General features: G+C 50.9%; 58 protein-coding genes and 2 tRNA genes (2 of these 60 only partly in view). 17 read left to right on the top strand and 43 right to left on the bottom strand.

The window, feature by feature from the left end:
- A protein-coding gene (locus GYMC10_RS09605) for a GNAT family N-acetyltransferase (RefSeq protein WP_009589652.1) crosses the window boundary here: on the top strand, positions 1-205 show its 3' end. It extends 428 nt beyond the left edge of the window; only the last 205 of its 633 coding nucleotides appear in the window; the start codon falls outside the window, past its left edge; it ends in the stop codon at positions 203-205.
- A 104-nt stretch (positions 206-309) separates the two neighbouring features.
- Here GYMC10_RS09605 and GYMC10_RS09600 read toward each other — a convergent pair whose 3' ends face one another.
- The 4 genes from GYMC10_RS09600 to GYMC10_RS09585 all read right to left on the bottom strand — a co-directional run bounded on the left by GYMC10_RS09600 (position 310) and on the right by GYMC10_RS09585 (position 3176).
- A complete protein-coding gene (locus GYMC10_RS09600; RefSeq protein WP_015734311.1) occupies positions 310-1011 on the bottom strand; it encodes a 5'-methylthioadenosine/adenosylhomocysteine nucleosidase in 702 nt (233 codons plus the stop codon).
- A gap of 117 nt (positions 1012-1128) precedes the next feature.
- Complete coding sequence (gene ccpA, locus GYMC10_RS09595; protein ID WP_015734310.1) at positions 1129-2139, bottom strand: catabolite control protein A; 1011 nt, start codon at positions 2137-2139, stop codon at positions 1129-1131.
- Positions 2140-2232: 93 nt separating this feature from the next.
- The gene (gene ytxJ, locus GYMC10_RS09590) at positions 2233-2580 is read right to left on the bottom strand and encodes a bacillithiol system redox-active protein YtxJ (protein WP_009589575.1); all 348 of its coding nucleotides are present in this window, start codon (positions 2578-2580) and stop codon (positions 2233-2235) included.
- Positions 2581-2675: 95 nt separating this feature from the next.
- Positions 2676-3176, bottom strand: coding sequence for a hypothetical protein (locus GYMC10_RS09585; protein WP_015734309.1), 501 nt, complete (start codon positions 3174-3176; stop codon positions 2676-2678).
- A 224-nt stretch (positions 3177-3400) separates the two neighbouring features.
- On the opposite strand from GYMC10_RS09585, the gene GYMC10_RS09580 reads away from it, so the two are divergent.
- Positions 3401-3931 carry a type 1 glutamine amidotransferase domain-containing protein gene (locus GYMC10_RS09580; RefSeq protein WP_015734308.1) on the top strand — a complete coding sequence of 177 codons (531 nt, stop codon included), beginning with the start codon at positions 3401-3403 and terminating at the stop codon, positions 3929-3931.
- 143 nt (positions 3932-4074) lie between these two features.
- Here the strand turns inward: GYMC10_RS09580 and ptsP are convergent, their stop codons facing one another.
- From ptsP to aroA, 4 genes are all read right to left on the bottom strand, one after another.
- A complete protein-coding gene (ptsP, locus tag GYMC10_RS09575; RefSeq protein ID WP_015734307.1) occupies positions 4075-5838 on the bottom strand; it encodes a phosphoenolpyruvate--protein phosphotransferase in 1764 nt (587 codons plus the stop codon).
- Positions 5835-7718 (bottom strand): glucose PTS transporter subunit IIA, encoded by a 1884-nt coding sequence (locus tag GYMC10_RS09570; protein ID WP_015734306.1) that lies wholly within the window; start codon positions 7716-7718, stop codon positions 5835-5837. The genes ptsP and GYMC10_RS09570 overlap by 4 nt, the downstream gene beginning before the upstream one ends.
- A gap of 189 nt (positions 7719-7907) precedes the next feature.
- Positions 7908-8330, bottom strand: coding sequence for a CoA-binding protein (locus tag GYMC10_RS09565; RefSeq protein ID WP_009589621.1), 423 nt, complete (start codon positions 8328-8330; stop codon positions 7908-7910).
- Between the two features lie 52 nt (positions 8331-8382).
- Positions 8383-9675, bottom strand: coding sequence for a 3-phosphoshikimate 1-carboxyvinyltransferase (gene aroA, locus GYMC10_RS09560; protein ID WP_015734305.1), 1293 nt, complete (start codon positions 9673-9675; stop codon positions 8383-8385).
- Positions 9676-9840: 165 nt separating this feature from the next.
- Here aroA and GYMC10_RS09555 point away from each other — a divergent pair, with 165 nt between their 5' ends.
- On the top strand, positions 9841-10149 hold the full coding sequence (locus tag GYMC10_RS09555) for a rhodanese-like domain-containing protein (RefSeq protein WP_175320732.1): 309 nt from the start codon (positions 9841-9843) through the stop codon (positions 10147-10149).
- Positions 10150-10300: 151 nt separating this feature from the next.
- Here GYMC10_RS09555 and GYMC10_RS09550 read toward each other — a convergent pair whose 3' ends face one another.
- On the bottom strand, positions 10301-10819 hold the full coding sequence (locus GYMC10_RS09550) for a shikimate kinase (RefSeq protein WP_015734304.1): 519 nt from the start codon (positions 10817-10819) through the stop codon (positions 10301-10303).
- A gap of 190 nt (positions 10820-11009) precedes the next feature.
- Here GYMC10_RS09550 and GYMC10_RS09545 point away from each other — a divergent pair, with 190 nt between their 5' ends.
- Positions 11010-11402 carry a hypothetical protein gene (locus tag GYMC10_RS09545; protein ID WP_015734303.1) on the top strand — a complete coding sequence of 131 codons (393 nt, stop codon included), beginning with the start codon at positions 11010-11012 and terminating at the stop codon, positions 11400-11402.
- Positions 11403-11449: 47 nt separating this feature from the next.
- Here the strand turns inward: GYMC10_RS09545 and gndA are convergent, their stop codons facing one another.
- Both gndA and GYMC10_RS09535 read right to left on the bottom strand, forming a co-directional pair.
- On the bottom strand, positions 11450-12859 hold the full coding sequence (gndA, locus tag GYMC10_RS09540; RefSeq protein ID WP_175320731.1) for an NADP-dependent phosphogluconate dehydrogenase: 1410 nt from the start codon (positions 12857-12859) through the stop codon (positions 11450-11452).
- Positions 12860-13051: 192 nt separating this feature from the next.
- On the bottom strand, positions 13052-13648 hold the full coding sequence (locus GYMC10_RS09535) for a hypothetical protein (RefSeq protein ID WP_015734302.1): 597 nt from the start codon (positions 13646-13648) through the stop codon (positions 13052-13054).
- A 267-nt stretch (positions 13649-13915) separates the two neighbouring features.
- On the opposite strand from GYMC10_RS09535, the gene GYMC10_RS09530 reads away from it, so the two are divergent.
- Together GYMC10_RS09530 and GYMC10_RS09525 are read left to right on the top strand one after the other, a co-directional pair.
- The gene (locus GYMC10_RS09530; protein WP_009589608.1) at positions 13916-14539 is read left to right on the top strand and encodes a DUF1054 domain-containing protein; all 624 of its coding nucleotides are present in this window, start codon (positions 13916-13918) and stop codon (positions 14537-14539) included.
- Between the two features lie 373 nt (positions 14540-14912).
- Positions 14913-16388 carry an aminotransferase class I/II-fold pyridoxal phosphate-dependent enzyme gene (locus GYMC10_RS09525; protein WP_036665945.1) on the top strand — a complete coding sequence of 492 codons (1476 nt, stop codon included), beginning with the start codon at positions 14913-14915 and terminating at the stop codon, positions 16386-16388.
- A gap of 58 nt (positions 16389-16446) precedes the next feature.
- On the opposite strand, the gene GYMC10_RS09520 is transcribed toward GYMC10_RS09525, so the two are convergent.
- Positions 16447-16770, bottom strand: a complete 324-nt coding sequence (locus GYMC10_RS09520) for a DUF1292 domain-containing protein (protein WP_009589641.1) — start codon at positions 16768-16770, stop codon at positions 16447-16449.
- A 94-nt stretch (positions 16771-16864) separates the two neighbouring features.
- Positions 16865-17419, bottom strand: coding sequence for a copper amine oxidase (locus GYMC10_RS09515; protein WP_015734300.1), 555 nt, complete (start codon positions 17417-17419; stop codon positions 16865-16867).
- A 251-nt stretch (positions 17420-17670) separates the two neighbouring features.
- Here GYMC10_RS09515 and GYMC10_RS09510 point away from each other — a divergent pair, with 251 nt between their 5' ends.
- Both GYMC10_RS09510 and GYMC10_RS09505 read left to right on the top strand, forming a co-directional pair.
- A complete protein-coding gene (locus tag GYMC10_RS09510; protein WP_015734299.1) occupies positions 17671-18408 on the top strand; it encodes an MBL fold metallo-hydrolase in 738 nt (245 codons plus the stop codon).
- A gap of 66 nt (positions 18409-18474) precedes the next feature.
- Positions 18475-18705: a DUF3892 domain-containing protein gene (locus tag GYMC10_RS09505; protein WP_015734298.1), complete on the top strand. Its 231-nt coding sequence runs from the start codon at positions 18475-18477 to the stop codon at positions 18703-18705.
- A 102-nt stretch (positions 18706-18807) separates the two neighbouring features.
- Here GYMC10_RS09505 and GYMC10_RS09500 read toward each other — a convergent pair whose 3' ends face one another.
- On the bottom strand, positions 18808-19251 hold the full coding sequence (locus tag GYMC10_RS09500; protein ID WP_015734297.1) for a GNAT family N-acetyltransferase: 444 nt from the start codon (positions 19249-19251) through the stop codon (positions 18808-18810).
- 354 nt (positions 19252-19605) lie between these two features.
- Entirely contained in the window at positions 19606-19869 is a 264-nt protein-coding gene (locus tag GYMC10_RS09495; RefSeq protein WP_015734295.1) for a hypothetical protein, read from the bottom strand.
- 135 nt (positions 19870-20004) lie between these two features.
- On the opposite strand from GYMC10_RS09495, the gene GYMC10_RS09490 reads away from it, so the two are divergent.
- Positions 20005-20077 (top strand) — tRNA-Val (locus tag GYMC10_RS09490).
- A 176-nt stretch (positions 20078-20253) separates the two neighbouring features.
- Here the strand turns inward: GYMC10_RS09490 and GYMC10_RS09485 are convergent.
- Positions 20254-20595: a YolD-like family protein gene (locus tag GYMC10_RS09485; protein ID WP_015734294.1), complete on the bottom strand. Its 342-nt coding sequence runs from the start codon at positions 20593-20595 to the stop codon at positions 20254-20256.
- Between the two features lie 121 nt (positions 20596-20716).
- A complete protein-coding gene (locus GYMC10_RS09480) occupies positions 20717-21013 on the bottom strand; it encodes a hypothetical protein (RefSeq protein WP_041621959.1) in 297 nt (98 codons plus the stop codon).
- Between the two features lie 378 nt (positions 21014-21391).
- Here GYMC10_RS09480 and GYMC10_RS09475 point away from each other — a divergent pair, with 378 nt between their 5' ends.
- Positions 21392-21787, top strand: coding sequence for a hypothetical protein (locus GYMC10_RS09475; RefSeq protein WP_261979637.1), 396 nt, complete (start codon positions 21392-21394; stop codon positions 21785-21787).
- A 162-nt stretch (positions 21788-21949) separates the two neighbouring features.
- Here the strand turns inward: GYMC10_RS09475 and GYMC10_RS32730 are convergent, their stop codons facing one another.
- Positions 21950-22057: a sporulation protein YjcZ gene (locus tag GYMC10_RS32730; RefSeq protein WP_192569185.1), complete on the bottom strand. Its 108-nt coding sequence runs from the start codon at positions 22055-22057 to the stop codon at positions 21950-21952.
- A gap of 544 nt (positions 22058-22601) precedes the next feature.
- On the opposite strand from GYMC10_RS32730, the gene GYMC10_RS32205 reads away from it, so the two are divergent.
- Complete coding sequence (locus GYMC10_RS32205; protein WP_015734293.1) at positions 22602-22703, top strand: hypothetical protein; 102 nt, start codon at positions 22602-22604, stop codon at positions 22701-22703.
- A 60-nt stretch (positions 22704-22763) separates the two neighbouring features.
- Here the strand turns inward: GYMC10_RS32205 and GYMC10_RS32910 are convergent, their stop codons facing one another.
- The 10 genes from GYMC10_RS32910 to GYMC10_RS09430 all read right to left on the bottom strand — a co-directional run bounded on the left by GYMC10_RS32910 (position 22764) and on the right by GYMC10_RS09430 (position 29823).
- On the bottom strand, positions 22764-23315 hold the full coding sequence (locus GYMC10_RS32910; RefSeq protein ID WP_015734292.1) for a hypothetical protein: 552 nt from the start codon (positions 23313-23315) through the stop codon (positions 22764-22766).
- Positions 23316-23334: 19 nt separating this feature from the next.
- On the bottom strand, positions 23335-23598 hold the full coding sequence (locus GYMC10_RS09465) for a hypothetical protein (protein WP_015734291.1): 264 nt from the start codon (positions 23596-23598) through the stop codon (positions 23335-23337).
- Entirely contained in the window at positions 23588-23794 is a 207-nt protein-coding gene (locus GYMC10_RS09460) for a hypothetical protein (RefSeq protein WP_009589586.1), read from the bottom strand. The genes GYMC10_RS09465 and GYMC10_RS09460 overlap by 11 nt, the downstream gene beginning before the upstream one ends.
- 285 nt (positions 23795-24079) lie before the next feature.
- Entirely contained in the window at positions 24080-24220 is a 141-nt protein-coding gene (locus tag GYMC10_RS31810) for a cyclic lactone autoinducer peptide (RefSeq protein WP_009589655.1), read from the bottom strand.
- Positions 24204-24746, bottom strand: a complete 543-nt coding sequence (locus GYMC10_RS09455; RefSeq protein ID WP_015734290.1) for an accessory gene regulator ArgB-like protein — start codon at positions 24744-24746, stop codon at positions 24204-24206. Before GYMC10_RS09455 ends, GYMC10_RS31810 begins: the two co-directional genes overlap by 17 nt.
- A complete protein-coding gene (locus GYMC10_RS09450; protein ID WP_015734289.1) occupies positions 24688-25365 on the bottom strand; it encodes a hypothetical protein in 678 nt (225 codons plus the stop codon). The genes GYMC10_RS09455 and GYMC10_RS09450 overlap by 59 nt, the downstream gene beginning before the upstream one ends.
- A gap of 784 nt (positions 25366-26149) precedes the next feature.
- On the bottom strand, positions 26150-27781 hold the full coding sequence (locus GYMC10_RS09445) for a hypothetical protein (protein WP_015734288.1): 1632 nt from the start codon (positions 27779-27781) through the stop codon (positions 26150-26152).
- A gap of 1 nt (position 27782) precedes the next feature.
- A complete protein-coding gene (locus GYMC10_RS09440; protein WP_015734287.1) occupies positions 27783-28568 on the bottom strand; it encodes an ABC transporter ATP-binding protein in 786 nt (261 codons plus the stop codon).
- A gap of 64 nt (positions 28569-28632) precedes the next feature.
- Positions 28633-29172, bottom strand: coding sequence for a GNAT family N-acetyltransferase (locus GYMC10_RS09435; protein WP_015734286.1), 540 nt, complete (start codon positions 29170-29172; stop codon positions 28633-28635).
- A 24-nt stretch (positions 29173-29196) separates the two neighbouring features.
- On the bottom strand, positions 29197-29823 hold the full coding sequence (locus GYMC10_RS09430; RefSeq protein WP_015734285.1) for a TetR family transcriptional regulator: 627 nt from the start codon (positions 29821-29823) through the stop codon (positions 29197-29199).
- A gap of 304 nt (positions 29824-30127) precedes the next feature.
- Between GYMC10_RS09430 and GYMC10_RS09425 the strand changes: the two genes are divergently transcribed.
- Complete coding sequence (locus GYMC10_RS09425) at positions 30128-30631, top strand: L,D-transpeptidase (protein WP_315971981.1); 504 nt, start codon at positions 30128-30130, stop codon at positions 30629-30631.
- A gap of 60 nt (positions 30632-30691) precedes the next feature.
- Here GYMC10_RS09425 and GYMC10_RS09420 read toward each other — a convergent pair whose 3' ends face one another.
- Positions 30692-31075: a VOC family protein gene (locus GYMC10_RS09420; protein ID WP_015734282.1), complete on the bottom strand. Its 384-nt coding sequence runs from the start codon at positions 31073-31075 to the stop codon at positions 30692-30694.
- Positions 31076-31163: 88 nt separating this feature from the next.
- Here GYMC10_RS09420 and GYMC10_RS32505 point away from each other — a divergent pair, with 88 nt between their 5' ends.
- Positions 31164-31325 carry a hypothetical protein gene (locus tag GYMC10_RS32505; protein WP_015734281.1) on the top strand — a complete coding sequence of 54 codons (162 nt, stop codon included), beginning with the start codon at positions 31164-31166 and terminating at the stop codon, positions 31323-31325.
- A 67-nt stretch (positions 31326-31392) separates the two neighbouring features.
- Here GYMC10_RS32505 and GYMC10_RS09415 read toward each other — a convergent pair whose 3' ends face one another.
- The 11 genes from GYMC10_RS09415 to GYMC10_RS09365 all read right to left on the bottom strand — a co-directional run bounded on the left by GYMC10_RS09415 (position 31393) and on the right by GYMC10_RS09365 (position 53073).
- Entirely contained in the window at positions 31393-33309 is a 1917-nt protein-coding gene (locus GYMC10_RS09415) for a beta-N-acetylhexosaminidase (protein WP_015734280.1), read from the bottom strand.
- Between the two features lie 135 nt (positions 33310-33444).
- Complete coding sequence (locus GYMC10_RS09410) at positions 33445-36180, bottom strand: alpha-mannosidase (RefSeq protein WP_015734279.1); 2736 nt, start codon at positions 36178-36180, stop codon at positions 33445-33447.
- Positions 36181-36201: 21 nt separating this feature from the next.
- On the bottom strand, positions 36202-39342 hold the full coding sequence (locus GYMC10_RS09405) for an alpha-amylase family protein (protein ID WP_015734278.1): 3141 nt from the start codon (positions 39340-39342) through the stop codon (positions 36202-36204).
- A complete protein-coding gene (locus GYMC10_RS09400) occupies positions 39339-40658 on the bottom strand; it encodes a glycoside hydrolase family 125 protein (RefSeq protein ID WP_015734277.1) in 1320 nt (439 codons plus the stop codon). Before GYMC10_RS09400 ends, GYMC10_RS09405 begins: the two co-directional genes overlap by 4 nt.
- Positions 40659-40679: 21 nt before the next feature.
- On the bottom strand, positions 40680-43793 hold the full coding sequence (locus tag GYMC10_RS09395) for an alpha-mannosidase (RefSeq protein WP_015734276.1): 3114 nt from the start codon (positions 43791-43793) through the stop codon (positions 40680-40682).
- 3 nt (positions 43794-43796) lie between these two features.
- Positions 43797-46094, bottom strand: coding sequence for a glycoside hydrolase family 3 N-terminal domain-containing protein (locus GYMC10_RS09390; protein ID WP_015734275.1), 2298 nt, complete (start codon positions 46092-46094; stop codon positions 43797-43799).
- A gap of 26 nt (positions 46095-46120) precedes the next feature.
- Entirely contained in the window at positions 46121-47017 is an 897-nt protein-coding gene (locus tag GYMC10_RS09385; protein WP_036666173.1) for a carbohydrate ABC transporter permease, read from the bottom strand.
- Between the two features lie 52 nt (positions 47018-47069).
- Positions 47070-47999, bottom strand: coding sequence for an ABC transporter permease (locus tag GYMC10_RS09380; protein ID WP_175320733.1), 930 nt, complete (start codon positions 47997-47999; stop codon positions 47070-47072).
- Between the two features lie 140 nt (positions 48000-48139).
- On the bottom strand, positions 48140-49618 hold the full coding sequence (locus GYMC10_RS09375) for an ABC transporter substrate-binding protein (protein WP_015734274.1): 1479 nt from the start codon (positions 49616-49618) through the stop codon (positions 48140-48142).
- A gap of 127 nt (positions 49619-49745) precedes the next feature.
- A complete protein-coding gene (locus tag GYMC10_RS09370; RefSeq protein WP_015734273.1) occupies positions 49746-51257 on the bottom strand; it encodes a response regulator transcription factor in 1512 nt (503 codons plus the stop codon).
- Positions 51250-53073 carry a sensor histidine kinase gene (locus GYMC10_RS09365; protein WP_041621957.1) on the bottom strand — a complete coding sequence of 608 codons (1824 nt, stop codon included), beginning with the start codon at positions 53071-53073 and terminating at the stop codon, positions 51250-51252. Before GYMC10_RS09365 ends, GYMC10_RS09370 begins: the two co-directional genes overlap by 8 nt.
- 183 nt (positions 53074-53256) lie before the next feature.
- Between GYMC10_RS09365 and GYMC10_RS09360 the strand changes: the two genes are divergently transcribed.
- Together GYMC10_RS09360 and GYMC10_RS09355 are read left to right on the top strand one after the other, a co-directional pair.
- On the top strand, positions 53257-53595 hold the full coding sequence (locus GYMC10_RS09360; RefSeq protein WP_015734271.1) for a L,D-transpeptidase: 339 nt from the start codon (positions 53257-53259) through the stop codon (positions 53593-53595).
- Positions 53596-53696: 101 nt separating this feature from the next.
- Positions 53697-54773 (top strand): AI-2E family transporter, encoded by a 1077-nt coding sequence (locus GYMC10_RS09355; RefSeq protein WP_015734270.1) that lies wholly within the window; start codon positions 53697-53699, stop codon positions 54771-54773.
- A 75-nt stretch (positions 54774-54848) separates the two neighbouring features.
- Here the strand turns inward: GYMC10_RS09355 and GYMC10_RS09350 are convergent, their stop codons facing one another.
- The 3 genes from GYMC10_RS09350 to GYMC10_RS09340 form a co-directional block, all read right to left on the bottom strand.
- On the bottom strand, positions 54849-55244 hold the full coding sequence (locus tag GYMC10_RS09350) for a hypothetical protein (RefSeq protein WP_015734269.1): 396 nt from the start codon (positions 55242-55244) through the stop codon (positions 54849-54851).
- A 19-nt stretch (positions 55245-55263) separates the two neighbouring features.
- Complete coding sequence (locus GYMC10_RS09345; RefSeq protein ID WP_041622130.1) at positions 55264-55950, bottom strand: uracil-DNA glycosylase; 687 nt, start codon at positions 55948-55950, stop codon at positions 55264-55266.
- Between the two features lie 200 nt (positions 55951-56150).
- Positions 56151-56236, bottom strand: a tRNA-Leu gene (locus GYMC10_RS09340).
- A 404-nt stretch (positions 56237-56640) separates the two neighbouring features.
- Here GYMC10_RS09340 and GYMC10_RS09335 point away from each other — a divergent pair.
- Positions 56641-57411 (top strand): polysaccharide deacetylase family protein, encoded by a 771-nt coding sequence (locus GYMC10_RS09335; RefSeq protein WP_015734267.1) that lies wholly within the window; start codon positions 56641-56643, stop codon positions 57409-57411.
- A gap of 190 nt (positions 57412-57601) precedes the next feature.
- Positions 57602-57671, top strand: partial view of a TetR/AcrR family transcriptional regulator gene (locus GYMC10_RS09330; RefSeq protein WP_009589588.1) — the start only. The gene runs 530 nt beyond the window's last position; the window shows 70 of its 600 coding nt (coding positions 1-70); its start codon is at positions 57602-57604; the stop codon falls past the right edge of the window.

Genomic DNA, 57671 nt, shown 5'->3' with positions numbered 1-57671 from the left:
AGGCAGCGGCCTTAACGTGTGGGATTATCGCAAAATGATGGAGCGCTTAATGAAAGTCGTGGATATGGAATGGTACGCAACCGACGATCCGGAAATCTGCTCCCATCCCGCCAACTGCCTCATGGTCAGAATCGGACGGCATGTGCCGCTTTCATCGCAAGAACAATTCGACCGGATCCGTTTCAGACAGCGGTTTATGTATTAATTCGATTCTCAATAAAACAAACTCCCCTGGGATTGCTCAGGGGAGTTTGTGTATCTTTCGCTCATGCCGGATTAAGCATAACGAGCGCTTCCTATCATTTGCTGCTAGAGTTTGCCCAGCATATAGTTCACGATTTCATGAGAACGCTTGGAAGCTTTTACTGTAAACTCGGGGAAGTTGACATGCGCAGAACCGTCGGCCTTATCCGACATGGATCGGATCACCACGTAAGGCACGCCGTTCATGTAACATACCTGGGCAACGGCAGAGCCTTCCATTTCCGCGCAGGCCCCGTTCAATTCCTCGTAGAGCGTCTGTACCGTATCACGGCTGGCAATGAACTGGTCCCCGGACAGAACCTTCCCTACGATGTAATGATTCACCGCCTGCTCTTTGCAGGCCTCCTCCGCCAGATGGATCAAAGAGTCGTCTGCAGGAAAATCGGACAGCTCCTGATACGGGATGACCCCGCGTGCATAGCCTAACGGTGTCACGTCCATATCATGCTGCATGCATGAGGAGGAGATCACGATATCGCCAATGTTGAGGTCCGGATGCAGCGCGCCCGCTACGCCGGTAAACAATATTTTGGAAACGCCGAAGAAGTCGATCAAGATCTGCGTGGTGACCGCTGCATTGACCTTGCCCACCCCGCTCTTGCATACGACGACCTGCTTGCCATGGATCGTTCCCGATGCATAGGTAACTCCTGCCCTAACGGTTGTTTCTTTATTCTCCAGTTGACCGAGCAGCAACTCCACTTCTTCGTCCATAGCCCCGATAAGGCCGATCACCTGTGTTGTCATGTCGATATCCCTCCTGATTATAAGAGCGCATAAAAAACCCACCAGAAAAAAGCCCCTTAAAACCAGGAGCTTTTCTCGAATCCATCTTGTTCATCTAAACGTTTGGTTTCACGCAACCTATTCGTTCACATGGCTGACCGAGAGGCGAAGAATCGTTTCATGCGGCAGAATCACGCGAGGATTCTCCACATTTTCCTTCTTCATCAGCTTGGTAAGCAAACGCATCGCTACGGCTCCCAGATCATACATCGGTTGGGCCACCGTTGTCAGCTGTGGACGTACCATCGAAGCCATCCGGATATTGTCTACGCTGATGATCGAGAAGTCATCCGGCACCTTATAGCCTTCATCCTGAATGCTATGAATCGCGCCAATCGCCATCTCGTCGGTAGCGGCAAATATAGCGGTTGGTTTCTTCTTGAGGCCCAGGAAGTACTTCATCGCTTCCACGCCGGACTCATAACGATAGTTACCGATCCGCACCAAATCCTCTTGATACTCGATGCCTGCCGCTTCCAGCGCTTTTTTGTAGCCTTGGAAACGAGCATAGCCGTTTGCCGGATCCTGCAGCGTGCCGCTGATCATAGCGATCTCGCGGTGTCCGTGCCGAATCAGCGTGTTGACCGCATCAAACGCAGCCTGTTCATGATCGATGTCGACCGAAGGATAAGAACCTCTCTCATCGCTGGTCGCACAGAGAACAATCGGCACAGCCGATGTCTGGAACGCCTGGATATGCTCGTCCGTCACCGTTCCACCCATAAACAACAGCCCGTCCACTTGCTTCTCAAGCAAGGTGTTGATTACGCGGATTTCCTTTTCCTTACGTTTGTCGGCATTACACAAAATTATATTATAGTGATACATGTTAGCAATATCCTCAATACCACGGGCAATCTCCGCAAAGATCGAGTTTGAAATGTCAGGGATCACAACGCCGACGGTTGTGGTCTTCTTGCTGGCCAGGCCTCTGGCTACAGCATTCGGACGATACCCTAAACGTTCAATCGCTTCGTATACTTTTTTCCGGGTCTGAGGCTTAACGTTCGGGTTATTGTTTACAACCCGGGATACCGTCGCCATGGAAACGCCTGCTTCGCGCGCAACATCGTAAATGGTTACCGTCAAATTCCTTCTCTCCATTGCCAATAGATTTTCATTCGTTCAATACCAATTGAATTTATGATACGACAAATTACTGCTTTGTGCAACGACACGGCATCATATGCCGTCCAATTGAGCTTTCAGCGCTTCAGCCGTAATATGGGAATGGGATGTATGCCAGACTGGCGCTCCTTCTTTCACAAGTATAACTTGCGGCGATTCGTGTTGGATGTTCAGAGTTTCGGCAGCCTGACTCGACACCGGTCGGTCCGCAATGACATCGATCCACACATAGTCGATCCCCTCGTTCGGCTGGTCCTCAAGGTAAGCTTGCACTTCCCTGTAGGCTCCGGCACTAATTGGGCATCTGGTACTATGTTTGAACAAAAGCAAGTGCTTCCGATCGGAAGATTCCAGCGTGCTGCGCAGCTCTTCTATAGTAGTCATTTTCGTCAACGTCGCCATAGGATATACATTCCCTTCATTGTATTGAAGTTCCTATCCTCTATCCTAACAAAAAGTGCGTGAAAAATCCAACAACCACGAAAATTTTCTGAAAATTATCTTGCATAATTGCTCGAATTTTCAGGAATGAGAGATTTTATGGTGCTTAATTGCTCGAGACGCCCCTCAATTTGTCTCATCCAGTCGCCGTCGGCCAGGCTCTGGGCATAACGAAATAGATCCAACAGCATATTAATGCGCTCGTCAAACACTTCCATGCAGCGCGCCTGCCATTCGGGCGACGAATCATCATCGTATGTACGGAACACTTCACGAAGAACATATGCGGCTTCATTGACATCTGCGAACGAAACGCGTATTCGCTCGGTCTCATTGTTAATCGATGCGAGATAGCGAAGCAAATCCGGTTTAATAAGAGGCAGAAGCTCATACTTCTTGCAGGCCTGACAGGCATAAACAGGAACATCACATATCCGAGTTTTTCTTTCATGAATCAGCTTTCTTAATTCCAATTTCATACTTTGTCCGCAGTTGCAGGTTTTGAACAAAATGCCCACCCCAAATCCTATCACGTAATCTAAAACCAACAGTCCCATGTCACAAATCTGTCACCTGAATTAGTTCTATTCGACTATCATACCAGAGAATCCTCCAAATTTGTGATAATGCTTTATTTACCAGAAATGTTTTCAAATGTTCCTTCTTCGGACGCTTCCATGAAACTCCTCTCCATATTTGTTACAATGAATACAGTCTTAAAGGACCGAATGCGCAACGTTACGGTTATATCAAGATTTTTGAGAAAGGAGCTAGGCCAATTATGCGATTGACTGGAAAAAAGGTTATAGCGCTTGTAGATGAAGAATTCGAGGATTTGGAGCTATGGTATCCCGTTTACCGGGTCCGCGAGGAAGGGGCGGAAGTCCATCTCGCCGGGCTGGAAAAGGGTAAAACTTACACCGGCAAATATGGCGTTCCGGCTCAGGCCGAGTATTCGTTTGAAGAGCTGAACAGCAAGGATTATGACGGAATACTCGTACCGGGCGGCTGGGCGCCGGACAAGCTGCGTCGATATGATAAAGTGCTTCAACTGGTGAAAGAAATGAACGAGGACCAGAAGCCGATCGGACAGATCTGCCATGCAGGATGGGTGCTGATCTCCGCCAAAATCCTGGACGGAGTTACCGTTACTTCCACGCCGGGAATCCGCGACGATATGGAAAATGCGGGCGCGATCTGGAAGGATGAGGCGGTCGTGACCGACGGACATATTATTTCCGCACGCCGGCCTCCGGATCTTCCGCCATACGGCAAAGCCTTCTGCGATGCGCTGGCGCAGCAAGGCAAATAATTACTCCTCATCCCCCATATACAGAAACAGCCGCCTTTGTCACCAGGGCTCCTGGTGAGATAGGCGGCTGTTTTTTTATGCTCATATAGCTTGTCCTTTAAAAAAAGAAGCCTGGAAAAAGTCGATGATCCCTATCTTAACGGTTAAGACGCCGTGCTGTCCGTCCCGTTGGTTCCGTTCAGATAACTGCTCCGTTCGGCAAAAGCGCTAAGACGTTCTTCGACAGCGGAGCTGGTACGCAGCTTGAAGCAAGCCGCCGCTTCTCCTTTCGCTTCTGCCGCATTCGTATTCAAAATGCGATGCTTCACGCGGAGCAGGGATTGCGGAGACATGCTCAAATCCTTAACGCCGAGCTCAAGCCAAAGCGGAATCGCTCTTTCGTCTCCGGCCAGTTCTCCGCACACGCTGACTGGAATCCCTGCCCCATGGGCAGCCTCCACCGTCGTCCGGAGCATGCGCAAAATGGCAGGATGAAACGGATGATACATATGCGCGATCTGCTCGTTCATCCGGTCCACGGCCAGAACATACTGAACCAGGTCATTGGTCCCGATGCTGAAGAAATCGGCCTCTTCCGCCAGCAAATCCGAGATCGTGACCGCTGCAGGCACCTCGATCATGATGCCGACCTTGATGTTCGGATCATAGGCGATGCCGCGTCGGTCCAAATCGGCCATGGCACGCCGCAGCACGGCATTGGCCTGCTTGACTTCTTCTACCGATGAAATCATCGGATACATGATTTTGACGCTGCCGTATGCGCTGGCTCTCAGAATCGCGGTAAGCTGGGTCTGGAACGGTTCGGTTCGGTCCAAGCTGATGCGGATGGCGCGGTACCCGAGGAAGGGGTTTTCTTCTTCCGGAAGCGCGAAATAATCCAGCTGCTTATCGCCGCCAATATCCAGCGTACGAATCACGACGGACGCCTGGCCTGCGTTCTCCGCAACCAGTTTATACACTTCGAACTGCTCCTCCTCCGTCGGGAAGTTGTGCCGGTCCATATACAAAAACTCCGTTCGGAACAATCCGACTCCCTGCGCGCCGTTCTTCAGCGCAATCTCCATTTCCTTAACGGAGTTCATGTTCGCGGCCAGGTTAAAGTAAGTTCCGTCCTTGGTTACCGCATCAACGGCTGCCAGGAGCTGCAGCTGCTCTTTCTTTTTCCGCTGCTGGTCCCGGATGCCTTCATACCGCTCCACGATGAGCGTGTCAGGCTCCAAATAGAGCAACCCCTCATCTCCGTCCACCACCAACTGCTGTCCGGTCTGGATCGGTTTATCCAGCTTGTTCTCGATCCCCGAAACGAGCGGTATGCCCAGCGCGCGGGCCATGATCGCCGAATGAGAGGTCTTGCCGCCGGTCATCGTCACGATACCAAGAACGTGGGAAGGGTTCAGGTGAACGAGCTGCGACGGGGAGAGCTCCTTCGCAACCAAAATGTAAGGCTGCGTATCGGCCGGGAGCTTCACTTCGGGAGCACCAAGAAGATGCTTCAGCAGCCGATTGCCGACATCCTTAATATCAAGCGCCCGCTCCTTCATGTACTCGTCGTCCAGCAGATCGAACATGGATACGAAATGATCGATCGCCTCTTTTACCGCCACCTCGGCAGCCTTGTACTGGCGCTCGATGATCCCTTGAATTTCGTTCATGAACACGGGATCCTCCAGTATGGCCAGATGCGCGTCAAAAATCTGCGACTCCTCGTGCCCCACCATTTCCTTGAATTCGTTCTTGATGTATTCAATTTCATTCTTGGAGGTTCGTATGCCTTCGTATAAGCGCTCGAACTCTTTGGCTAAATCGACAGCGTCCATTTCGGAATCCGGAAGATCCAGCTCCCAATGCGGCAGTACGAAAGCCTTACCGATAGCTACGCCTGTTGCTGCGCCAATGCCTTGTATCATGATTCTCTACCCCCAGCATTACTCTCATTTAATACGACGGACATGACAGATGACTGTCCTCTCTTCACGGTCTTGAACGGAGCATAGCTCCAGGATCTTACTTTATCGGGATTGGTGATTACCATTGGCGTAGCCAGCGATGCGGCATGTGTCTTTAAATACGCCAAATCGAACTTGACCAGCAGTTGCCCCGGTTCAACGGTATCCCCTTCGCTGACCACAGCCGTAAACGGTCCTTTAAGCTGGGAAGTGTCGATCCCGATATGAATCAATACCTCAAGCCCTTCCGGCGTTGAAATCCCGATGGCATGCATCGTCGGATACACGTGCATGACCGTGCCGTATACCGGTGATACAAGCTCTCCTTTTTCCGGTATGAAGGCGACGCCGTTGCCGACCAGCTTCGCGGCAAAAATATCATCCGGCACTTCGTCAATCGGAAGCATGCGTCCCTGTACGGGCGCGCTGAACAGAACGCGCGGCAAATCCTGCTGCATCAGCTTGTTTATCTCTTCGCGGATGAGCTCGGAATACGTCCCGAACACCACTTGCACGTTCCCCCCGCCCAGCTTGATAATGCCGGCTGAACCGAGCAATTTCAGTGCGTCAGAATCAATCTGACGATCATTGTATACGGTCAATCGCAGACGCGTCATGCAGGACTGCACCTGAACGATGTTGTCTTTGCCTCCAAGCGCCTCCAGAATGAGCGGCGCCTGATAGGGAATATCGCCTGCCCGGCCTTCCAGCGCCGAGCCCTCCTCGCGCCCCGGCGTGGGGATTTCGAAGGTGCGTATCGCCCAGCGGAACAGAAAATAGTAGACGATGCCGTACACGGCCCCGATCGGTATGATGATCCAGGCGTTCTGCGATAAATGGAAGTTGAGCACGTAATCGATGAATCCGGCCGAGTACGAAAAACCGTGATGGATGTCAAATGCATAGGTAAGCACCATCGCGAAACCGGCCATCAAGGCGTGGAGCACATACAGATATGGGGACGCAAATAAAAACGCGAACTCGATCTGCTCCGATACCCCGGTCAAAAAACAGACAAGCGCGGACCGCATAAACGTCTTTTTCACTTTCGGCTTCAGATCTTCACGCGCTTCCTGGATAATGGCAAACGCGATCGCCGGCAGGGCAAACATCATGATCGGGAACAAACCGGCCATGAAGTCGCCAGCCGTGGGATCCCCCGCGAAGAACCGGGGCAGATCCCCCTGCACGACGGTACCATCCTCCGTCTCGTAGGAGCCCAGCTGAAACCAGTACACATTGTTTAACAAATGATGCAGACCGAAGGCCGTGAGTACGCGGTACAAAATTCCGTATAGAAACAAACCGAAAGCTCCCATATGTACGGTAAGTTCATAAAAAGCATCTAACCCGCGCTGCACAAGGGGTGCTGTCCCCAGCATGATCCAAGCGAATATCGTTGAGAACAATCCCATGAACAGCAGTACAAATCTGGAGCCTCCAAAAAACTGTATGGCTTCGGGAAGCTTAATATGTTTGAACCGGTTATACACGTAACCGGACATTACCCCAAATATAATGCCGATCAAGGTCGAGGGCTGTACGCTCCCGTCTCCCAGACGGGATATGACCTGATCATAGATGAACATGCCGGCAAGGGCGGCGAGTCCGGCGGGACCTCCCTGATTCGAGAGTCCCCATGCGACGCCAATGGCAAATAAATACGGCATGTAATAAAACACCCCGTGCCCCGCTGCCTGAGCGATTTCGCCCAAGGTTCCGAAGCCCCACGCCGACCATGGCAAACTCCCCACGCTAAGCAGGAGAGCTGCCGCCGGAAGCGCCATTGTAGGGAGCATGACTGCTCTGCCCAGCTGTTGCAACGATCCCAACCAATTCAAGGCGAGCCCTCCTTTCTATCCTTGATGGTAAGCGCTGCGCCTGTTTTTGTCAAAAAGAATTAAGGGCAAATGCCCATAGCAAAAGCAAGCCCTGCAAACAGAACGGCGACAGAACCGGACCATGTCCAGTCTGCCACCGGCTGTTTTCTACGCAAGACTTGCCTATTCTTCCGAAATGCGCTTTGAAGTTTAACGGCCGCCCAATGCGATGGAATCCTCGACCTTGATGCAGCGGTCCATAATCGCGATCATGCCGCTGCTTTCGGCGATGGCCGCCGCCTCCTCACTGATGATTCCCTGCTGCAGCCAGAGCACCTTCGCACCGATCTCGGCGGCTTCCCGTGCTACATCGGCGCAGTATTCGCTGCGCCGGAACACATTGACGATATGGATCGGCTCGGGAATGTCCTTCAGGGAAGGATAACTTTTCTCGCCGAGGATTTCGGCTGCACCAGGGTTTACCGGGATGATCCGGTATCCGCGTTGCTGCATCGCGGCAGAAACCATATGGGATGTGCGGTCCGGCCGATCAGACAGGCCAACGACAGCGATATTGCCCGCATTTCGTAAAATATCCGCGATTTCTTCGCGCGTAGGATTTTCAAATGCCATGGTTCATGACCACCTTTCCGTTCCTTATCGATGAGAATCTTGGCCTATTCCTCTATTTTACCCATTCTACATCGGCGCCAAGCGCCTTCATGTGATCAAAATATTGCGGGTACGACTTGGCTACATGGTGGGCGTCCTTGATCCGGATCGGCTGTCCTGCGCGCAGCCCGACCACCGTGAGGGCCATGATCACCCGGTGATCGTAATGGGCATTGATCTCAACCCCGCCCTCGACGCCGCCCGGACGGCCATGAACGATAATCTCGGCCTGACGCTCCTCCACGTTGGCTCCTGCTTTACGCAGTTCGGTCAAATAATCCGTAATCCGGTCGCATTCCTTGTAACGGAGATTCTCCACGTTGTAGAACCGGGAGGTCCCTTCGGCAAACACGGCTGCCGCCACCATCGCGAGCACCGCGTCCGTCGCCGCGTCTCCGTCGAATTGGAGCGCCTTCAGGGTGCGGTTGCCCTGCACATGGACATTTCCGTTCTCATGCGTGAGCGGAACCTCCATCATTCGAAGAACGTCGATAATGGCGCGCTCGCCCTGCTTGCTGTCCTCCGACAGATTGCGGATCGTTACATCGGACTGCGTAACCGCGGCAGCCGCCAGCACGGCAGCAGACCCCGGATAATCGCCTTGAACCGTATAGGTCTTGGCTTCGTAGGATTGCCCTCCGGGAACCCGGAAGAACGTATAGTCGTCCGCTGCTTGAATCGTAATGCCGGCCTGCTCCAGCACTTCCAGGGTCTGACCGATCACGACCTTGGATTTCAGATCTCCGGTAACGGTGATTTCGCTGTCTTCGGCAAGCAATGGAGTCAAGAACAACAGGGCGCTTAAATACTGCGAGCTTACTTCGCCTGAAACGGTGAGCTTGCCGCCCTTCGGTTGGCCGCCGCGAATGGTGATGGGCAGCCTGCCATCGTTATGCTCCACTTCCACGCCCAATTGGCCAAGGGTCTCAATGAGATCGTCATGAGGACGCTTGCCCAGTGATTCCGGGTACGCATTGACGAAGGTAACCTCTTTAGACAATGCCGTTACGCCCATCAAGAAGCGCAGGACGGCACCGGCGTTGCCGACGTTCAGCTCCTTCACATCCCGCGGCGATTTGCCAAAGCCCGTAATCACGGCTTTTTCCTCGTCCTCCTCGATCACGGCTCCGAGATCCCGGATACAGCGTCTCATCGCGTCGCTATCCTCGCTGTGGGCAGGGTAATAAATCGTGCTCGTTCCTTCCGCTAGGGCAGCCACAAGCAGGTAACGGGTGGTATAGTTCTTGGAGGACAGTGCTCCGATCTCCCCTTTTAAAATAGGCGTAGGCCTGACGATAACATCCATCGTATGTATCTCTCCCTTGTATATAGTGTTGCGATTACCAGCATTACAATCTCCCTAGGATAAATTGACAGGGAAAGAACCGCTTGGTTATCATAGTTCATGTGAACCGGAAAATCAGATCGTTTGCGATCTTACTCATTTATGCTAAGAAAAGAGGTCTATATGATGAAACCGATCCCTCAAATGGAAACTTCGGAGCTTAGAAGCCGGCTTCAAAACGGCGAACAGGTGTACATGATTGATGTCCGCGAGGATGAAGAGGTTGCCGCCGGGATGATCAGCGGTGCCAAGCATATCCCGATGGGCGAGATTCCGAACCGCCTGGACGAAATTCCGCGCGACCAAGAGGTTGTCTTTATCTGCCGCAGCGGCGGACGCAGTCAACACGTATGCGAATTTCTCAATCACCAGGGCTTGAACAACGTGATCAACATGAAGGGCGGCATGCTGCAGTGGCATGACGATGAAGTATAGGCAAGCCGTAAAGAAGGTGCGGGATGAACATGATCCCCGCCTTTTTTTGCTTGTGCTTGTGCTTGTGCTTGTGCTTGAGTTGATTCCGCTCGCAAACTCCCTTGATTAAAATCCCATCTATCTCCATTCCAAGCCGGGTCCGCTTATCATCTTAGCCGCGGTAATGCGTTAAAATGTCAGCCGCCACTTCATCCGCGGATCGGCCAACCGTATCCACCATCACGTCCGCAAACCGGTATTTGTCCTTTCGCTCATCGAGGATGCGCCGAACCCTCTCTTCGACATCGCCCGCAAGCAGCGGCCGGTTGGCATCGCCCCGTACGCGTTCCACGATGCTAGCGGCATCCGCTGTGAGGGCAACGACCCAGCCGCCGCGTTTCATTACGTCGCAATTGTCGGAACGAAGGACGGCTCCGCCGCCGGATGCCAGGACGATTCCATCCCGGAGCAAAACGCTGCGCAATGCAGCGGATTCAGCCTCGCGGAAATACGGCTCTCCCTCCGTTTCAAACATCTCGGAAATCGTTCTGCCTTCCATTCTCTCAATTTCCGCATCCAGATCTATCAAATTGTAGCCGAGCGAGTCTGCCACGAGGCGCCCCACGGTTGACTTGCCCGTACCCATCATCCCGATCAGAATGATGTTTCTACCCAGCTTATCCAATTTCACACCCCATTCGCTGCTTCACTGTAAAGGTTGTTCATATCATACCACAGCCCCAAATCTTTCGACAATGGACCCGACTCTCTAAATTGTAATCCCAATGCCTCAAGCCAAGCCCCTATTTATGGAGTCTATCTTGTTCCCAAGCATCATACACTGTTACAAGAATGCAAGATTAGAAGAAAGGAATGAACCCATGGTGCCATTTCATCCAACCGGACTCTCTTCCTCGGCCAAGCGGATCCGCCGGATGCTCGATCCATCCTACCCGCTGTGCCGCGAGGACGTGATGTGGGTGCTTCATTTTGTCCAAAAAAAAGTGGCTCTGAAGGATCCTGCGCTGCAAGATCTTTCAAAGCCACGGTTGCTGCAAAATTTCAACAGTTATTGCGAAGCCGCGCTGCTCTTGCTCGGAAGCGGAAACCACTTTCACACAAAGAACGGCGACATCCGCACCTGTCTCTTAGAAGCCATGCACGGGCTTCCCGAGCTGGCGGAGGCTATCTCCCCTACTAAAGCCCGCGCGTTTGAATCGATGTCCTCGATCCCTGAGGACGGTATCCATACTGCTGCAAGAGAGCAGAATTAGTCCATCCAGGACAGAGTCGAATTGACGCTGCCGATAAAAGAGCAGGATTACTCCATCCAGTTGTAGTGGAAGGTTCCTTCTTTGTCAACGCGTTTAAAAGTGTGCGCTCCGAAGTAGTCGCGCTGAGCCTGCAGCAGGTTCGCTGGCAGGTTCGCCGTACGGTAGCTGTCGTAGTATGCAAGCGCGCTGGAGAATCCAGGCACCGGAATGCCCAAGGATACCGCGGAAGCTACAACTTTACGCCATGCATCTTGATAGGATTCGATTATATCGGTAAAGAACGGATCCAGCAGCAGGTTCTTAAGCTCCGGATTGTTCTCATACGCATCGGTGATGTTCTGCAGGAAGCGGGAACGGATAATGCAGCCGCCGCGCCAGATTTTAGCTAGGTTGCCGTATTGCAGGTTCCAGCCGTATTCATCGGATGCTACGCGAAGCTGTGCGAAGCCTTGAGCGTAGGATACGATCTTGCTCGCAAACAGCGCTTTGCGCACATTTTCGATGAACTCGGCTTTGTCGCCGTCAAATGCAGCCGTTTTTGGACCATTCAGGATTTTGCTTGCCGCAACGCGCTCTTCTTTCATCGCGGAGAGGAAACGGGAGAATACGGATTCGGTGATCATGGAAAGCGGCACGCCCAGATCCAGTGAGCTTTGGCTTGTCCATTTGCCTGTTCCTTTTTGACCCGCCGTATCCAGGATGACGTCAACCATCGGCTTGCCGGTTTCTTCATCGTATTTGGAGAAAATGTCAGCCGTGATCTCGATCAGATAGCTGTCGAGTTCGCCTTGGTTCCATTCCGTGAAGATTCCGTGAAGATCCTTCGCATCGAGGCCGAGTACGTCTTTCAGCAATTGATACGCTTCGCAAATGAGCTGCATATCGCCATATTCGATACCGTTGTGAACCATTTTTACATAATGGCCGGCACCGTCCGGTCCGATATATGTACAGCAAGGCTCTTCGTTAACCTTCGCGGAAATGGCTGTCAGAATAGGCTCAACCAGCTTATAGGCACTTTCCTGTCCGCCTGGCATGATCGATGGGCCTTTCAATGCGCCTTCTTCGCCGCCGGAAACGCCTGCACCGATAAAGTTAAAGCCTTTTTCAGCCAACTCTTTGCTGCGGCGCTGCGTATCAGGGAAATAAGCGTTACCGCCGTCGATGATGATATCGCCTTGGTCCAAATGCGGAATCAGCTGTTCAATCGTAGCGTCCGTAGCTTGTCCTGCCTGTACCATGATCAGGATTTTGCGAGGAGTTTCAAGGGAATCCACGAATTCTTCGATCGAGAACGTTCCTTTCACTTGCTTGCCTTCGGTTTCCTTCAGCATATCTTCCGTTTTTTGCGGAGAGCGGTTATATACGGAAACGGTGAAGCCTTTGCTTTCGATGTTCAGGGCCAGGTTTTTTCCCATTACAGCAAGGCCAATCACACCGATTTGTTGTTTTGACATCTGGTTCTCCATCCTTTGCTCCAATATATTTTTAAACAACCCATCCCTACGAGATGATTTGCAATAATCTTATATTAACGTTTTTCATTTGACAAGTGAACCCCTGTCACAAAATGAGAACACGCGCGAAAACACCCCTTCGGTTTCGGAGTGTTGTTCGTGCTTTACTCTTGTATCGTTCGATGAAGTGAATTACCACTCCAGCCTCATCAGCTCCAAGGAAAGCTCGCGGAGTCTTTGCTTGCAGGCCGCGATTTTGTCCTGATTCCCCTCTTGCAGGGCGGCATGGAGCTTCTCAAGCTCATCATCGGTTTCCAGCCTGGACAGAAGGAGCCGCTGTTCCCCCTCATCCGATTCGAACAACCGCACCATTTCCTGCTCCGTCATCGGCGTCCCCTTCTGAAACAGCACACGCTGCCGGTAACCGGATATTTCCACCAGCCTTATAACCTCGCCAAACAAAATATTCTCGATCAATATCTGCCGGTCCTTGAAACGTTTGACGACAGCGTGGCCACGGGTATTCTCGATCAATTTCTCCATCCATTCCGCAAGCTTGGGATCGCGGATCATATAATCGCCTACCAGCTTAAAACCGCTTCCTGTCCGTTGAAACCGCAGCTTTACCAGCTTGCGTCCGGTTCGGATCGAAATGACAAACTGCGTTTCATTCTCGCTCCAGTAAAGCGAATATCCTTCCTGGATCAATTCCTTGATTAGGTCCTGGATATGCCGGCGATCAAACCGGAGCTCCAGGTTGCAATACTCCACTTCCTCGCTCTTATTCACGGCACTCCCTCCTCCGGTTTACTACCGATCTGAAAAACGACGGTGAAGATTTCCCCCATGGCTGCTTTTGATGTTGTCTTATCTATATCTTATACTCCATCTTATGTAACGGTAACTTGGTTTATTGACTATTTTTAACCCGCATGAAAATACGGTGAAACTTTCCTGGGTCATGCCTGACGTCCACTTGCCTTATGGTATAATGGGTTATCCAAAAGCCGAGTTTAGTAAGTGTTCATCATAAACAACAGGGAGGCCATCACATTCATGACGGTTACCGGATTTAAAGATCAGGATTTCGACGTATTCTCCGTTCCAGGACTCGAAGCCCGTATGGAGGTTCTCATTGAACGGGTAAGACCCAAGCTTGAGACGCTGGGGGCCGAGCTTGCCCCCTATGTGTCCGCGCTGGTCGGGGAAGAGATGTTCGTGCATGTGGCCAAGCATGCAAGACGAACCGTTAATCCCCCGATTGACACCTGGGTCGCATGGGCTGCCAGCAAACGGGGCTACAAAGCGCTGCCTCATTTTGAGGTGGGCATGTTCGGAACCCATCTGTTTGTCATCTTCGCGATTATTTACGAAAGCCCCAACAAAACCGTATTTGCCGGCAACCTGGAAGCCAAGCTCAAGAAAACAGCGAAGGCGCTGCCTAAACATTTCTATTGGTCCATGGATCATATGAATCCGGCCGGCACCCCTCACCAGGACATGAGCGAGGAGGATTTCGTTCGCCTCATTGAGAAGCTGAAACAGGTGAAAAAAGCTGAGGTCATGTGCGGACTGCGCATTCCGCGCGAGGAAGCCGTCAAGCTTGAAGGGGACGAGCTGGTGCAAAAAGTGCAGGAGACGTTTGAGACGCTGCTGCCGCTTTATAAAATGGCGTTTTAATGAGCATGATATATTGATGTAAAGGGCTGCTGTTGCAGCTCTTTTTTTAAGATTATAGAATTTATAAATTTTCAGCGAAGCTGAACAATTCTATAATCGCAAGAAAAACTTCCTTTAACCGCGGTCTGTCTTCTGAGAAAGTACGTCGATGGACGTTTATCTTATGGATGATATTTTAATGAAGGAACGATGAAGAACGCATCCCTCCGCCTTTATATGTCCAAAGTATGAAGCGCTGCCGGGCCGTGCAAAAAAAGCCGGTCATTCTTCTTGCATTCCCCCCCTATTTTGCTATACTCAATTTTGTTTATATAAAAACAGGAATCAACAAATCATAACAAAATAAACATAAGGAAAGGTTGTGACAACGTCCATGGACCACAGTCGTACACCGCTCTTCACCGCGCTTAAAGAACACGCGGCCAAAAACCCCGTGCAATTTCACATTCCGGGACATAAGAAGGGCCTCGGCACCGATGCCGAATTCAGGGAATTTATAGGGGATAACGCCTTTTCTATAGATTTGATCAATATTGCGCCGCTGGATGATTTGCATCAGCCTACAGGCGTCATTGAAGAAGCCCAGAAGCTGGCCGCCGACGCATTCGGTGCCGACCACACTTACTTCAGTGTCCAAGGGACAAGCGGAGCGATCATGACCATGATCATGTCGGTATGCTCGCCCGGCGATAAAATCATCGTACCGCGCAACGTTCATAAATCCGTGCTTTCCGCCATCATCTTTACCGGTGCCAAGCCTGTGTTCGTATCGCCTGCCCAGGATTCCAATGTGGGGATCGATCACGGGATCACGATCAGCTCCGTACGGAAAGCGCTAAAGCGTCACCCTGACGTCAAAGCCGTACTGGTCATCAATCCGACGTACTTCGGGGTGAGCGCTAACCTGAAGGAAATCGTCGATTTGGCCCACAGCTACAACGTTCCCGTGCTTGTGGACGAAGCGCACGGGGTTCTGATCCATTTTCATGAAGAACTTCCGATGTCGGCGATGGAAGCCGGTGCCGATATGGCTGCAACCAGCGTTCATAAACTCGGCGGATCGATGACCCAAAGTTCCGTGCTGAACGTGAACACCAAGAACGGATACATCAATCCTTACCGCGTGCAGACCATCATCAGTATGCTGACCACAACGTCGACCTCCTACATCCTGCTGGCATCGCTGGATACTTCTCGCCGGAGCCTGGCGCTGCATGGACGGGAAATGGCTGCAAGGACGATTGAATTGGCGCAATATGCACGAAACGAAGTCAATAAAATCGAAGGCCTGTACTGCTTCGGGAAGGAAATACTGGGCGGAGAAGCAACGTACTCCTATGATCCGACCAAGTTGACCGTTCATGTACGCCATCTTGGCATTACGGGATATGAAACCGAGAACTGGCTGCGGGACCACTACAATATTGAAGTGGAGCTCAGCGATATGTACAACATTTTGTGCCTCATTACACCGGGAGACAATCGGGAGACGATCGATATTCTGCTGACGGCGCTCCGCGAGCTTTCGGACCAGTACATGCACGTGAACGAAATTAATGAGCTGGTCGTGAAAACGCCGGAAATTCCGCAGCTGTCGCTCATTCCCCGCGATGCGTTTTATGGGGATACGGAGGTCGTGCCGTTCAAGGAATCGGCCGGACGCATTATTGCCGAATTCATCTATGTCTACCCGCCGGGAATTCCGATCTTGCTTCCGGGCGAAGTGATTTCCCAGGAAAACATCGATTACATTACCGATCATGTCGATGTCGGCCTGCCTGTCAAAGGTCCTGAGGATCGCAGCATTCAGAATGTGAAAGTCATCGTGGAAACGGATCCTATATTCTAAGGCAAAATACAAAAAACCCGGTGCGAGTGGTTCGCATCGGGTTTTTCGTTAGGGAGTGTTACTCCTGGTTTGCAGCAGCGACCAGTTCGTTATAAACCGCCTCTACTTCATTCCATTCGTCTTCGTCCTCAATATTGTAAAGAACCATTTCCTCGTTCTCTTCTTCCATACGTAGAATGACGCCGTCCGCTTCCGGATTCTCGCGTTCAAGCAAAAGCGCGTAAAGCTTCTCGCCGACATCAAATGTCTCCACGAGAACCATCTCTACTTCTTTTCCTTCTTCATCCGTCAATGTCAGCACAAACTCTTCATGTTCGTGGTCGTGGTCATGATCGTGACCGCAGCCGCAAGCATCTCCGTGTTCATGTTTGTGTTCGCTCATTGAAAAAACCTCACTTCGGTTAAATTATCATACTTTCGTATCGTATCACGGATAGCTTCTTCAGGTCAATTTTTGCCAAGCGGCTATGGACCCATCAATTTAGGGCGGTAATCACTTTCTCCGCAACCTTCACAAAACCGTCATCCGATTTGACTTTTACATAAAAGCCTACCGAGTATTTTCCGGCCGTTTTGAAATCGTACGTGAAATCATAGGTTCGGAACCAGAAGTTATCCTTGCGGTCCTTCACTTCCTGAGACTGGATGTCCTTGATATTGCCCGAAGGATCCTCAATCGCTACTTTCACGGCATGAATATTGTTGTTTAAGCTGTCTACCTGGCTAAATACATTGAATTTCAGCTTGCCTTTGTTTACGTTGCCGAATACAGTATCTCCTTTAAAGAGAAAAATATGCACATTCGGCTTGACGACCTGGACTTGTCCATTCGCCGAATTCCAGTCCACAGCCCCGTCAAATTCCCGGACCGGCACATAGGTTTTGCCATCAATCAAATATCCGCCATCCTTCAATTCGCGTCCGTTCAGCCAAACACGAACACGCTCATTGACGGAATCCGCAAACAAAAGGGTGCTGCCACCCATTAAAGAGAGCACTAGCATACATGCCATCACTTTTTTCCACTTCATTTCATACGTTCCCTCCATTGGCTCTTCTTGTTGTTATATGTGTATACTACATGTCAAAAAACAAGTTGCGGACAATTTTGCACTTTGTGGTAAAATTTTTTTCTCGTGGTTCAAGGCTTGATCTTATCACGATTTTTGCAGCATTAAGGCTCCGTTTCGAGCATATACTCCGTGTAAATACATAAGAAATTCGTTAAAATACACATAAGCATACTTGGACTATACATCATTTCATCAGGAGGTTTCATCCATTGACACTGACATTGCAAATGCTTGGCACCGGCAGTGCGTTTGCCAAGAACTACTATAACAATAACGCACTGATACATGACGGAAATTTCACGCTGCTCATCGACTGCGGAATCACTGCTCCGTTGGCGCTGCATCAGATGAACAAGACGTTTAACGATGTGGACGCCGTGCTCATCACGCATATTCATGCCGACCATGTTGGCGGTTTGGAGGAGCTTGCGTTTATTATGAAGATGAAATACGATCGCAAACTCCCGCTCTATATTGCTGAAGCGCTGGTGGAACCGATATGGGAACATACACTCAAAGGCGGCTTATACCAGCAGGGACATATCTCTTCCCTTCAGGATGTATTTGACGTGCATCCTTTGAAACCGGGCGTGAGGGCCGCTATTTCATCCGGAATCTCGGTGGAGCTGATTCATACGCAGCATATTCCGGGCAAAGACAGCTATTCGCTTTATTTGAACGATCGGATTTTTTACAGCGCGGACATGGTATTCGACCCCATCTTGCTGAAGCAATTGGTAAATGAACGGGATTGCGAAGTGATTCTGCATGAATGCCAGCTGCAGGGCCCGGGCGAGGTGCACACGACACTCGATGAACTGCTCAGCCTGCCTCAAGAAATTCAGGAGCGTACCTATCTGATGCATTACAGCGATGAGGTCGAAGCTTTCATCGGCAAGACCGGAAACATGGAATTCGTGGAGCAGCAGCGGGTATACGAATTGTAGTTCAATATGCGTCAATGCATAGTTTACGAGGGTTCCCGGGAATAATAAGGCCGGGAGGCGATTCATATGGATCAACAACAAGAAGTAGTAGGCGTACGTAAAAATGGTGATGGCGACATCATCGAACTTAAGCTGGATAACGGCAGCGTCGTGGACTACAAAACGGCCCAACAGATGGCCAAGAATAAGGAAATCAAGAACCTGAACGTATTCCGTGGACGTGATGGAGACGAACATCTTCGTTCCAATGCGGATGGCGATCCAAGCAACAACCTGGACAATTTGCCGACGTTCTAATTCATGCGCAAAAGACCTCGAAGCGATGCTCGAGGTCTTTTCTTTTTTGGGGACGATGCGGAATGACCGGCATCTTATTTGGATTTGCTTTGGTTTGCGGCCTTACAATTCCTTTTTCATGCGAACATGGGGAATGCCTGCATCATCAAACGGCTCGTCCGAAATCGTCTCATACCCGAGCTTGCGGTAAAAAGCCTCTGCCTGCACCTGTGCATCGAGCACGGAATATTGCAGCTTTAGTTCGCGAGCCTGCGCTTCCAGCGCCATCATCAGCACACGGCCAATCCCTTTGGAACGGAACGGCTTCCGCACCGCGATCCGCTGCATTTTGGCGGAATCCTTATTGTAATAGGTAATACGCCCGGTTGCGGCGTACTGCCCCTCCGACTTGATCAAGACATGGTGTGCATCCGATTCCAGGCGGTCGTAATCATCGATCTCCAAATCGATCGGCACCTTCTGTTCTAGGACAAACACATCCTTTCGGATATCCAGCGCCTGCTGCAACTGCTCTTCCGTTGATACATTGATGATTTCTGCTGCCATTTCAACACCTCTTTATGTAGAATCAATTCCTCGTGATATCGCAGGTCGAGATATTATACAAAATATTCGTTTTCCTGTATAGTAGTAGAAGCTAACGTCTTCATGAAAGGAGCATTGCCTTTATGAGCATGGGAGCCACGATATTTTGGGCTGTGGTCATTGCTGCCCTGATCATCTATCCCACCTTCTGGACGATCAAAAAAGGTTATTCCCGCAAATGGGATGAGGAATAGCATCGGCCGTCTTACAACAAGCCGCCAGCCTGCCAGCCGGCGGTTTGTTCTGCTCACTGTTCGTGCAGAGATCATCATGATGGTTGGCGCCGCTTTAAGCACAAAGCAGTCCTGGAGCTCTTTATGGATGGAGATCCCTTAACGTGTCCGCCGCATCCATCGGGGATACCGGCTCCAGCGCCCCGCTTCCCTGCTTGGAATATACGTCCTGATCAACAGAGCGCCCGTACACATCCAGCATCACGGGCGCTGCAGGGGCATGCAGCGGCTCCAATTGCACCGATGTTCTTTCCGGGACACTGCAGCCGCCGCCCGCAATAGATACCGCCAATAACGAGAGCACCAGTCCTACTCGCTTGATACGATGGGATTTCCCACCTGTCATGCCTTTCACGCTCCTTCATTGGCAAAATCATGCTGTATTTAGTCTGAACCGGAACGTGGTATTTTATAACGAGAAAACCATTGACAGCCGCCTTGTCTGCTGGTAATATATGAATTACCTTTTTAAATATTTCATGATCTGTTAGCTCAGCTGGGAGAGCACTATCTTGACAGGGTAGGGGTCAGTGGTTCGAGCCCACTACAGATCATCATGAAGAGCCCTTGCGTAGCAAGGGCTTTTTTCTTTTCTTCTAATGGTTGTCTATCTGAATTTCACTTTTGGGGACGAATTGGGGGACATAGTCAGTTAGACACTACTTTTAAGACCGCTTTTTGGTCTTATTTGACCTCTCTACGCCAACGGGATTACATTTGCCGAGTATTTTCAATTTGCCGAAACTATGTCATTAATCTTGATCCATTCCCATTCGCCTATTCCGGTAGCCAGCTTGATTTCACGTCTGTAAGTGTGAATTACGGATACAGTGCCGGTCAGTTCCTGGTCTTCATATTCATCGAATAAACGCAATTTGATTGTACGGTGCATATGAAATGACTCTGCAAGCGCCTGCTCAATCAATTCCATTTCCTGCGGATCAAGAACCGGTTTATTCTTCCTTCCCTCTTCCAGCTGCCGGCGGATGATAGTTTCTTTATGTTCCGGAAGCATCATCCGGCTGGATTCCCAAAGACCGTTACCTTCAAGCTTTTTACGAGTCGTTGTCATTTATAGTGTCCTCCGATCTTAGCCGACGTGATGTTAAAACATTTACGCAATTTCGTTACATCCCAGCCTTATTATGTATACAAAAAAACCTTGAGGTTATTTAAACCCCAAGGATTTTTCGTTATTCTTCTTTCCAAACAGTATACCAATGTGTTGCTGTAGATTTATCATCATCTATGTACCAAAAAAAGTACTCCACTCCATCAACTGTAATGTAATGTAATGGCGTGAAATAGTCTCTGCTATACTGACTTTTTGGGTACATATAACCCGCTTTTACTTTACATGGGTTACAATATTGAGGCGTTATCTCAGATTCTGTCTGTGAGATAGGACTTGCAGATACTGGCGCTGCTACAGTCATAAAAGCAGCAATGATAGAAGAGAATATTACAAATTTTTTCCCCATTCTAACCACGCTAACACCTCCAGATATTTATAAAAGTTAATTTACATAACCCATATCAATTGTATCATTTGGATATTATTGGAGTATATAGTATGTTAGAACCATTAAATGGTATAATTATGTATATTTTATTCCGGATTTATCTTTTTCAATTGTCGCATTTGTCCGGGCTATTTTTAGAATAGATGACATGACATTAATCCTACCATTACTTCTCGCCTCTTTATTACATAGCCACGCGCTATAATTCAGGTAAAGAGGCATTTCTATGTTTATTGAACCGATGTTACTCGCAACAGCGCCCGCTCCATTCTCAGACTCGCGCTTCATATTTGAACCTAAAATCGATGGCCACCGCTTGATTTTTTCACAGCAGAATGGCGTTGTTTGCCTATCACGCGCCATAACAACGACTGTTCTCGCCAATATCCTGAGATAGCCAACGCTATATTTCCGCATGACATCGTATTGGACGGCGAAATTGCGTTCGTTGATCCCGCGACTGGCAACTCGGATTTTGAAGCGGTTATGACACGATTCCAGGCGAAGAAGACGGATAAAATTACAGCTTTAGCCGGAACTCTGCCGTCTACATTCGTCATATTCGACGTGCTGCAGTATAACGGTCAGGATTTGCGACGGCCGCCACTAATGCAGCGCAAAGAAATACTCTCGTCTATTCCGCTACCGTCCCTAGCTTCGGTATTGTTCCGTTCATCGAAGGCGCCGGCGAAGCCCTGTTACTCAGATAGAAAAACAGGAGATGGAGGGCATTGTCGGTAAGCGGAGATTTGCTACTTAGTAAATCGATCAGGAGGCTGTTATACCCTACTTCACCGATAGAAGACAAAGAAAAAGGACCCCCGATAGCCTAAGCCGGTAGGGATCCTCTCACATAAATACAACTGTTCAAATCACGTAGGGTCTTTGTCATCCGGGGGAGTATTATACCCAGAAAGAACCTAAAATGATGACCAACAAGATAAAGAGAACTAGAACTGCTCCGACTGAGTTTTTACCGCCGTATCCACCTTCGTAACCAACTTCACCCATGAGGACTCCTCCTTTCAACGATCTGATACAAAGTATTCAAAAACTCAAGCAATGCTAGGGCCAATATTCTTATTAACAAAAAAAAACGCCAGCCTAAGCCAGCGAGGTTCTTTTTACCGATGCGGCGCTGACCACATGGATATCACGGGTTGTGTTACCCGAGTTTTTTCTCCTTCCCGTCAATGCGGACGGAAAATGGAGCATATGACACCGTACAAAAAGAGGAAGCTGTCACAAAAGCCATAAAAATGACTGCGGGACAGCTTCTTCTTTTTTAAAGAAGGAAACCTGAGTTGTAGTTGGCGGGCTACACTCTCATGTATATTCACAGAAATGCCACTTTGCTAATCATTTTCAAATGTACATCATCAAAAAAAATACAAAGGGGCTGCAACAACTCCCTCACGTTAAAAACTTCCTCCTCCACCCAAGCAGCAATCGAAATAGGCTTGAAAATTAGGCTAAGCACTTAGTTAATCACCCAAGCTTATACATAAGTGACCACATATTAATAATCTGACTCTAAAACAAAGGAGGAATAACCATGAGCGCTGATGCCGGGTATGGCTATGGCCGTAGTGCTACTTTTGTCTTGGTTCTGTACATTCTTCTCGTTATCATTTTGGCAGCAGGTTTTTGGATCTAAAAACTGATGACAACAGAAGCTGTTCCAAAAGCCATGAAAATGGCTGCGGGACAGCACTTTTCATAACAATAAAACCTTTCCTGGGTAAAATGAAAGTGCCGCTAAACCATCAAAAAAGACCCTGCCAGCCAGTAATAGGCCCGAAGGGTACTCGTGTTGTTTGTTTAATTTCTGGAGAATATTTTTTTCCAAACGGAGGAAGACGATTGCCGCCTCTTCGCGGATCAAAGGATCTCCGGGGCAGCTGCCATCGAAAAGCCCTTTCTTTTTCGCTGCATCCCAAAAGTCTTGATCAGACCCAAAAAAGCCCAACTCATAAATACCTTCCGATTGGCTTCTTCTCCAGCTTAATTGATAAAGATGTTTTTCGAATGACATATATAATCCATCTAATTTGAATCCATTCAGTGTGTCCAACGGAAATTCTGTAGTTACTGTAATATAATTACGAATCGTTAGATTCGTCCAACCGAAATTCAAATCATAGATGAATCGGTTGGAATCATAAAATTTAAAGTTGATTTGGCATCCTTCGTACTTTCCAGGGATACGTGATATAAAATGAAATTCGGCTCGTGTCCCCTCATCCGTGCAATCTCTAAGCACAGGCATCTCTATACCTCCTGCCGACTCAATGTGTCGTCCAGTAATCCGCAGCTCTTTCCACTCTTTGAACGGGCTGTGCCTCTTCTTTCAGCACAATCAGGCTCTGCAATTCCCGCTTGTTCTTAAACATAATATAGCCTTGTTCCTCCAATGAAGCTATGCCCTCCATAATTTCATTCGGTTTACGTCCCGTTAGGTACTTAAGTAACCGCAAGGTCGGGACACGGCTGCGATGCGCCGGATAGTTGATCAAAATTCGGAGCAGTTTTCGTTCCAGATCAGGAAGCATGCGAACCTCTTCCTTTCTGGGGCCTCCAGGACAGGATGTTGTTTTCATTGAATACCCGGGGCTTTCCCGTCTCCAGGCACGTTGCCCGAATCCGCTGATCCTTAATGCTGTGTATCTGTATTTTGCGCTGGGTAATGTTGCCCTTACGGTCTTCGTATATGATTTCTACGGTTTGCTCCAGGTATTTCTCAAACATGATGCACCCACCTCTGATAAGAACATTTGTTTGTATTATATGCGAACACTCGTTCTTTTATCAATGTCAATTTTACCCTAATTGGCTTGGCATCCATTACTAACAAACTCGCAATCATTGGAGCATCGATGGAACCGACCGTTAAGGACTCAGCTGTAGCTTCCTTAGTCATAATAAAAACCGGCGCCAACCGGCACCGGCTACTACGACCCATATCTCATTCGACAACCATGAACCTACCACAAATTTGGTGTACCCCAGTCCCCGTATCAATTGGATCAAGATTTATTTCAAAAGTTCTTCCGGCGTCTCTCCGCTGTACACAAATACGGGACTTGCAGTATTAACGACAAATACGGCTACCAACGTCAGTGCAGATGCGATGAACGAAAAAAAACGATGACGAATCTTATGGATCCATAACATGAGCTTGTCCTCCTTTCCAGCGTAATAAACTAATAGCCTGGATTAAAAATATGACAGCCAATGTTGGGGACTGAAGGACAAAATTGAACATCACGATGAAGCAGCTAAACAAGCGGAGCTTAGAGTAATGCTTGCTCGGTATCCGGGATTGTCTCTCGATTCGGCTGGGAGCAAACAGCATAACCAGCAACAGACTAAGCGCATTCATAACGAGCACAGCTGCAATCCCCATATCAACAAAAGTCACCAAGGTAAACAGTGCTGTCGTGAACGCAATACAGCCGGCCCCCGTCTTAAGGTGATACCCTCCCGAGAATTGCCTCAGTATTGCGAAGCCCGTCAAGGCTATGACCGCCTCTCTCACGTTACCCGAGAAGATCGAAATCAGCAGCGTGAATACGACAATGAACATCACGTTGAATAGAATGGCAAGCGCGTGCTTCAAAACAGGAACGGAGGACGGATGATCAGGTACCTGACGTTTGATCCTCTCCGCTATCCGCTCTGACAGTCCTTCTATGATCATAAGACTCCCGCTCCTCTGTATTGATCGCATAATACAAGAAGATTCCAAATGTGATTCCAAAGAAGAGAAGATGCAGCCACAGGCGGTTGAGGTAAAACAGAATGGCAATTAATATCAGCACTACGATAATTAAAGCGATCAACAGAATATGTTCAAATTTAATGCGCAGCTTCTCCAGGTCGTACTTAAACCCGATACCGAACCTGTACATCAACCAGGATATCAGCAGTCCCGTCGCTCCTGACAGAACTTGAAGGATGTAACCTTTGGCAGGATCGGTCTGAATGGCATTGATCGATCCGAACACCGTAGTCAAATAGGCGGTTTGAATCAACGCGTAGAACATGTAGCCTATAATGGTGCAAATCGCCGACCAAATGACTGGAATTTTAATGATGGCCGAGAACAAGAACACAAAGATCATTACCGTAATAAGCGGGGCAAGAAAATCGAGCGAGAGTTCATTCCGCATGATGTAACTCTGTAGATTGGCAAGGATCATAACCAGCAGGGCTTGCCATATGTACTCCGTTGTTTTAAATCTAAGCAATGTCATGATCAGTGAATAAATCGCCAGTGTTTCAAAAGTCGAAAACACCATAAACCAAATAGCTTCCATTCAAAGATTTCCTCCCTACACCGTAAAGAAATGGTTTAATGTGTACAACGCCACTTCCCGATTCATCCTGGCTAAGCTGAGTGGTTATAACGTCTCTAAGAAACGTATATCTTCAGCCTTCAGATTCTATCGAGTCGTCCCTGAATGATGCATGTTCTTGAGGTCAATTCCGATGGCGCCTGCCATTTCTTATATGTCTGGAAGCTCTGATGAAAAATGCAATAACATCGAACGGCGTCAATAGCTCCGGCTTGTATACAATAATTACCAAGCACAACGGCCCGGAACTTATAACGCCAAGACGAAGCAAACCACTGCAACGTTCAATCCGCAAAACAAAAAACGAGCATCAATGATCAAGAATCCACGACCTTATGAACATAACTAAGCCAGAATAAACTCGTGTCGCACGATGCGTAACATCCTGACATCATCATCTAAGTCGATTATATAAGGCCATGTAGGCATAACAACAGGTAATTAAATACATATGTGGGGGAATCCATCATGGATCTATGAAGTGTAGAGTTTATAAAAGGAGATAACTAGATATAACTCTATTATATACGAACCTACGTTCCTGTTCAACCATTAAGGAACGACAGAATTTATTTTATTCTGACATAAACCTTACACAATTAGATATTAAGATAGGATCAACTAATCTGTATTCCAAGAAGAGGCATCCGCCGGATGCCCCTCCCCTTTTATTCCGTTCTCGTCCCCAACCTTTCAAAAGGATGCGCCTTGTTAGCCGGAATGTTTTTGTGTATGAGTAAAGCAGTCACTTATACAGTCTGGTCCAAGCCATACCATTGGCAGCCAGCAGCACGACGATATAGGCCGATATACCGTAGGTAACCGTGCTACTAAAATAGTGCAAGCCGCATAACCCGCCGACAACGATAATGAACAGCAGCACCCACCAGCCGTCTTTTTGCTGAGCCACATTAAACGCTTGGGAGAACGGCGGATGGCGAAGCATCGCCTTGGCCGACACAGGAATCAGCACCAAGCCGGTAAGAAGAATGATGAGAACGTCCGGTAGGATCCGAATACCGAATATGATCAGGAATACGATCGCATTCACAGTGAACAACGGCAGGAACATTTTTATGGCAAAGGCCTTTAAAGCTCCTTGATATAAGGGACTCATGTTTGGCAGCGGGGCCGCCCCAAACAGCCAGAAGGCCTTGGGTTTGCCGGAGAATTTCAACATCATCACGACGGTTACAATCATGATAAGCATGACGTGCAGCACATAGTACGACGATCCCCTGCCGATTTCCGCCAGGGAGGAATTACGGATCGTGGAGAAAAAGAACAAGTAGGGCAGCAGAACGGACAACCCGAGCGTAGGATACACCTTCAGCTTGAATTCTCTCTCGTTCTTCAACATGCTGGCAGATAACCGGAAACATGCCTGTTCCGTGCGGGACCGGCATACGATTTTGGCCAAAAACCTGTCAAACCGACCGCGCTCCCGCCCTTTTCCCGCTTCGCTGTGCGCCAGCTTTTCCAGATACTGCTCGAAGGATGGAATATAACGAAGGTACACCACCATGAGCAGAACCGGAACGAACACGGCCAATAAGGATAGGACAATCAGCCACCCGCTCCCCTCGCCGAACATCCATTCAAATGGGGCCGCAAACCATACGGGCGGAAGCAGGACCTGCCACCAGGCCGGCGTAAATACCAAATTGAAATCAATCAAATCAAATGAACGGATCACGAACTGATAGCCGATGGCCAGCGTAGCGGAAAGCCCAATCTGTACATAATTGATCAGATCCTTCAGTTTCTCTCCGTCCCAATATTTCAGCAGCACCAGATAAATCATGGAGGTGCTCACCAGAATGAGCATATTCATCAAAATAAGCTCAAGGATGCAGATCAGGAAGAACAGCACGCCATGCTTAAACAGCCCCACGGCAAGTGAAGCGGCCGATAGCGCTCCGGTCAGCAGCAGCAAATAAATTCCGGCATGAATCGATCTGGCCACGCCGACCGTGCGGCCGTCGATCGGTTTCGTCATCAGAATGCTGCGGTCGCGCACATCCAAAAGCACGGATGAGAAATCCGAAATCATGGAGGTCATGATCAGGAACATGAGGATGGCGGACAGGATGCTCATCGGCATCAGATATTCCGGATCGCTCCAGAACACAAACGGCGTCAGCACAAGCCCGATTAAGCCATACAACCAGAGGGAACTGACAAACAGGTTTTTGTCCTGCTCTTCAGCCTTCCGGCTGTTTGAAGATAATATGACGGGTGCCCGCCTCGAGTCCATCAGCAGCTTGACATGCAGGATCCGCCGCAGCGTTTCATAGTCGACGCCCAGTCTCGAGATAACCCCTTGAAACCGATCCAGCAGCTTCAGCATTCGAAATGAAACTTCCGGGCCCGCCATATCAGCTTCCCTCCCGAACGATCGATACGAACCGCTCTGCGATGCTGGCATGGTCATTGAAGCCCGTCAGCTGATTGAACACCTCTTCCAGCGACCCTTCATGGGAATGCTGCTGCAGCTCTTTAAACGTTCCGTCCGCCACCACCCGGCTGTCTGCGAGCAGAACGATCCGGCTGCTGATTTTCTCGACGACGTCCATGATATGCGAGGAATAAAAAATCGTCTTGCCCTGTGCCGACAACTGCGCCAGTACCTCCTTGACCACCATCACGCTGTTTGCATCCAGCCCGCTTAAGGGCTCATCAAGGAACAAGAGATCCGGGTCATGCAGGAGACTCGAGATCAGCAGCACCTTTTGCCGCATTCCTTTTGAAAACGTGGCGATCCGAGCATGGTAAGCCTTTTGCATGTCAAAGCAGTCCATCAAATGTTTTGCCTTATAATCCGCAGCATCGTATGTAAGTCCGTACAATTCGCCGATAAACGTCAGATATTCCGCGGCCGTTAACTGATCGTATAATTCCGCCACCTCGGGTACATACCCGATTCTCCGTTTATAATCGATATTCCCGTCGGAAATATCCTGGCCGAATATGCGGACCGTTCCCGTATACCCTTCAACCAGCCCAAGCATAATTTTAACCGTCGTGCTCTTTCCCGCCCCGTTCGGACCGATATATCCTATCATCTCGCCGCGGTTGACCTTCAGATCAATCCCGTTCAATACATAACGGTTGTCATATTTCATGCGCAGGTCTTCAATCGATAACACTTCATTTTCGGACATGATTGATTCTCCCATTCCCTCTTTTGTCGTCTCATATCTACCTTATTATGGAAGCGCGGGAAAATCAACCGTTGGCGGTATACTCGCTCTGCAAAAGCCCCATGTGCACAATGTCATGCCAGGCACCGTTCCGGTACAAGCTCTGTCTGGAGCTGCCTTCGTGGACGAAGCCGATTTTTTCGTACAGCTTGATCGCTTTATGGTTAAAGGAGAACACCCGCAGGCTTACCCGGTGCAGATTCAGCTCCAAAAAGGCATAATCCAGCAGCAGCTTCATCGCTTCCGAGCCGTATCCCCTGCCCCAATAATTCTTATCGCCGATGTCGATGATGCACTCCGCATTGCGATTCTTGAAATCGATGCCGACCAACGACATGATCCCGATCGGTTGGCCTGTTTCCTTCGCCAGGATCAGATAGCTCTTCGAGGACGGAGTGCCGAGGATCACATGCTGAACGAAGTCCCTGGTCTCCTCCATTTGGTAAGTATCCAAGCTGGGACTGGTGGATTGCATCACGTCCAGGTCATTGCGCCAGGTATGATACAGCTCCGCGTCATCCATGGTCATTTTTCGACAAGACAATCTAGCGGAATCAAACAGCATATTGCTATAAGCCCCTTTCTGTCATCATGATTCTATGGTTATCGGATTTAGCATTTCGCCGAGAGAGTAGAGGAAAGACTCCAGCTGCTCCGGCACGCAAGTCACCCCAGCCCCAAGCTGGAAGGTATCCAGCATGAGTCCGTTGAGAAACGAGATCATGTACCGTGCGATGGCTTCCGGTTCCAGACGCGGCCGAAACTCCCCTTGCTCCTGCCCCTTCCGGATGACCCCGCATAGAGCCTCGACCGTAATCTGATAGCGCTCGGTAATATAGGGATCTTCTTGCTTCGCATGATCATAAGAGGAAGACAGGAAGAATTCCGCCCTGGCGAGTACAAGCGAGTGATGGATCAGCGAGATGTCCTCCTGCTGTTTCTTGATCCAGTCCAACAATTGCTTCCATATCGAATGTGGCGAATCCGGTTCAAAAAAACGGAGCGCCTCCTGATCGTCATAACGCAGAACCTCCAGAAAAACATGCTGCACATTGCCAAAATACGCGTACACGGCGCCGCGGGACATGCCGGCTTCCTCCATGATGTCCTGCATCACGGTGCGGGTATAACCCTTCCTAATAAAGACGCGCCTGGCTGCCCTCAAGATTTCAAGCTTTTTCTGCTGCTTGTATTCGTCGCTGACCCTTGGACACATAATCCTCCCCACCTTCGACCTTAAACTGACACTGGTGTCGTTTTTCATGTCATATTATAACCGACACTCATGTCGTTTTCAAATACCATCCAGTAATTTACGCTGACCCCTTACAGCAAAGTCCCTTAAAAGCACAAATTGAGCGCAGCCATGACACTATCATTCTTTAGATGGAATGTCCCATAATGCCCCTGTCGCTTGATCTTTGAAAACAACTTGTTCTATTTCCGGCAGCTGCACATTTCCGTCAACATTCGCGAATCCCCGCATATATATGGGGGAGAACGAAAAGAGGTGATCGGACATCATTAAGGGCATCGGCCGCATACTGGTCTTCGCCTTACTGCTCGTATTCTTTCTCCCCTCCGTTACCCAAGGTGCGGCAGCAGGACAGAAGCTGGACAGTAAGTACACCAAGTACGCACAGTTTATCGTCATTGACAAATCCACCAACAAGCTAACGTATTACGAAAAAGGCAAGGTCATAAAAACATTCCCCGTGGCCACCGGCAAAAAACCCTCCTATACGCCGGAAGGACTGTTCAAAATCCACGAAAAAGTGAAGAACAGACCGTACTACAAGGAAGGCATCAAGGGAGGAGATCCGCGCAACCCGCTTGGGGACCGCTGGCTCGGCATTAATGTGAAAGTGAACGGCCGAACCAGTTACGCTTATGCCATCCACGGCAACAACGCGAATTCGATCGGAAAGTACGTATCCGCGGGTTGTATCCGGATGCACAACAAGGACGTGCGATGGCTCTACGACAAGGTGAAAATGAACACCCCCGTCCTCATCCAAAAATAAGGCGCGACCATGAAAAAGCCAAACACTGCACAAGTGTTTGGCTTTTTTAGGTTTAACGTTTTACGAGCCGTACTCGGCTCCGAATTCAATAATGTTGCGGTCCGGATCGAGTACGAATATCTGGGCGAAGCCGGCAACGCTGTCGGGTTTGGCTACATACTCGACGTTCATCCGGTCCAGCCATTCCTTGGTTTCGCGGTAGCTCTTCACCCATATCGAGAAATGCCCGTCCGTTGTATCGATGCCCCGCTCCCGCAGCGTATCGCTGACGGGATGCTCCAGCAGATGGAGCTGCTGGCCCCCGACGGCATACCAGACCCCTTTGGAATCAAACGGCGGGCGCGGCAGCTCCCGAAACTTGAGAACGTCCGAGTAAAAAAACTTCGCCTTCTCCAAGTCGCGCACCGCCAAGCTCACATGGTGCAGTCCTTCAAATTGAATCATGAATCCCACCCCCAGGTATGTAACTGTATTGTAAAGGATACCTTATCATTATATAACATGAATTAACCAGCCAAGGGGGGAGTTCACCATGGATATCCATTCGGATGAATACAAAATCGCTGCGCTCAATGGAAATGAAGGCACTTTGAAGGCAATTGAAGACGCCGAAACCAAAATTGCCGAGCTGACGGGCAAAGAGATCACGCTGATTGCCTACGAGAAAGAACAAACACAAGGGGAGAAGCCATAACCAAGCCCCTTAGAAAAAAGGCTGCCCTCCAAGCGTCTACAGTGACCTTGGTAGAGCAGCTTTTTCATTAGATGAAGCAGGACGCCGTCACGGCCGCCTGATAGGTTACATTAACCTCCAGCGGTCTGTCGGTTAGACCATTCTGATCGAAGAGCATCCGGTCGGCTTCCAACTCCTCGATTTCGTCGACTACGCCTTCCACATAATCCGCAAGGCGGTCCTGCGTAGAGGAGATTCGCGCGAGCAGCCCGCCGTAGCGGAGATCCAGCACCTCCCAGCCAAATGGCTTATACGTGCTCATCCACAGTGCCCTGTGCGATAAACGCAATGCCTCGATGCGCCGCTTCAGATCGTTTAACGGGGAAACCGCTGCGGAAACAAGCTCAGCAAGACGGTCTTTGTTTCGTGTGTCGTAAAGCCTTTTCAACGTAACGCCCAGGGTGCTCTTGATAACGAGGACCGAGGCCAATTTTTCATAGAAATCATAAAGGCGGTTAAACGGTGCCGGGTACTGTTCCTTGCTGTCCCGCCATCTCTGCTCCAGCTCGGCGTAATGTCCAGGCAGCACGGAATCCGCTTCCCCCTCCACATGCTTGTCCAGCAGTCCCAGCAAAGGATCCTGCCACAACAAATACTTCGAGGGATTGGCCATCCAGTGATTTCCCTCCGACACGCCGGGAACCTCATCCATATATTTCAGCGCGTTCAGCGATCCGAACAAATCGATGCCCGTGCAAGCCGCGAGCCTTCTTGCCAGAAGCTCGTCGCTGATACCGTCTCCGTACCCATGCTCGGCAAACAGCTGGAGGCCCGCCAGGATGACCAGGTGATTGGTTTCGTTTCCGTTATCCCCCCAGGCGGTGGCGATGACTTCGCAGATCCCTTTCGTTTTGGCGGCGCGCAGGGCAGGATGGCTGGTCATCCAGGTCTTGCCGTTGTTCGGGCTGATGCTGTTCCACATATGAATGCCGCCAGCAAAAATCGGCTTGGAACCCAGCTTCATATGCTTCTCATACAGCCGCTCATAACCCTCTTCATCCCTGCGTCCGTAATCCCAATATACGAATTGGACGCCTTGGGGAATGCGGCTCATATTGTCGTCGGAAAAATCCGCATCCAGATTGTACAGCGAACCTTGATAATCGTTGGCCAGCAAATTAAAATACATGTCGCTCCAGATCATCGGCCGGAGTCCGAGACGCTCGGTTATGGCAAGCACCCGGCTGACATGATCATTCATAATCTGAAACCGGTCCTGGACCCCGTTCAATTTTAAATACTTGCCAAGGGCGACCTGAAACGCCTCGTCCATCCCGATGTGAATTCGCTTGGAACGGAACATCCCAGATGCGGCGGTGATCATCTGTTCGATGAAAGCATACGTCTTGGGCTCACCTGCGAGCAAAATATCCGCATGATCCTTCATATCCGCGGCATAGCCCCATTTCAGCGCTTGCTGCAGATGCCCCAAGGTCTGGATGCACGGAATCATCTCGATGCCGAACAGGTCCGCGTAATCGTCGCATTCCTTCATTTCCGAAGCCGTGTACCGGCCGCGCATATAACCGAAATACGGCTGCTCTTTCACCTCGTACGTATCCTCGGTATACATCATCAGCCCGTTCAGCCCCATCAAAGCCATATAGCGGATAAACTGCTTGATCACCTGAACCTTAAGCACGCCATTGCGCGAAACGTCAAGCATCGTGCCGTTGAAGTCAAACCTGGGCTCCTCGGTCAGCTCGAACCGGTCACGCTCCCTCGCCTGCTCCAGAAACACCCCTAAAGCACGAAAAAAATGAATCTTCTCCTGGTATCGGATCGTCCCCTGCCCATCCTTTAATGACGCCTGGATCGGTCCTGGAGCCTGAATGACTCGAATCTTTAGGCCCTCTCCCTCCGTAATGCGGATATCCAATATGTCCGAGAGCTCGCCAACCCCTTCAAGCAGCTTCTCTGGCAGGTTATCAAAATAAATTCTCATCTCCATACCTCCATTCTGTTTTTGAGATGATGCCTATCACATTGCAAGACAGCAAAGCCCGATCCCTGTCATTTCGGAATCGGGCTTTTGCTAGCCGGGATGGATCACCATGCCCGGCGTATATTTGATCGAAACTTACTCGGCTGAAACTTTAACGCCCAGCGTCAAGATCTCATAAGGTTTCACCGGCAGCGTAAAGCTTCCGTGATTGTCAAAGCTTTGAACCGCTCCCTCTTCCTCCAGAATATTGCTCTTATACACGCCCTGGGACGGCAAGGAAGATGTCAACGCAAGCTCAGCATCTGTGCCTGCCATATTGAACCAGCGCAGCATCAAGTCCCCTGTGTTCGGATTCACTTTCAGGGAAGAGAATGCAAGCTCTTCGCGGCTCCATGCCAGCGGCGCAGATGTGGAAGCCACCTGTCCGGTATGAACGCCGGTCTGGGCAGCCGTCCATGGAATCTGGAACTGGTAAGCCTCAGCATAAGCGCCGGAAGCGATGCCGTCGCCCTGATGCGGAATGACCTCCATACGTACGGTATGAACGCCGATGCACTGGGCTTCAGGCGTCGGGAAGTAACCCCAATCGCCGAGCTCGCCTACGGAGCGAAGCAGCGTAACGGCAATCGTATTCCGACCGTCCCGCAGGACTTCGTACTCGTTTAAGCCCTGGTTGGCCACCGTCAGTCCTGCCGCAACCGCCGTAACGTCCACGAAGGCCTGTTGATGAGCCGTGTAGCTCGGGTTCTCCCATTCGGCAGCCGGTTCATTATCCCGTTTCGCCACTTCGAACATGGAATCCACGTAATGGGAAGATGCCTCCAAATCGGTCGGGAACAAAGCACGCACCCGATGATCCTTCGCTTGATTATCCAACGTGGCTTCGATCTCCACGCCTTTGCCGCTGCGGTTCAAGCTGACCACGGTACGGATGCGCATCGGCACCATCTCGCTTGATCTTTGCGCTTTGCGGTTCGGATAATACACAAGCTCATGCTGCTCTTCATCCAGCTTGCTGTCCGCCATAGCCGGAATGGACCAGTTATGAACGATTTCAACGGATGCCCGGTAAGGCGTGTCTTCCAGAACCGTAATTTCGGCGGTCAGTCCTTTGGTTGTCAATGGAATTTCGCCGTCCGGCTGTTTGTACATATATTCGTTACCGATGTCTCCGGTATTTTCATAAACGCCCAGATCGCGGTATACTTGTCCGTTCTTTTTATCCGTCAGGGAGAAGGAACCGTCCGCTTGGATTTCGACCTTGATCAGGTCATTTTCCAACACGTTCGACTGGCTGAACAGGGATCCCGTCTCGGCAGGCTTCACTTCGCTCTTCACCCAAGCATAGGCAGTCAAGCCCATGGCAGGAATGTCGCTTGCCTCGAAAGTCAGTCTCACGCGGCGGCACATGTACGGCTGGCGGAAACGGTCGTCCGGCAGATCGTACCCGAATTGAAGTCCGAGGTCCTCTACGGTGCAAGGCACGGCCTGACCTTCAGCGTTAACCAGCACGCGGCCGGACAAGTCGACTTCCTTCATCCGGCGGCTGGTTTCCTCAAGCGAATAGCCTTCCCGGAAATAGAGGCGTTTCGCGTCCAGCTCGATGCTGACCGTACCGCTGCGTTCCCATCCGGTCGTATTGAATACGACCAGCGGCAGCGGGTCGGTGCCCCATTGCTCGAATCCGGTCGTGTCCACCGCATCCGCGATGACGCGCACGCTGTCGTCCACGATATTTTCCGCCACGTGGGCGCTTTTCTCGAAGCGGGTGACCATCTCGCGGTGAACTTCGTCCACGCTGCAGCCGCAGATGCTGTCATGCGGATGATTCTGCATCAGCGTCTTCCACGCATAGGTGAACAGATGATGCGGATACTCCTTGCCAAGCAGGCTGGCGTAGGATGCCAGCGGCTCGGCCACTTTTTCCAGCAGAGTCTGGCCGCGCTGGTTCATCTGCTTCAGGTATACGCGCGCCGAAGCGGTGTTCACGAGCGTTCCCCATCCATCGGTGCGCTGGCTGCGGAGCTCTCCTTTGACGGAGGAAAGATCCTGCGGCAGCTTCTCGCGGACGGCTTTCAAGTAATCGTCGAAATTGGAGTGGATAAACTCCGTATCCGGATACAGCTTCTTCGCTGTACGAATGCCTTCCGGAAGATCAGTCTGAATCGGCTGATGGTCGCAACCGTTCATGTACAGCAGCTCAGGCGTGGAAGCGTACTTCTCGGCATCCGCCAGCTTGCGGTCCCAGAACGCCTTCGCCTCGGCTTCATCCACGGGAACTTCGTTGCCGTTGCTGTACCAGTTGGCAAACAGGATGCCCAGCACCTTGGAGCCGTCCGGACCTTCCCACATCAGCTCGGAGAACGAAGATTCATAGCCGCTGTCGGAGACGGTATTGTTAAAGCCCGTCGGCTTCACGCCCCGCCCGAAGAAGGCGTTATCGATGCCGGACTGGAGCATCAGCTGCGGGATTTGGCCCGTAAGTCCAAACGTATCCGGGAAATAACCGATTTTGGCAACCGTGCCGTACCGCTTCGCATCCTGGTGCCCAATCTGCATATTTCTCACGTTGGCTTCGCTGCTCGTCAGGTAAGCATCCTGCAGGATGTACCAAGGACCGATGATGATCCGGCCGTCCGTGATCAGCTTCTCCAGCTGTTCTTTTTTCTCAGGTCTTACCTGTAAATAATCTTCGATAATAATCGTCTGGCCATCAAGGAAAAAGCTGCGGTATTCCGAGTCCTTTTCCATCGTCTCAAGCAAGCTGTCCATCAGCTCGATTAACCGCACATGGTGCTTTTCGTACGGCAAATACCACTCGCGGTCCCAGTGAGTATGAGAAATGATATGTGCCTTTCTGGATTGGTCCATCTCTACTTAGTCCCCCTTATGTTAGCCTTTCGATACGGTGATTTCGACTTCATCCGGACGGTACACCGATAACAGGTCGCCGCTCGCATCCACTGCGAACAAGATCGAGCGATCCGCCTCGAGCACGAATGAATAGGTAAGGCCGGTTGAAGGATCCTTCACCTCGACGTTCGCATCCCACGATTGCTCTGAGCCGAAGATGAAGAGCGCTCCTTCTTCGAACGTTACTTTGCGTCCGTATACGCCGGAATGTTCTCCGCCTTGATTCCAGATCAGCCCCGTGTCGGCTGCTGACAGCTCCAATGCATGCCGGTACAAAGCGGAAATGGCGTCGATCCGGTCGTTCAGTTCTACCGGAAGCGGGCTCCAGAGCAGACGTCCTGCCCCAAGCTTCACGTCCATGATCGAGTCGCCGGCAGCGTCTGCCGGTTTGGCCCCGCTGCCCGTCGGAATTTCTTTGCTCAGCTCGGCAATCTTGCGGTGCCCATATGAAACGGGCCATGCACGGTCCCCTAAGCGCAAGCTTTCTTCCCGGCGCACATTTGCCAGCTTGCGCTCGCCCAGCTCTGCGGCCATGCGATCAACCGGATGCCAATAAGCATCCAGACCGATCGGACCGGTCAGGAGCAGCGTAGCTCCCGTTTCCTCCACGATCGTTATCAATTCGGCAAACGCCTGGTCATCCACATTGTGGGCGCTCGGCAGAATGATGAATTTCGCCGGATTGCTGCGCAGCGAGCTTAAATCATATTCCCCAACGGCACGGAACGGCACGTTCAGCTCGTAAGCAAGCGCGCGCGTCGCCTTCGTCGTCGCTTCAAACGCAAGCTTCCGGTTGGAGAAATCGTTGGAATAAGGGAAGATGACCGCGGTCTCTTCAAGCTTCCGGCCTGCAAACAAATCCCGGATGCCTTCCATGAAGGCGCCGAAATCATACGATACGTCCGCTTCCGGTTTCTCCGTGCCATCGGCGCGGACAGCTCCGATATGCGATTCATTGGCATTATCCATGTAGAAGTTCGTGTTCCAGATCCAATGAATGGCTCCTGCGCCACCGGTAGAGAAGGCGTAAGCATACTTGCGCTCCAGCAGGTTCCGAAGCTCGGCTTCGCTCCGCTTCGCCCGGCCGTCCGGTGTTTCCACGTACATAATGCCCGTTTCCTGAATCAGGTTCGGTTTATCCGGGGTTTTGGCAAAGATGCCGTCCCAGATCAAATAGTCGTTGAACCACCAGGAGTGAACCGTCGTATAGTCTACGGCTTCGGCATAGAAGAACGGGGATGGACGCTGTGCGCCAAGCGCCTCGTCTTGTCCGACGGTCACCATATGATCCGGGCACACCGCTTTGATATCTTCATATAATTCCTTGGCCCAGCGGTTATGCATATCCATGGAGAACAATACATAATCGAGCCATTGCCCGCCCTTTTTCCCCTGGTGCATGTCTTGAACGTCAAAATTTATGGCTTGAGGCTCCGGAGGTACCACGGAGTCAAAACCCGGCAGCTGATCGGCCGTCATGTTCCAGCGTTCCTGTAAACGCTCAATCGAGCCGTGACGCTTTTTCAGCCAATCGACATAAGCCTGCCGCTCGAACCGATCCTTCGCCGAACGCGGACCGTCCGAGAAAATTTGCGGCGGATCGAACATGGAAGGCTCGTTGATCAGGTCCCAGTCCACATTCTTCGTGTCTTTGTGCCTTGTCACGATGGAACGTATGAAACGCTTCTGCGCTTCCACGCTTCGCGGATCGAGGTAAGGATTCTGGCCTTCCCATGTCTCCGGCGTGAAGGAGAAGAAGGTAAACGTTACCTGCAGATCATGCTTCTTCGCCGTTAACAGGAAGGCGTCAATCGAACGCATAACCTCCTCGGATGCATGCCCGTCCACCTGCATAATATTGCGATAAGCGGTCCAAATGCCGGTGCGGATCCAGTTGATGCCGGCACCCCGCATTTGCGCCATATCACGATCCCATACATCCGTATTCGGAAGGAACAGGAATTTACGCGCGACATCGGACGTCATGTACGTCATGCCGACAACCGGCAGCGGACGGCCGTCCTTGATGAAGTAATCCCGGTTGCAGGTTACGGGCGAGCCTGCCTGCAGCAGCTGCGGATCAGCTCCCCAGAAGCCTTGTCTCAGCCTGCGGATTTCTCCGTCCGGCTCTTCGGCTTCGCACACCACGCGATAAGCTCCCGGCTTGATATCGAGCGCAACCGGGATGCGCTGTACATGAAATTGTCCGGTCACGTCCACGGTAACGGTATGATTCCATTCGGAAGATTCATCCCCGTCGTGCTTGATAGAGATGCGGAACGTCCAGCTCTGCGGCTCATGAACCGGCAGGCTCCGGCCAAGCCTTTGCGCCTGCAGGGTCAGAATCGCGCGCTCGCCGGACTCGTAGGTCGCATAATTCGGCTTGATCCACAGCTCGGTAATCCCCTTCGCGCAGAATGCCGCCCAGCGGCGCACCTCTGCTCCTCCATCCTGTTCCCAGAAGGAAGCGGTGAGTGGCTGGTTCACAAACAGCCAGCGTCCGCCCAAGAAAGGCCCGCCGACATTTTCCCATAAAACAACCGGAGCGGCGACCTCTCTCCCGTTCGCCGTGCTTCCCTTAAGGAGCGGATAAATCCGGGTATCCATCGGCCCGGCCGATCCCATTTGATGAGGCAGATCACTGCTCTTGGTGACATGCGGAACCAAATTCCACGTATCGCTGACAGTTAACCGTTCCCGGCTGCCCTCCATCAGCGGTATAACGTCGCTTGCAATCAAATGATCGACACGCCCGCTGTCCACGGGCAGCACCTCATGAATATGAAGCTGCTGGTGATACGCCGTCTGTTCGTGCTCCACCACCCAAGCGCCGTCCTCTTTGCGGACAGGACGCTTGAAGGGTGCGCCGCCAACGCTGACCAAGCCGCCGCCGTTTCTCAGAAAGTCCAGAATCGCTCTCCAGGCGGATTTCGGAAAATAAGGCGCGTGCAAATTGACAAAGCTTGCACCTTGTCCGCCTGACGAAGCCAGCGCTTCAGCGAGGTCCTCGGCGCCGCACACCGCATCGAATGCATTCAGAGCCGCGGCGCTAGCCGGCAAACCGGCAGCTTCTGCTGCCGGAAAGGACGGATCATAGAATACAATCAGGCGCCCGCTCATAGAATCCCTGCTTTCATCGCCTGATACACCAATTGCGAGAACAGGCTGTTGGACCAGGCAAACCACGATCTGGTGAAGACTTTCGGATCGTCGGCATGGAACCCTTCATGCATGAAGCCGGTATCGGCATCGGTCGCTTCCAGCAGCGCAATCATCTCCAGCTTCTCTTCTGCCGTCTGCGCCGTAATCCCCTGCATCGACAAGGCCATATGCCAGATATAATCCGGCGGCGTGTGCGGACTGCCGATGCCTTTGGCAACGGTCCCCTCGTAGTAGAAAGGATTTTCTTTGCTGAGCGCGAACCGTCTGGTGTTCTGGTAGATAGGATCATCTGCTGAGCAATATCCCAGATAAGGAATGGACATCAATCCTGGAGTGCCCGCATCATCCATCAGGCAGTAATTTCCGTAACCGTCCGTTTCATAGGCGTAGATCGGACCGAACTCCGGATGACGATAGATGCCGTACAGCTGAATTCCGTGATCCACGTCAGCTTCAAGTCGTTTCAATTCATCCAGCAGTTTCATGTCACGGAATACCCATTCCGCGAATTCCTGCATTTGACGAAGGGCCACAACGGCGAACATGTTCCCCGGAATGTTGTAGTGGAAATCACAGGCATCGTCGCTTGAACGGAAGCCCGACCAGATCATGCCCGTATAATTCACAGGCATGCCGAGACCGTTGTTGCGCAAGGAGTCGGTCGGAATTCCGTTATCCCGCGTGAATCGGTAAGGCGATTTCTCGAAATGGTGCTGTTCGGTTTTAAACAGCTCGATGATTTTGATCATAGCCGACTTAAAGTTGGCGTCGAATACATCCGTCAGGCCGGTTTCCTTCCAGTACAGGTAGGCCAGGCGAACGGAGAAGCACAGCGAATCGATTTCGAATTTGCGCTCCCATACCCATGGCGACATGTCCGTTTCGTCGGTCGTGTTCCAGTGCCAGTCGTTGGCCGATTCATTGAAGGCATTGGCATAAGGATCGATATGAATATATTGAAAATGGCGTTTGATCAATCCGCTTAAAATCCGCTGAAGCTGCGGATCGTTCTTGGCAAACGGAATGTAATGGATCACCTGCTCTACCGAATCGCGCAGCCACATGGCAGGGATATCGCCAGTGATCACAAACGTCGTGCCATCCTCCATCAATTTGGTGGTCGTTTCCAGCGTGTTCGGGAACGTGTTCTTGAACAGCTGAAGCAGCTTGGGACGGTGCGCCAGCTTTTCTTCGGCCTCTTGCAAAACCGCCTGAATGGATTGCGGCAGCTCTAGCTCCGGCATTGGTATTTTGGGGAGTCTGAATTGTTCCATGATTTGTTCTGGCTCCTTTGACTAAGTATGTTGTGTGGTCAATTTGATGGTTTTGATCTCGTACGGCAGGAATTGAAGGGTTAACCTTCCTTCCGCGATATCCAGTTGTTCGAGTTCTTCTTCCAAGGCGTTGGATAGATGGACCCTTTCGCAAGGATAAGGCCAGCCCACAGTTGCCGCATCTCGGCCTCCCGCGGATTCATACATCCGAAGGATATACCCTGAACCGCCTTCTGCTGGTTTAACGGTATCCAGGATCACATGATCGCTCTCGAACGGAATAAACGAATGCACGGCAGGCTGCGAACCCTTCTTCGAACCTGTTCTCACCCATGGCAGATCATGATTAAGCTCGGCTGCTTTGCGGACGATTCCGGCGCTTCTCCAGTCTCCGTTATGCGGATAGAGGGAATACGTGAACTCATGCTCTCCCAAATCCGCCGTGACATCCGGCCATTTCGGCGCGCGCAGCAGCGACAGCCGGATCGTGCTGTCTTGAACGTCATATCCGTATTTGCAGTCGTTGATCAGGCTGACGCCGTATCCATGCTCCGACACATCCGCGAAGCGGTGTCCGCAGACTTCATATTGCGCCTGCTCCCAGCTCGTATTGCGATGGGTCGGTCTCTCAATGGTTCCGAACGGAATCTCGTAGGTGGCCTTCTCGGCAACGACGCCGATCGGGAAACCGACTTTCAACAATTTATGCGATTCGTTCCAGCTGACAAACGTCTTGAAGTCGATCCGTCGGTCATGATGATAAAAAATCATATCCTGCGTGATCTCCGACTGATGAATGCGCCAGCGGAAACGCAGCACATCCTGGACTTCGCCCGCAGACACCAGCTTCTTCTCGATCAGCTCGGCATCGCCGGCGGATTGCTCCTCGTAGCGGGTATCGATATCCCACGCATCCCACAGCGTCGGACGGTCATGGAAGAAGTGGAAACGATTCGCGGCTTCGCCCGTCTTGATTACTTCCCGATGTGCTTCTTTATCCCACAGGCTCGTGATTTCGCCGCGCTCGTTAAAGCTGACCTTATAGAAATCCGTTTCCCAAGAATCTGCGAACACTGTAGTAGACTTCTCCGCTGCCTTTCCGTTTCCTGCCGAAGGCTTCAACCAGATGGTCGTGTATCCCAAAGCCGGGATGCCTTGAACATGAACGTTCAAGCGCTGCGAGGTTTCGCCGTTCTCTCCGGATAAGGCATCGAATGGCAGCGGCGCGCCATCCGAATCGTACGGTGTAAGGCCATGCTCTACTTCTAGCGAGATGACGGCGTCTCTTCTCCATCCAAGTCCGTTGAAGATAACATACGGAACGCCTTCCCCTTCTGTATCGGCCTGGTCCGCCAATACCTGAAGCCCGAGATCCAGGCTATGATTTCCTTTTTGGAATACCTCTGCGTATTCCTTCTCGGAGGTCACGTAAGATTCCGTTATCGCAGAACCCGGAATAATATCGTGGAATTGATTCAGCAAAATCAGCTTCCAGCCGTCATGCAGCTCGCTGACGATGCCCTGCTTCTTCTCGTTGTCCATCGACGGGAAAGCCACCGAGTTCCATAGCTCCGCCTCGCGGTACAGGATTTCCGCTTTCCGGTTATGGCGCTTGTTTCGTGCATGCGTCGTATAGGTGCCGCGATGAAGCTCCAGGTATAAATCCCCGCGCCATTTCGGCAGCTTCGGCTGAGCTGCGTCGATCCCGTCAAAAAACTCGGCGGCCGTGCTGTACTTGCTGGCAGGCTGACCGACCATCAGCTCGGCCCGGTTGATGTATTCCAGCATCTCGCGAGTTACGCCTCCGCCGCCGTCGCCGTGTCCATACAGCAGCATCTGCTCCGGATGAACGGCCTTTTGACGGTACGACTGCCAATGCTCGTGAACGTCCTTCGGCAGCGTGTTCTCGTTCACGCCATGGTTCAGATAGGAGAGCATCGGCGTTCCATCGATCCCGACCCAATGGAATAGATCGTATGGGAACACATTCGTATCGTTCCAGCCAAGCTTGGTTGTCATGAAATAACGAATGCCGCCATGCTTCAAGATTTGAGGCAGGGATGCACAGTATCCGAACGTATCCGGCAGCCATTCGATTTGCGATGTCAGGCCGAACTCTTCTTGATAGAAGCGCTGCCCGTACAGCATTTGACGCATGAGGGATTCCCCGCTCGGAATGTTCAGGTCCGGTTCGACCCACATCCCGCCGACCAGCTCCCAGCGCCCTTCCTTGATTCTGGCCTTCACTCTCTCGTACAGCTCGGGATCGTGATCCTTCAGGAATTGGTACAGCAGCGGCTGACTCTGCGCGTACTTGAATTCGGGATATTCGTTCATCAGCGCATCCATCGTGGAGAAGGTGCGGCTTGTTTTTCGTACGGTTTCCCGAACGGGCCACAGCCAGGCGATGTCGATATGGGACTGGCCCACCATATGCTCGGTGCCTTCGGCATGGCCGCCTATGGCTGCGACCGACTGTTTCAGATCATGCTCAATCGCGGTTACCTCGGCACCATCCCGGATGGCAGCGTCATTCAAGCCTACGAAGCGATCCATGGCCTGATACAGCGCCTCCATCATGCGGATGCGCCGCATATCCGTATCCGGCAGCAGGATAAGCGAATCCCGGATCACGGTAGCGGTGTACATCAGGCTCTGGACAGGCACGTTTACGCGCACAAGCAAACTTTGTACGCGGGTAATCGGTGGCTGAATGACAGCCTGCTGATTCAGCGGGTCGACCGGCTCCGGAATCGGATCAAACAATTCGATCTCAAGCTCCATGTTCATTCCGGTGCGCTTCGGATCCAGCTTAACGAAAGTATGATTCCGGTCCAAACCCTGATAAGACGCGCCATTAATGCGCAGCAGCCCCTCGCCCCCGGATTGAAACACGAGCCCAATCGCTCCATCTGCCCACTTTAGGGGTAACTCAAGATTCCTCCGAAAGAAATAGGTTGTCCCCTGCGTGCTCGGAAACCTGTTGAAGTTCTGCCCCTCCGGATAAGGGGCCGTCTCTTCGTACACGCCCGGAACCATGTAAGCGGACCGGGTAATGTTCCAATCTCGAAGCTCCGTCGATTCGAGCCACTGCCGCTCCGACAGTTCGCGTATAAAGCGTCGAATACGTTCCATTGATTAATCCTCCTGTACGGTCAGATCTGCACTAAGCGTATCGTTCACATGCCTGCCTAGCATAACACGGAACAGCCCGGGTTCAACCACCTGCCGGTAATCTTGACCGATATATTGAAGCTGTTCCGGACCGATAGTGAATTCCACCTTGCGCCGCTCTCCGGGCTGCAGGAAAATTTTCTGGAAGCCCTTCAGTTCACGGGCGGGTCTCGTATATTTGCTGGCGGCATCGCTTACGTATAATTGTACAACCTCGGACCCTTCACAGTCACCGCTATTCGTAACGTTCACGGAAACAACCGCCGTACCGTCCGTTCCGATCACTTCCGGAGTCATTTGAATATCCGAATAACTGAATTCGGTATAGCTAAGCCCGTATCCGAACGGATAACGCGGCTGGGAATCCTCTTCAAGGTAACGCTTGCCGCGCGACCGCTTGCCGTTATAGTAAACCGGCAGCTGCCCGACATGCTTCGGTATCGACATCGTCAGCTTGCCGGACGGATTCACGTCCCCGAACAAAATGTCCGCTACCGCATGTCCGCCTTCCTGTCCAGGATACCATGCTTCCAGAATCGCATCGGCATGCTCGTCGATCCACGGCTCCGCGATCGGACGGCCGTTGATGTACACCACGATCATCCGCTTGCCAAGCTTATGGATCTCCTGCACCAATTCCAATTGAACGCCGGATAGCTGCAGCGTCATCCGGTCAATGCCTTCGCCGCAATCCATGTCGCTTAAAGCATCGTCCGTGACCTTCGAGGCCCCTGTGCGCAAATCAATCGTGCCTTCGCCAAAATCGCGGGCGCTGGAACCGCCAAGCACCATAACCACGGTATCGGCCTGTTCCGCACAAGTCAATGCGAATTCAAAGCCCTCCCTGGAGTCGTCCTTAATGCGGCATCCCGGAGCGTACAATACGCGCTGCGCTTCTTCTCCCAGTTTCGCGCGGATTCCGCCAAGCACGGTGGTCACGGCTGCCGGCGGCTGAGGAGAGGTGTAGTCTCCAAGCTGATTGTATCCCTGATCGGCATTAGGTCCAATGACGGCAATCACGCCGCCTTCCTTGGATAACGGCAGAGCCTTTGCTTCGTTCTTAAGGAGAACGATGCCTTCTGCCGCAAGCTGCCTGGCAAGTCCGACATGCTGCTCGCTGCCGATCACGTTCTCGGCTGTCTGGGGATCCACGTAAGGATTCTCGAACAATCCGAGCTTGAATTTTAACGTCAATACACGGCGTACGGCCTCGTCCAATACGGAGACCTCCAGCTTGTTTGACTCGACAGCCTTCTGAAGATGCTTGCCGAACATCTCGCCAGACATCTCCATATCGATGCCGGCGCGGATGGCCTGCACAGCGGCATCCATTCCGTCTTCGGCGGTATCATGGCCGCTGGCCAGCATATCGATGGCGCCGCAGTCGGTGATTACCATGCCGTCAAAACCCCACTCCTTGCGGAGAATGCCGTCAAGCAGCTCCGTATTGACGGTGCATGGCACGCCGTCAATCTCGTTATAGGCGGGCATAATGGAGGCCGCTCCCGCTTCCACGGCCTTCTTGAACGGCAGCATGTCCACTTCCATCAGCTCACGCGTGCCCATGTGCACGGGTCCGGCATTTCTCCCGCCTTCCGAGCTGCCATAGCCAACGAAATGCTTCAAGGTCGCCGCAACGCTGCTCGGGCTGTCCAGGGACTCGCCCTGAAGGCCTTCCACCGATGCGACCGCATATTCGCTGATCAGGTACGGGTCTTCACCGAAGCATTCCTCGGTACGTCCCCATCTTGGATCGCGCACGACGTCGAGCACTGGCGAATAGGTGACCGCGCCGCCCTGGCTGCGTGTTTCCAGCGCGACGGCCCGGCACATGTCGCGGTATAAATCCACGTTCCACGTGCTCCCGATGGACAACGGCACCGGAAAGACCGTGCCGCCGATGGCCATGTGACCATGCGAGCATTCTTCCCCGATCAGGATCGGAATGCCAAGTCGAGACTGCTCAACGGCGTACCGCTGGATGTGATTGACGGCTTCCGCTCCTTCACGCGGAGAAAGACCGGTCTCAAGTGTTACACCGGTCCATGGATCGGCGCGAAGGGTCCCGTAAAGGGATCCGACGCCGCCATTTTTAACTTGCTCTTTAAATGAATCCGTTAATGTAATCTGACCTTCATTCCCCTCATAGGTCTTCCAGCCGAACGGCTGGATCAACTGCCCCACCTTTTCCTCCAGGTTCATCAGGCCAAGCAGATGTTCCACTCTTTCCGCAATGGGTTTACGGGGATCTTTATAAGTCATCTTATACCCTCCGGTACTTGAAGAATTTATTCTTTAACCGCGCCGATGGTCAGACCTTGAATGAAGTAGCGCTGGAAGAACGGATATGCCAGAATAATCGGTCCGGTTGCCAGAACGACCATCGCCATCCGCGAAGTATCCTGCGGCATGCTCTGAAGAGCGGCCATGCTAAGGGATGAGTTCTGCGAGTTCTGCAGGATGAACTGCATGCTGGTTTCGATCCGCATGAGCATGGATTGCAGCGGAACCAGGTTCGGATCGTCGATGTAGAGCAATGCGTTGAACCAATCGTTCCAATACCCAAGCGTGCTGAACAAACCGATGGTAGCCAGACCCGGCAGGGATAGCGGCAATACCAGCTTATAGAAAATCTTAAATTCGCTCGCACCGTCGATTTTACCGGATTCGATGATGGCGTCCGGAACGCTGGTGCTGTAGAACGTACGCAGAATCATGATATAGAAGGCGTTGAGCGCCAAAGGCAGAATCAAAGCCCAGATGGAATCTTTCAGGCCCAGCAATTGCGTTGCTACGATATAAGTCGGTACCAGACCCCCGTTGAACAGCATCGTGAAAAATGCGAAGAACGAGAAGAAATTTCGGTATCTGAACCCTTTGCGGGAGATGGCATAAGCATAAAGCGAAATGATAAACAGACTGAGCAGCGTACCTACGACCGTGACAAAGATCGTTACGCCGTAAGAACGAAGAAGCGTGTCGCCTGTCTGGAATACGTATTTGTAAGCTTCAAGGCTCCATTTCTCCGGCCAGATTTGGTATCCGTTTCGGGCCAGTGAGCCTTCGTCTGTAAATGAGATGATCATAACGAACAGGAACGGAAATACACACAGGAACGAGAAAATACCGGCAATCAGGTTGAATACGACATTCCACCCGGATGAAAGCTGATGGAAATCTTTCATCTTGCTTTTCGATTTGAACACATCACATACCCCCTTCTTGATGATTGATCGATTAGAACAATGCGTTATCCTTGTCGTATTTACGAACGATATAGTTGGATACCATAACCAGAATAAATCCGACAACCGACTGGTACAGACCCGCAGCAGTACTCATGCCGATCTCGCCCGTTGTTTTCAGACCGCGATATACATAGGTATCAATGACGTTCGTTACGGAATACAAAGTTCCCGAATCCCTTGGCACTTGATAGAAGAGACCAAAGTCAGCGTAGAAGATTTTACCGATCGCAAGAAGAGTCAAAATGGTCATCAGCGGTTTCAGCATCGGAAGCGTGATGGCTTTAATCTGCTGCCATTTGTTCGCTCCGTCAATCATCGCCGCCTCGTACAAGGATTTGTCGATCCCCATGATCGCCGCCAGATAGACGACGCTGTTATAACCTACGGATTTCCACAAACTGATCAACGTCAGGAATATCGGCCAATACTTGGCTTCGGAATACCACTGAACCGGCTCCATGCCGAACCAGCCCAGAATCTGATTCAGCATCCCTTTGTCCATGCTCAGGAAACTGAATGCGAAGTAACCTACGATAACCCAGGACAGGAAGTACGGCAGAAACATGCCGGTTTGATAGACTTTAGCCAATTTCTTGTTCACGATTTCAGACAATACGATAGCCAGCGCTACGGATAGAATGAGACCTAATATGATGAACACGAAATTATAAAGAACGGTGTTGCGCGTAATGATGTAAGCATCGTTGGTACTGAACAGGAATTTAAAGTTTTGGAATCCTACCCATTCACTATTAACGATACTTGCCCAGAACCCGTCTCGGCTAAAGCGGTATTCCTTAAATGCAATAATGGTCCCGAACATGGGCAAATATGAGAATAAGAGAAACCACAGGGTCCCCGGCAAAACCATGAACAGCATGGCCTTATTCGTCATAATATTTTTGAAAAACTGTCCGATTGCTCTCACGCTTACCCCTCCTCGTGATGTGCATGAAATGAACAAAAGAAGGGCGGTGAACATCCGCCGCCCCGTCCTTGTTCATGCTGCAGCGGCATCTGCTGCCCCTTAAGGCAGGCAGGCCGCTTCATGCATTGTTATTACTTGCTTGCTTTCCAAGCATCAATTTGGCTTTGTGCTTCAGCGATGATCTTATCCAGACCAGCAGCTTTCAGCTTTTCATTCGCTTTTGGCAGGAACTCTTCAGGATTGACGGTACCTGTCATCAGCGGCGCCCAGAACTCTTCTTTTACGTTGTTGACAGCAGCGAGTTCTGTGGATACTTTGGTTGGATCGAAGTTGAAACCGAGAAGCGGAGCAGGCTGGCCGGACTCGTTAAACTTCTTGAACTCTTCCCATTTGTTCTCAGGATCTTCAGGATTCAAGTAAGTCAGCATGACATTGCCAAGCGCAAAAGTAGGCATGTCGTAGTTTTTCGATTCTGGCAAGTTTTCCATTACGTTCTCGCTAAGCTTCTTGTAGTGCACGCCTTCGATACCGGAGTCAACCAGGTTACGAAGATATACGTCGGTGTTCAGCAGGTTCAGGAACTCCATTGCTTTCTCAGGGTATTTCGAGTTTGCGGAAATCGCTTGCATCGAACCCATAACCGACCAGTTAAAGATGTTTGCATCGCCGGCAGGAGTAGATACGACCGGATAGCCGTAGCTTTGGCTCCACAGGTTGTCCGCGAATGGCTGTGTAGCCGCACGGTCCGTGAACCAGTTGCCGGATGTCATCAGATCTTGCGTCGAAGTTGTTGTTGCAGCTTCTGGGGAGATGTATCCCGCTTTGTAGTACTTGTTCATCAACTTCAGCATGTCCATCGTTTCCGGCATTTCGAGGAAGTTCACGACTTTCAGTTCTTCCTTGTCGTCCAGGTATACGGCCATTGGCATTTTTTCGATGATGTAGTCAAATGGAAGCAATGGTCCGAAGTCTTTGCTGATGGCCAAAGGAACGACGTTCGGTTCGTTTTCCTTGATCGTTTTGAGCAGGGGCTCCAAGCTTTCCATCGATTTTACGTTCGAAATATCGAGATTGTATTTATCGAGCAATGTTTTGTTAAAGCGCCATGCTTCTTGAGCAGGAAGTTCTTTGTTGGCCGGAATCGCATAGTTGTGTCCGTCAACCTTGGAACCTTCCAGGAACGCCGGATCGATCGCTTCTTTAATGCCTTTTCCGTGGCTTTCGATCAGCTCGTCCAATTCCATGAATGCGCCTTTACGTGCGTTCTGCACATAATCGAACGCCCATGAGCTCGTGAACAGGATATCCATCGGTTCGCCGGAAGCTGCCATAACCTGCATCTTCTGGTTGTAATCCCCGAAGTCGATCATTTTCATGTCAACGGTTACACCAATCTTCTCAGCAGTGTATTTATTGATTTCTGCCTCAACCTTGTCAACATCCTTTTGAGGTGTTCCGATGGTGTACCAGATCAGCTCAACCGGTTTCTCGGCAGTTCCCCCGCCGTTTCCTGCACTCTCTTCTTTATTGCCTCCGCATGCAGACAACAGCATGGACGCGGACAATAAAAGCGTTAGCGGCAGGAGCCATTTCTTTTTCGATTTACTCATGTTTATCCTCCCTTTTGAATCCTTGTGTCTCTACACATATAAGGTTATCCCATGAAAGCAGTTTCACATAGGCGAAAAATTAAAGGTATTATGGTGAAAATAAAGAAAAAAACTCTGATTCTATCAATCAGAGCATTCCTCTAAAATCCCTCGGCGATACGCCGACGAATTTTTTGAACTGTTTATAGAAATAACCGGTTTCCCAATAACCGACATTTTTTGCGATATCCTGCACTTTTGTCGAAGAGTTCCGAAGCAGCTCCTTGGCCCGCTCAATCCGGTACCGGTTAATGTACTCCGTGAAGTTTTCTCCCGTCTCTTTATGGAATAGATGACCCAGATAGACCGGATGGATATGATAGTTAGCTCCCAGCACCTTCAAGGACAAATCCTCGTTGTAATGGTGCTGGATATGATTCAGAATCTGCTGGATGACAGGACTCTTCACGTCATTGTTGAGCGAATCGACCAGCCCGCCGACCCCATCCTTCACCGCTTTGATCAGATCGTCGATCGATACGGAATCCATAATATCGGTAATGGTGTTTTTCACGAAATCAGGGGCGGCCGTATACTGGATATCGTTCAGCTCCAGTTTCAGGCGAATGACCATTTCGACCGCGATGCTCTTCAAGGTTGTCGGGTTCATTCCCTGGGTGTGGCGAAGCCGGTCAAAATCGCTGTCGATCAGATCGAACAGCACCTGCTTGTCCCTTCCGGCGATGCCTTTGGCATAATCGGGCCACTGTACCGAATAGGATTCCGCCGCTTCTCCCTTTTTGGCCTGAACATCAACATAATCCACGTAGGAGGGCTGCTCCAGAACAAGATAATATTCCTGGGCTTCCTTGGCATGGAGATAACTGTCCTTGTAATTCCCGCCGAGGCTCTCCACGCTGCCGAGCGAAATGCTCAGCTCTTCTTCATAGCACTGCTCCCGCACCTGCTGCAGCAGGCGGATTGCCCTCGCTTTTTCCGTATCCGGGTCTTTCATCATGAAGATGACCACATGATCGCCATCGTTGTCCCGGAAATACAGAACGCCCGGCTCCTGGTCCATTAATTGATATAGGCAGTTCTCCAGCGGCGTGAAGTCCGCTCTCAGGATAGATGCCATAACATAGGGCAAATTGAGATTCAATCCCAGAAGGGTCGCCCGCTCCTCCAGCTCCTCCGGCTCGATCCGGTCGGTGATCCAGCGATACAGGATGTTGCTCCGCAAAATATTGATGTCATACTCGTCCAGTCTCATTTCCCTTCTGGAATTGTTCATTTTATCCGTTGTGCTTGCAATCGTTTCTTCCAGTTCCTTGAGGTTGATCGGCTTGAGCAGATAATTCTCGATCCCGAGCCGCATGCCTTCCTTCAAATAGGCAAAGTCGTCGAAACCGCTCAGGATAATCACCTTCAGATTACGGTTTAATTTGCGTGCGCCCTCGATCAATTCAAGCCCCGTCATCACGGGCATCGATATATCCGTTATAAGAATGTCGACCGGGACGACCGCCATCTTCTCCAGTGCCTGACGGCCGTTCTCCGCATGACCAACCACCTCGATGCCATACTTCGACCAATCCACGACATCAACCAATCCCTCTATAATGAACGGCTCATCGTCCACGATAAATACCTTATACATCGTTATTCAGCTTCCTCTCTGTCACCGGAAATTTCACTGTCACCGTCGTTCCGTTACCCGGCTCACTCTGGATGTCCATTCCGTACGAACTTCCATATGTCAGCTTTAATCGCTCATTCACGCTCCGCAGACCAAACGATTCTCCGCTCGACTCGGCCACATCCAGCCGGGATTTGATGTCCTCGAGCCGCTGCGGCGGGATCCCTTTTCCGTTGTCCTTGATCTCGATATGGACCTCGTCATCCTCCTGCGTCGCGTTGATGGTCAGCCAGTTATCGTCCTGATCGCTGCGCAGGCCGTGAACGATATAATTCTCAATCAGCGGCTGCAGCGACATTTTGATCATCGGCACATGCTTGATTTGATCGTCGCAGTGCATTTTGTAAATATACTTGTCCTTATAGCGAATGCGAAACAGCTCCAGATAAAGCCTGCACGCCTCCAGCTCATCCTTCAGCGTGTAGTGGGACTTATGCTGAACGATATTCTTGAAGAGCATCGACAAGCTGTAGATCATATCGCCGACGTCCTGCGCCCCCTGCGAGAGAGCCCTCATTCGAATCACTTCAAGCGTGTTGTATAAAAAATGCGGGTTGATTCTAGCCTGCAGCGCAGACAGCTCCGCATTCTTCTGGTTAATCTCCGCTTTATACACCTTATCGATGTAACGGGAAAGCTCATCCAGCATTTCATTGAAGCTGCCTGCGATTTGCCCCAGCTGATCGTCCTTGGTATCCTGCATCCGGGCCACGAACTCTCCCTTCTCGACCTTGCGCATAAAACGAATAATGTTATCGGTTCTTCTGGAGTAATTGACGATCATCAGGGAAGGGATGGACACCGCAATCACGATGCATAGCAGGGCCGCAATGATAATGGTGCTCTGCAAACCATGGAACGATTCCGCGATTTCGCGCTTGGGCGTGATGCCCACCACCGTATAGCCTGCCTGATTATGGGCTGCCGTTGTAATATAGGATTCCTCATCGAGGGTCACGGTTTCCTTGGAATTCAGCAGCTGGTCGGCATACGGATACTTCTCGCCGTAATATTTGCCGGAGGAGTCAAACATCACGCGGCCGTCGCCCGACAACACCAGAACGGAGCCCTTCAGGGAATCGTCGCTGTTGTTCAGCACGGCATCCAGCGCTTCCGTTCGATACAAAATAAGCAGCTGTCCTAGATTTTTGTAAGTGGTCATATCATTAATCGGGCTTCGGATCGAGAACAACGGCAATGTCACGTCTCCGGCCAGCTTGCGTATCCATAGATTCGGCAATGTGACGCTCTGGCTTTCGAGCGCCATCACGTCGGGAATGTAGGAATGCGTGGCATTCGCCTGATACAGCCTTGTCATGCTGCCCTGCTTGTACACGTAGACATACTGCTTCTCCGCGCTGTACAGCATGATGTTCTCTATATCCGGATCATCGTCAAGCCTCTGCTTGAAATAAGCGACTACGCTGTCCGAATTGGACTGCCCCCCGCCCGCGATCCGATTCATTCGCTTGGCCATATACTCGTTAAACGAGTTCATGAGGAAATAGGAGGTGTCAATGCCCAAAGAGCTGTTGCGGTATAAGTCGTTCACATAGGACTGGGCATTCTCGTATTTTTGATTCAGGTGTCGTTCCACCCGTTCCACCGCGCTCCGCTGGATGTCCAGCTCGCTGCGGACGGCCGATTGAAACAAGAAGTAATACATAAGAAACGATAAGGTAACGATGATAACTACCGCAATCAGGGCGATTAACAGCAGCATCTTGGTAAACATATTATTTTTAATATATTTTAGATATAGCCTTGCGGGAGACATCGGCTTCCCCTTCCTGGTGTAAACGTTGTAACTGCTTAACATATTAAATATAACATCGGTCAACCGTCCTCAACGGATGAAATTTCTACCAAGTCATGAAGGTGTAATTTGCCTATTTTAGACCATTTTGGGGCCAATCTCCCCCCTGTTTCATAGCATGAATCTTGAAGGAGATGGATGATCATGCCTCAATACCGCATTATTGTCGATTTGTCCGACTTTCAGCTGCACCTGCTCGACGGCAACATCGTGGTACGCACGTTCCCGGTCGCCATCGGCAAAATGGCTACGCAATCGCCGCCCGGCAATTACACCATCGTCAACAAACAACCGAATCCCGGCGGTCCTTTCGGGGCTTACTGGTTAGGGTTGTCCAAACCCCACTACGGCATCCATGGCACGAATGACCCTTCATCCATCGGCCGCTCCGTTTCCCATGGCTGCATTCGGATGTATAACGAGGACGTGGTGGAGCTCGCTTCCCTCGTGCCCATCCACACCAGGGTCACCCTACGAAACTAATACCATAAACTGGTGATTTCAAATCCCTCCAAATTGGTTAAATACAAATGTTACATGGTACCCGTGTATTTTACCTATTCGTTGTTATGGAGGGATTGCTCATGATGCAGAGCAAATATTTCAGGACATGCTTTGGCATAATCGCACTGCTCTTAATCATCTACCTAGGAGCCGAAATCAGCTTTTTGTTTCGCCCCATCGTCTCCATGTTCAACATGCTGATCGTTCCGGTGGCCATGGCCGGCTTCTTCTATTATCTGCTCAGGCCGATCGTGGACTACCTGGAGCGACGCAAAATCAAACGATCCATCGGCGTCCTGATGCTGTATTTCGTGTTTGCCGGTCTCTGCGCGATCTTTGGCATCGTCGTATGGCCGACGCTCCGTGAACAGATCGAAAACTTCATCAGCAACGCCCCCTTCCTGGTTGAGGGCGTGGAGGAGCAGATCGACCAGCTTCAACAAAATCAATTCTGGTCCCGCTATATACCAACGGAATCCGAATTGTCTACCTCCCTAACGGAATACATGAACCGGATCATCACATGGATCAGCAATTCCATCAATAACCTGATTTCCGTTGTATCCGGCGTCGTTGTCATTATCGCTACGATTCCGATCATTTTGTACTACATGCTGAAGGAAGGCAGCAAGCTCCCGCCAAGACTGCTCAGCGTCCTGCCCAGACGATACCGCCGCGACGGCCAGGAGGTGCTGGGCGAGATCGATACGGCACTCAGCAATTTTATTATCGGCAAAGTGATCCTGAATCTTATACTTAGCGTCATGATCTATATCGGATTTTTGATTATCGGACTGCCCTATTCCCTGCTCTTGACGGTGATCTCTTTCTTCTTGAATTTCATCCCGTACATCGGTGCGCTGCTGGCGACCGTTCCTGTCGTCATCATCGGATTTATCGAATCGCCCTCCATCGCGATATGGTCCGTCGTGGTCATTGTCATCGCCCAACAGATTCAAGACAATATTCTGACGCCCGTCATCTACGGGAAACAGCTGGATATTCACCCGCTGACCACGGTTGTCCTCATTCTTGTAGGCGGCGACTTCTTCGGACTGCTCGGCATCCTGCTGGCCATTCCGGCCTACATGATCATCAAAATTATCGCGGTGCGAATTTACGAGCTGTTCCTCGCCGAAAAAGTAGAGGACGCATGATGGCGCCTCACAGCAAAAAAGGATGTCCCCGCCAACTTTGCGCTGGCTAGTGGGACATCCTTTATTTTAAAAGAATCACGCATTGCCGCGCAGGGATCGAACCACGAAATCATGCTCGTCCTTACGCAATATCGTGCCATTCGACAGTGTGACGGTATCCTCATCGTGAGATGTCAGGATGGCCTGGGAAGACACCAGCTGGTTGCCCCTCCATACCATGACGCAGGATCCAAAATAAACGGCATTATCGAATTGAATGGTATGACTCACGACATAACCGATGGAGTTCAGGGCCGGATAGGAGTTCCTCGGCATAATTCTATGAATGGCTCGAAACGGAATGATAAGCTCCCCCGGGCCTAGAATCACTTTCTCCTGAACGGGATCCCACCCTTTCAGCACACCTTCAACCGTGCTTTTCGCCCCGTCTAGACGCTGAATGACAACATGACGACCAATCCAATGCTTCATGAAGGTCACCTCTCGCGGATTATTCATCTCCATCGTCCGGCGTGTTCGGGATGTCCCAATTCACCGGATCCATACCCTCTTGCATTAAAAAAGCATTCGATGCTGAAAATGGACGGCTGCCGAAGAATCCTTTGTGCGCTGCAAACGGGCTCGGATGACTGGACTCAAGCACCTTGTGACGGCTTCGGTCTATGAAGGAACCTTTCTTCTGTGCATAACTGCCCCATAATATGAACACCATGGGCCTTTCACGTTCGTTCAGTTTCGCGATGACCTTATCGGTGAAGGTCTCCCACCCGATGCCTTTATGCGAGTTCGGCTCGCCCTCGCGAACCGTCAGCACGGCATTGAGCAGCAGAACTCCCTGGTCCGCCCATGATTGCAAGGATCCATGATTCGGAGCGGAAATCCCCAGATCCGATGAAAGCTCCTTATGTATATTGCGTAAAGACGGAGGAATCGCAACCCCGGGCGAGACGGAAAAACTCAGTCCCTGCGCCTGCCGGCGACCGTGATAAGGGTCTTGTCCCAAAATAACGACCTTCGTCGATTGGTACGATGTTTGCTGCAGAGCCCGAAATATGTCTTCCTTGGGAGGATACACCGTACTGCGCCGGTACTCTTCATCCACCCGTTCCATCAAAGCTTGAAAATAAGGCTTATCCACTTCTCCCTGCAGGATAAGGTCCCAATCATTGTTAAACATCCGCATGTCTCCTCTCCCTCCTCCTCACGCAGGTCAGCATGGAATCATAAAAGAAATGCGATCACTTTAATCAGGACGCGGCATCTTCCGCTTCGGTCCGCAGGAACAACGCCCGCTGATGAATTTGCGTCGATTTAAAAAATAAGCCGGCACCCATGCAGGGGCCGACTTATTTTGCATCATACCAGACGCTGTTATAATGCCGAGGACGGGGGTCGAACCCGTACGGTAGTCACCTACCGCAGGATTTTAAGTCCTGTGCGTCTGCCAATTCCGCCACCCCGGCATATTGTATCCGCGCATGTTCCTAGCGTCGTTCACGTTCACTTGAAAAGCCCGAAGGTACGCGTGGAATTCGCAATATTTTGCGAGATCATCCCGAAATCTAGGTGTGCACATTTCGTCTTAGCGACAAAATCGATAATACCATGTACAACCATATGATGTCAATATATGAAACTCATAATTTTTCGCATCACCCCGGGCCAAGCATTCATCTCGATGAACTAGCGCCATCGCTCTGCTTGTAGGTACTGACAGCAAATCAAGGGACTCCTTCGCAATCGGCGCGCTTGCTTTCCCCGCTGGAGCTTCCTATAGAATAATTTCTCGGTTACCGTGCATCCTAAATGAAGCTCGCGTGCTTACATGCGGAGACTAGAACAACAGAAGAAAAGGAAACCCATCGACATGAAAAAACGAACATGCTCAGCCTTCTCATTGCTTGCCCTTGCGCTGATTCTTGGTTATCCCGGCCATGTGCATGCGGAGCACGTGCCTTCTGCCTCCAAAGGCAGAGATTATTATGAGGAGCGCGGCGAGATCGTGTGGGAAGTGCCCACGCAGAACAAGGTGATCGCCCTCACTTTTGACGACGGCCCGGACGAGCATAATACCGTTCAAATTCTGGATCTGTTAAAGCGGTATGACGCTAAAGCCACCTTCTTCGTTGTAGGCAGCCGGGTGGAGAAACATCCCGACATCGTCGCGCGGGAGCTTCAGGAAGGACATGAAATCGGCAACCACTCCTATACGCATCCGCCCTTTCACAATATTAACGTCACGAAGTTATCAAGTGAACTGAATCAAACGCAGGATGCGATCTATCAAGCCACCGGCATGAAGACCGTACTGTTCCGCCCGCCCGGGGGCAGCTATAATGAAGCCATTGTGAGTACGAGCAAGGATTTGGGCATGCTGACCGTATTGTGGTCATGGCACCAGGATACCCTCGACTGGCGAAAGCCCGGCGTCAACCGCATTGTCCGAAAGGTTCTGGATAACGCCCGTAACGGCGACATCGTACTTATGCACGATTTTGTACCCAGCAGTACGCAGACGGTTGAAGCCCTCAAGGTGATTTTGCCGGAGCTGCAAAAAAGAGGTTATTCATTTGTTACCGTATCGGAGCTGATGTCCTACCATGAGAAATCACGCAAGTTCATCGAAGTCAACCATTAATAAGCCGTTCGCATGTAAGACAATGACCGCTGCCTTTTGGAGGTAACGGTTATTTTTTTGGAAAGGCTTCGATCCCGGTGCGCCGGATAGAATTTTCTCTTGAATATTTCAAACCCATTTGTTAAGATACAGAACGAACGTTCAGTATATACAATTTTGACGATAGCCTAGGGGATAAGGGGGTGCATGCGTGAACAAAAAACAACAACAAACCGAAGATACCAAGCGACGCATTGCCGAAGCCGCCAAGGCGCTATTTA

The organism is Paenibacillus sp. Y412MC10 (assembly GCF_000024685.1).
Classification (GTDB): Bacteria; Bacillota; Bacilli; order Paenibacillales; family Paenibacillaceae; genus Paenibacillus_AQ; species Paenibacillus_AQ lautus_A.
This window is presented reverse-complemented; position numbering and strand designations above follow the sequence as displayed.

What these genes read in the sequence shown, in the direction of transcription:
- GYMC10_RS32505 (WP_015734281.1), top strand. Translation starts at nt 31,164, where the DNA reads ATGGATATCCATTCGGATGAATACAAAATCGCTGCGCTCAATGGAAAT.
- GYMC10_RS09460 (WP_009589586.1), bottom strand. Translation starts at nt 23,794, where the DNA reads ATGTTTGAGAAATACCTGGAGCAAACCGTAGAAATCATATACGAAGAC.
- GYMC10_RS09360 (WP_015734271.1), top strand. Translation starts at nt 53,257, where the DNA reads ATGCCTCAATACCGCATTATTGTCGATTTGTCCGACTTTCAGCTGCAC.
- GYMC10_RS09500 (WP_015734297.1), bottom strand. Translation starts at nt 19,251, where the DNA reads ATGGCAGCAGAAATCATCAATGTATCAACGGAAGAGCAGTTGCAGCAG.
- GYMC10_RS32730 (WP_192569185.1), bottom strand. Translation starts at nt 22,057, where the DNA reads ATGGGTGAAGTTGGTTACGAAGGTGGATACGGCGGTAAAAACTCAGTC.
- GYMC10_RS09445 (WP_015734288.1), bottom strand. Translation starts at nt 27,781, where the DNA reads ATGGCGGGCCCGGAAGTTTCATTTCGAATGCTGAAGCTGCTGGATCGG.
- GYMC10_RS09465 (WP_015734291.1), bottom strand. Translation starts at nt 23,598, where the DNA reads ATGCTTCCTGATCTGGAACGAAAACTGCTCCGAATTTTGATCAACTAT.
- GYMC10_RS09485 (WP_015734294.1), bottom strand. Translation starts at nt 20,595, where the DNA reads ATGACAACGACTCGTAAAAAGCTTGAAGGTAACGGTCTTTGGGAATCC.
- GYMC10_RS09435 (WP_015734286.1), bottom strand. Translation starts at nt 29,172, where the DNA reads ATGCTGTTTGATTCCGCTAGATTGTCTTGTCGAAAAATGACCATGGAT.
- gndA (WP_175320731.1), bottom strand. Translation starts at nt 12,859, where the DNA reads ATGTCAAAACAACAAATCGGTGTGATTGGCCTTGCTGTAATGGGAAAA.
- GYMC10_RS09520 (WP_009589641.1), bottom strand. Translation starts at nt 16,770, where the DNA reads ATGAGCGAACACAAACATGAACACGGAGATGCTTGCGGCTGCGGTCAC.
- GYMC10_RS09580 (WP_015734308.1), top strand. Translation starts at nt 3,401, where the DNA reads ATGCGATTGACTGGAAAAAAGGTTATAGCGCTTGTAGATGAAGAATTC.
- GYMC10_RS09370 (WP_015734273.1), bottom strand. Translation starts at nt 51,257, where the DNA reads ATGTATAAGGTATTTATCGTGGACGATGAGCCGTTCATTATAGAGGGA.
- GYMC10_RS09350 (WP_015734269.1), bottom strand. Translation starts at nt 55,244, where the DNA reads ATGAAGCATTGGATTGGTCGTCATGTTGTCATTCAGCGTCTAGACGGG.
- GYMC10_RS09555 (WP_175320732.1), top strand. Translation starts at nt 9,841, where the DNA reads ATGAAACCGATCCCTCAAATGGAAACTTCGGAGCTTAGAAGCCGGCTT.
- GYMC10_RS09530 (WP_009589608.1), top strand. Translation starts at nt 13,916, where the DNA reads ATGACGGTTACCGGATTTAAAGATCAGGATTTCGACGTATTCTCCGTT.
- GYMC10_RS09515 (WP_015734300.1), bottom strand. Translation starts at nt 17,419, where the DNA reads ATGAAGTGGAAAAAAGTGATGGCATGTATGCTAGTGCTCTCTTTAATG.
- GYMC10_RS09385 (WP_036666173.1), bottom strand. Translation starts at nt 47,017, where the DNA reads ATGAAAGATTTCCATCAGCTTTCATCCGGGTGGAATGTCGTATTCAAC.
- aroA (WP_015734305.1), bottom strand. Translation starts at nt 9,675, where the DNA reads ATGGATGTTATCGTCAGGCCTACGCCTATTTTAAAAGGGGAGATCGGA.
- ptsP (WP_015734307.1), bottom strand. Translation starts at nt 5,838, where the DNA reads ATGATACAAGGCATTGGCGCAGCAACAGGCGTAGCTATCGGTAAGGCT.
- GYMC10_RS09355 (WP_015734270.1), top strand. Translation starts at nt 53,697, where the DNA reads ATGATGCAGAGCAAATATTTCAGGACATGCTTTGGCATAATCGCACTG.
- GYMC10_RS09410 (WP_015734279.1), bottom strand. Translation starts at nt 36,180, where the DNA reads ATGGACCAATCCAGAAAGGCACATATCATTTCTCATACTCACTGGGAC.
- GYMC10_RS09440 (WP_015734287.1), bottom strand. Translation starts at nt 28,568, where the DNA reads ATGTCCGAAAATGAAGTGTTATCGATTGAAGACCTGCGCATGAAATAT.
- GYMC10_RS09335 (WP_015734267.1), top strand. Translation starts at nt 56,641, where the DNA reads ATGAAAAAACGAACATGCTCAGCCTTCTCATTGCTTGCCCTTGCGCTG.
- GYMC10_RS09450 (WP_015734289.1), bottom strand. Translation starts at nt 25,365, where the DNA reads ATGGAAGCTATTTGGTTTATGGTGTTTTCGACTTTTGAAACACTGGCG.
- GYMC10_RS09345 (WP_041622130.1), bottom strand. Translation starts at nt 55,950, where the DNA reads ATGTTTAACAATGATTGGGACCTTATCCTGCAGGGAGAAGTGGATAAG.
- GYMC10_RS09400 (WP_015734277.1), bottom strand. Translation starts at nt 40,658, where the DNA reads ATGGAACAATTCAGACTCCCCAAAATACCAATGCCGGAGCTAGAGCTG.
- GYMC10_RS09600 (WP_015734311.1), bottom strand. Translation starts at nt 1,011, where the DNA reads ATGACAACACAGGTGATCGGCCTTATCGGGGCTATGGACGAAGAAGTG.
- GYMC10_RS09415 (WP_015734280.1), bottom strand. Translation starts at nt 33,309, where the DNA reads ATGAGAATTTATTTTGATAACCTGCCAGAGAAGCTGCTTGAAGGGGTT.
- GYMC10_RS09495 (WP_015734295.1), bottom strand. Translation starts at nt 19,869, where the DNA reads ATGACAGGTGGGAAATCCCATCGTATCAAGCGAGTAGGACTGGTGCTC.
- GYMC10_RS09505 (WP_015734298.1), top strand. Translation starts at nt 18,475, where the DNA reads ATGGATCAACAACAAGAAGTAGTAGGCGTACGTAAAAATGGTGATGGC.
- GYMC10_RS09375 (WP_015734274.1), bottom strand. Translation starts at nt 49,618, where the DNA reads ATGAGTAAATCGAAAAAGAAATGGCTCCTGCCGCTAACGCTTTTATTG.
- GYMC10_RS09525 (WP_036665945.1), top strand. Translation starts at nt 14,913, where the DNA reads ATGGACCACAGTCGTACACCGCTCTTCACCGCGCTTAAAGAACACGCG.
- GYMC10_RS32205 (WP_015734293.1), top strand. Translation starts at nt 22,602, where the DNA reads ATGAGCGCTGATGCCGGGTATGGCTATGGCCGTAGTGCTACTTTTGTC.
- GYMC10_RS31810 (WP_009589655.1), bottom strand. Translation starts at nt 24,220, where the DNA reads ATGTTATGGATCCATAAGATTCGTCATCGTTTTTTTTCGTTCATCGCA.
- GYMC10_RS09405 (WP_015734278.1), bottom strand. Translation starts at nt 39,342, where the DNA reads ATGAGCGGGCGCCTGATTGTATTCTATGATCCGTCCTTTCCGGCAGCA.
- GYMC10_RS09365 (WP_041621957.1), bottom strand. Translation starts at nt 53,073, where the DNA reads ATGTCTCCCGCAAGGCTATATCTAAAATATATTAAAAATAATATGTTT.
- GYMC10_RS09420 (WP_015734282.1), bottom strand. Translation starts at nt 31,075, where the DNA reads ATGATTCAATTTGAAGGACTGCACCATGTGAGCTTGGCGGTGCGCGAC.
- GYMC10_RS09565 (WP_009589621.1), bottom strand. Translation starts at nt 8,330, where the DNA reads ATGGCATTTGAAAATCCTACGCGCGAAGAAATCGCGGATATTTTACGA.
- GYMC10_RS09585 (WP_015734309.1), bottom strand. Translation starts at nt 3,176, where the DNA reads ATGGGACTGTTGGTTTTAGATTACGTGATAGGATTTGGGGTGGGCATT.
- GYMC10_RS09390 (WP_015734275.1), bottom strand. Translation starts at nt 46,094, where the DNA reads ATGACTTATAAAGATCCCCGTAAACCCATTGCGGAAAGAGTGGAACAT.
- GYMC10_RS09455 (WP_015734290.1), bottom strand. Translation starts at nt 24,746, where the DNA reads ATGATCATAGAAGGACTGTCAGAGCGGATAGCGGAGAGGATCAAACGT.
- GYMC10_RS09545 (WP_015734303.1), top strand. Translation starts at nt 11,010, where the DNA reads ATGGTGCCATTTCATCCAACCGGACTCTCTTCCTCGGCCAAGCGGATC.
- GYMC10_RS09430 (WP_015734285.1), bottom strand. Translation starts at nt 29,823, where the DNA reads ATGTGTCCAAGGGTCAGCGACGAATACAAGCAGCAGAAAAAGCTTGAA.
- GYMC10_RS09395 (WP_015734276.1), bottom strand. Translation starts at nt 43,793, where the DNA reads ATGGAACGTATTCGACGCTTTATACGCGAACTGTCGGAGCGGCAGTGG.
- ytxJ (WP_009589575.1), bottom strand. Translation starts at nt 2,580, where the DNA reads ATGGCGACGTTGACGAAAATGACTACTATAGAAGAGCTGCGCAGCACG.
- GYMC10_RS32910 (WP_015734292.1), bottom strand. Translation starts at nt 23,315, where the DNA reads ATGCCTGTGCTTAGAGATTGCACGGATGAGGGGACACGAGCCGAATTT.